This window comes from Kitasatospora sp. NPDC057223 (assembly GCF_042669755.1).
GTDB lineage: Bacteria > Actinomycetota > Actinomycetes > Streptomycetales > Streptomycetaceae > Kitasatospora.
The window spans coordinates 2,758-47,979 of record NZ_JBHUWW010000019.1 but is presented as its reverse complement, the minus strand read 5'-3'; the positions used below and the strand labels follow the sequence as shown (position 1 = coordinate 47,979).

Genomic DNA, 45,222 nt, shown 5'->3' with positions numbered 1-45,222 from the left:
GGCGGGCCCCCCGGGCGCTCCCACCCGGTCCCCCCCCCCCCGGGGGGGGGGGGGGGGGTCCGGGGGGGGCGCCCGGCGGCCGCCCGGGGGCCCCCCCCCCCCCCCCGCGACTCGGTCACGACGACGGCAGCGCGGCCTTCCCGCCCGGGTACTGCGGGGGCCGGGCGTAACCGAGCAACCACCCCCAGCGCGGCGACAGGTAGACCTCGGCGGTGCGCAGCGCCGCGTAGTAGAGGAAGCTCACCACTGGCACGACGACGCCGGCCAGCGCGGCCGGGTCGAGGTCGAGACCGTACCGGGCGGCGAGAGCGACGAGCCACCCGACGAGCGCGGGCACGCCGGTGCGGAGCAGGGACACGTACAGGTTCACGGGGCTCCTCTGATAGGTGGGGTTGGAGGTCGGGGTCGGGGTCGGGGTCAGCTCCACAGTCGGCGCCAGGTCTCCGGGCCGGGCAGGCCGTCGGCATTGCCGCCGCTCCACCCCTGGGCGCGCTGGAACGCCGCCACATTGAGCCGGTCGGACTCGCCCCACGAGCGGGACGGCCCGACCCGGTAGGCGCCGCCGAAGCCCCGTCGGACGAGCTGGTGGCCGAGCTGGAGGATCGCGTCGTTCACCCGCCCGGGGCCGAACGCATCCCGGCCGGGGAACGCCGGCACCGACGGCTGCGGGGCGGGCTGGGGCCGGGCGCCGCCGCGCAGCACCTGCCCGACCCGGGCCCGGAAGTCCGCCATGTCGATGCCGTTCGGGTCGATCTTGCCCGGCTGCCACTCCTTGTGTCCGATCACCGACCGCTCGCTCCAGCCATGCGCCCGGCAGACCGCGGCGGCCGCGCGCACCATCGCGTCGACCTGCACGGCCGGCCAGTCCTGGCCGGTACCGGTGTTGATGCACTCGAAGCCGTAGAACCGGGAGTTGCCATCGACGGTCGCCTCGTTGTCGCCGGGCAGCGGCCCCTCCGCGATGACCGCCTGGAGGACGTCGGGGTCCCCGGCGCCGGCGTGGTTGGTCCGGCCGTAGCCGACCAGGTGCACCACGCCGTCGCGGTCGATGACGCCGTGGCAAAGCGGGCCGGGCAGCCCGGCGTAGCCGTCCCGGCAGATCGCCACGGAGGCGTCGGTGCCGGAGGTCGCGGTGTGGTGGATCACGATGCCGTGCACCGGCCCCCACGCACCCTTGGAGTTGCGGTTGTGGGCGCGCCAGTCACCGACTTCGGTGACAGAGAGGCCCTCGCCCCGAAGGGAGTTGAGGAAGCCGTCGGCGCTCAGTGGTGTAGCCATGTGGGTTCGCGTTTCTCCCCCGCGCCCCAGTTGACGTACTGCTGTCCGGCCAGTTGACCGGGGTACTCCATGCGGCCGACCAGGTCTTACGAAGCTGCACCCTTGGCCATCAGCCACAGCTGGGCGGCCGCGACAGCCAGCGGTGCGACGAACGCGCCGACCAGCCAGCGACGTCCAGCGATGGCCTTGGCTTCGGTGTCCTCGCGGGCCTTGCGTTCTGCCGCTAGGTCCCGCTCGACCACCTCGACGCGTTGGGCCATCAACCGCTGGTCAGCCATATACACGTCTTTGGTGACCACCTGTTCGAGTCGGGCCGCAATCGCCTGGATGTCCCCTCGAAGGTCGTCACGCAACCCGGCGATGCCGTCGCGTTGGTCTTCGCGCAGCTGCGACAGGGCCCGCTGGAGTTCCCACAAGGTGGGCTCTGCGGTCGGCGGGACGCTCACGACGGCTCCGAACAGACGTTCCCCGCGCCAGGACTATCGTACGGGCTACTCCATGAACCCCGGAATCTGCTCCCAGAATTGTCGTCCTCCACTCCATCGAGTGAAGACCTGGTCGACTGCCGCAGGCGGGCCGTGATGGAGACGTACGGTCAGCGTCGTGACGACCACCGAGTACCCAGGGCCGCTACCGGGCATCACCGCCCGGGGCTACCGCCTGGCCGGGCTCGGCACCATCCCCCTGGCCCTGCCCCGCCGACGGCGCGTCACCTGTCTCGTAAATGCGGACACGGGGATTTCGGCGTGGGCCGTCACCGGGCCTACCACCACGAGCTTCCACGTCGACATCGATTTGGGCCTTCAACTGGCCCTCAAGATGCGGGACATCCGTCAACTGGAGTCCGTCAAGTCGGTCGTGCGACTCGCAAGGTGGGCCTCACACCTACACCCACGGCTGCTCGACATGATCGCCAATGCGCTAACTGCCGGTGAGCCGCTGACCGATGCCCTGTCCGGTCTCGATGACCAGATGCGTCACATGCTTCTGGCCGCGATCGCCACCGATCCGCCTGAGGTCAGTTCCGGACCCTGGCGGAGCGAGTTCGATCGGCGTCTCGAACGGATCATGTCCGGGCTCGCCCTCGCGGCATACCTCCGCAAGCACCTTGTCGCTGTCGCCGACGAGTCTGCGGAGTCGCCCCCCGAGCCACGTGGCGGACCGGACCTCATGCCTCTGACGATGGCGTGCGGCATCCGGCGACGAACCATCCCCATCATCCCCCGAAGCCTCCATACGGGACCCCGCAAGTGCGGGGCCACCGGCTACCGGCCCGCCGCCTAGCGGCATCCGAAGCCACCCGCACGGGTCTCCAACCCCCTCATATCTAGCACTGCTTCTGGAGAGCCGTTCCCTTGATGGACTTCATCGTCGCGTTGTTCCTCGACATCGTCATCAGCCTGGCCGGGCACGTCGGTGGTGACATCGTCGGCCACGCGATCCTTCCTCACCGAAGAGCTGCTCAGGCGCTGCCCAAGGTGGACCGACGTCCCCGCCCCCGCCGACTGGCTCACCTCCACCGGGTTGCAGCTCGGCATCCCGCCGTGCGCCGAGGCCAGGCGCAGCCCGCACTGGAGACTCAGGTCACGGGGCGCCCGCGCCGCCGACGCGCCGTGAACCGGCATCGCCCGGGCGGACGTCGGGCGTAGCAGATCAGCCGGGCCCGGCACCTATGCGGTGTCGGGCCCGGCTCACCCCCGCGCGACTGATTATCAGACGGCCCTGCCTACGAGGTCTCTCAGTCGACGCATGACCACTGCGTCGACCCGAACGACACCCACCCGCCGAAGCCGGCCGCCGAGGGCCAGACCTCCAGGTTCCCGTTCGGCTGCACGAAGAGAGTGGCGCCCCCGCCGCTGGCCGTGGCCACAGCGAAGACCTCGCCGGCCTTCGGCCGCAGCGTCGGGTCACTGATCGTCGCAACCAGCCCGCCTGCCATCCCTGCGGGCACCGCAAGGAGGCCGCGCACTGACACCATGCCGTCCGGCCTCTTCTTGAACGTGACCGCCTGCCAACTGGACACCTGGGAGCAGCCGTTCTGGAACGTCACTGCCGTCCAGGTTGAGCTGTTCTTGACGATGCCTGCGCCGACGTCGACTCCGCCGCCCTGAAGTCGCAGGCCGGTGCCCGTCTGGAGCAGCACCTCCCCCTGGAGGGCCTTGATGACCAAGCCGTTCTTGTCGAGGTACATCGCGGCGATCTGATCGACGAGTTGGGCCATCCACTGGCTGGGGCTGATGAGGGTCAGCGCCGTCTTGTTGCTTCCGTCGGTCCGCCGGACGCTCATCTGCACGGACGCCTCGGTGGCGGAGTCCGTGCCAGTTCCGGCGGCACCGGTCACCATGGCCTGGCCGGCGAGTCCGCCGGGCCCGCTGACGTCGAGGGTGAAGGTCCCCTTGGGTGCGTAGCCGGTCGTGGGGCCGCCGGAGCTGAGCAGGAGCCTCGGGGTGTGTGAGCCGTCCGTCGCGACCTGCGGCGCGGTGAGGCGGGTGGTGGGCGAGCTGCCGTCCGGCAGCTCGCGGACCTCTCCGGTCAGGCGTGCCGGCGCCTTCTCGGCCGCCGCGCCGGAGTACAGCAGGGCCGACGGGGTGGCACTGCCGTCCGTCGGGTCGACGGGGGCGAGCAGGACGCGGCGCCCGGAGAGGCCGGTGCGGATCGTGCCACCAGTGATCGTGCCGCCGGTGATGGTGACGCCCGTGATGGTCTTGCCGTCGATGGCGTCGGCGGCCAGGGCGGTGGCGGTGACGGCTCCGGCGGCGAGCTGCGCGGCGGTGATGCTGTTGACGGCGATCTTGTCGGCGGTGATCGCGAGGGCCTTGATCTCACGGCCGGTGATCGTGCTCGCGGCGATCTTGCCTGCCGCGACGGAGTCGGCGGCAAGCTGGGCGGCGGTGATCGCCCCTGCGGCGATCTTGGCGGTGGTGATGGAGTTGGCGGAGATCTGCGCTGCGGTGATCGCCCCGGCGGCGAGGTTGACGGTGTTGACGGAACCGGCGGCGAGTTCCGCCGTGGTGATGGCGCCGGTGGCGATCTCGCGGGCGGTGACGGCGTCCGCGGCGATGGCGACGTTCGTCACGGCGTTCGCTGCGATCTTCCCCGCGACGATCGCGGCCTCCCCGATCTTGACGGCGGTCACGGCGGCTGCGGCGAGCGCGTCGGCGTCGATGGCGCCGGCGGCGACCTTCGCCGCGGTGACCGCGTCGTCGGCGAGCTGGAGTTCGCCGACGATCCCGGCCAGGACCTCCTGGGCGACGACCGGCGCGGGCCCGGCGAACGCGGTCCGGGACGGCGCGGAAGCCTTCCCGGATGTGGTGCGGGCTACGAGGACGACCCACACGGGCGTACCGGTGGGGACGGTGGCGATACCGCCCTGCGGAGTGTCGATGGTGGTGACCAGCGTCGCCGCGCTGGGGGTGAACGCGACGGCGGTCGCGGCGTGCACCTCGACTCGGGCCAGGTCGAGTGGGCTGGGCGCGCCGTCGGCGAACGTCCCGTCCCAACCGACGCGGACACCACCGAGGATCGGCGTCGCCGTCGGGACGGCCGGGACGGGCGGGGTCGGCCCGTTGACGACGTTGACGCCGGTGGTGCCGTCGGGCTGCTGCCCGATGACGGCGCGCAGCTGGCCGCCGGAGGTGACGGTCAGCGCGCCATCGTCGATGCTGCTGTGGGAGAGGCGTGACGAGCGGGACACTTCGAGGAGAGCGGCCTCCAGAGCGGCTATCCGCGCGGCGAGGTCGTCCAGGGCGGTGGGCACGGTCAGGCTCCTGTCGTGTAGGCGGGGGCAAGGCGCAGGGTGGCGGCCTCGGGCTGGTCGCCTTCGGCCGGGTGGAGCGTCCAGGCCGTGATGCGGCACCAGCCGTCGAAGGAGCCCCAGCCGCCGTGGGCTGCGATCCGGACGTCGTCCCCGATCTGCCACGAGCCGATCGGCGCGGCGGGATGGTCGGTGACGGTGATCTCTTCGATCTGGGCGGTGCGCTGGCGTCGCGCCCGCTCGGCGCGGGCGAGCTGGGAGAGGGTGTTGGTGTCGGTGATGGACGGCCGGTCGAGGAGGTGTTCCATGCGCAGGCGGCCGTCGCGGACGGCGTCGACGGCGCGGACCTTCGCGGAGCCGTCCCCTGCACCGAGGGCAAGGACGACCTGGGCGTAGTCGTCGGCGCTGCTGACGATCGCCGTGTCTTCGGTAATGTTGACGCCGGACGCGAACATCAGGTCCTCGCGGCGGGTCCCCAGGCGGGGCCAGCCGACGGTGATCCGCCGGCCGGGCCGTTCCCCTTCCCAGGCAACGCTCTCCGTCCACTCCGGGCCACCGTCCAGCGCGGTGGCGTCGCGGATCACCCCGGACAGCGGCGGGAACTCCCACTCCTTGGTGGCGTAGGGCTGCTCGGGGGTGCCGAGGCGGGCGGGGCAGCCGTCGGGCGGCAGGTCCACGCGCACTCCGAGATCGCCGTCGGGCTGCTCCTGGAGGTACGCCCAGGCGTCGGCGATGACCTGGCACGGGTCGGTTCCGGGGTAGGGGCCGCGGCCACCGAGGTTGCCGTGCAGGTCGCGGCGCTTGCCGGTGTAGGAGCCGAACCCGGATGCTTCGAGGGGCAGTTCGGGGCCTTCCGGCTTGGCCTGCCAGATCAGGCCGCCCCAGGTGAGCTGCTGGTCGCGCTCCGCCCACAGCAGCACGGTGCCGGCGTCGGCCTGGCTCGGCGCGAGGTGCGCGAACCTGGGGGTGAGAAGGCCGCGCATCGACCCGGGCCCGTTGAGTTCCGGGCCGAAGCTGACACCGGACAGCGGCAGGTCGCGGGCCAGGACCTCCCCCGTGAGGGCGTGCGTCGTGAAGTACCGGTAGACCGGCGCGGCCATCAGTAGACGCCCTCGACGAAGTCCACGTCCGTGACCATCGTGGTGTTGCCGTTGACGTCGATGTTGCCGGGCGAGGTGTTGTAGCGGCCAGCCTGGACGGTGAGGGTCTGCACGGTGCCGCGCTGCTCGGGCTTCCACCCGAATGTGTCGATCATGGTGATGTCGCCGCGGCTGAAGGTGGTGATGCCGTCGGTGTCCATCTGCGCTTCGTTGCCGATGACACCGGCGATGACCTGCCGGAACCCGATGAACACCTCGCCGCTGAATCGCAGGCCGTGCAGGGACGTGACGACGCTCGCCGACGTCGCCCAGATCGGCACGTCGAACGACACGTTCGCTCCGGTCGGCCAGGTGCTCTGCCAGACGCCGACCTGGCTGCCGATCGGCGAGTAGGGGAATCCGCCGATGACCCGCACCCGACGCTCGCGGCGCGGGTTGGCCAGCTGCCGTAGGTCGGTGACCATCGCGTCGGTGACGGTGGCGCAGTTCGGCGGGAGGGTGATGCGTGCCAGCGGGATCGCGGTCATGCCGGGCGGCGGCGCCGTCGCGTTCGCGGAGACGCCCGGCAGGACGTGGAAGTAGCCGATGTCCTCCGTCGCCGGGTTCCGGTTGCCCTCGTACTCGGGGTCCTCGACTCGCAGGCACAGGAGGTCGCTTCGGCCGGTGCCGCCGGTCGGGGCGATTGGCACGATGTGGTCGCCCGCGTTGTACTGCGTGTACGAGCCCTGCCCGAACACGCTGCCGCGCACGATCGCGGAGCCGTTGCCGACGCGCACTGCGGCGCCCGGGGTGGCGGTGGAACGGACCCGCAGGTCACCGCCTTCGGTGATGCCCTGGGAGCCGCGCGACAGGTCTCGGATCATCATGCGCAGCGCGCGGGCCGGGTGGGTGCCGCCGGTGACCATCAGGGGCGGCTGGATCAGCGTCATCGTGGTGAGTCTTCCGTGTGGGGTTAGAGGGAGGAGTACGCGTCGCGCCAGGTGAGGGCGAGGCGGGAGCTGCCGGTGGCGTCCTGGGCGGTCCAGCGGACTTCGGAGCGGCCCGGTGGGATGCGGAAGGCGTCGAAGCGGGAGGCGCGGCTGAGGGTCGTGGCGGCGGATCCCAGTCCGTTGCGGGTCACGGTGCGGGCGCCGGGCCGGGTCTCGACGTCGAGGGTTTCGCCGTCGCCGAGCGCGACCGCGAACTCCAGGACGGCGTCCGGCATGCCGGTGATCCACACCCGGGGGTTGATCACCGGTCCGGTGATGCGGATCGTCGGCCACGCCGGCCGGTTGCCGCCGTTGACGGCCCAGCCGGGCCGGGCCTTCGGGTCGGCGGTGCCGGTGGTGATCGGCGCGCGCAGCGGGGCGGTGAAGCCCTGCGCGCGCTGGGCGGACACGTCGAGTGGCAGGGTCAGGCCGGAGGGGGTGTCGGCGTACCACACAGGGTCCAGCCCCGCGAAGTTGATCCGAATGGGGATCCACCCGAACGCGGCTCGGGCGAGAGTGGTCGCCTCGACACCGATGAGCCGCCCGTACTGGCAGCGGGTCGCCTGGCCGGGCCTGCGGATGCGCAGCGCATCGGTGGCGCCGGGGGTGAGCCGCACGTCCGTGTCGGCGGCGTTCTCCAGCAGGGCGAGCTGGTCGAAGGCGGCGCCCGGGTTGCCGGGTGTGCGGATGCCGGCGTCGATGCGCAGGGCGCGCGGGGACAGGGTGTCGCGGCCGGGGTAGGAGCCGTCCTCTGCGGGGATCGGCCGGTCGCCGGTCCGCTTGTCGGGGGTGCCGATGCCTTCGATGTCCTCGATCAGCACGTTGGTGCCGTGCCCGATCAGGATTCCGGCGACGTCGATCTGCCAGTCCGCGAGGGAGGTCAGGGTGGTGGCCATCAGACCCGACCTCCGCGCTGGATGCGCCGCAGGCGGCTCATCACGGCGTCGGCGACCTGCTCGCCGGTCACGCTCGCGCCGGTGACGGTGATCGACATCGAGCCGACCAGCGGTGCCTGGCCGCTGTCGCGGACGACCACGGTCGTGGCGGCCGTCCGGGCGGGCACCAGCTTCACCGTGGCGGGCCTGGTCGGTGGTGCTGGCCGGGCGGAGACGATCCCGCCGTCGGCGAAGTGCTTGCCGGTGTTGCCGTACAGGACGGTGCCGCCGAAGCGGCGGGCCGTCTCCTCCAGGATCGTCTTGGAGCGGGCGCGCTTGGACGGGGCGAGGGGGATGTAGGACTCGCCCAGCGTCTCCGGCTCCGCCATGACCCGCCAGGTGCCGGCGGGGACGATCTCGGCGATGTGGTTCTCCGGGCCGCGCGGCGCCCGGAGGCCCCCGTTGGCGTAGAACTCGACGATGCCGCCGTTGGCTTTCTTGGCGGCAAACGGGGAGTCCCACGCGCCGCCGTTGTAGTTCGCGGCGCCCTGAGGGGTCAGCACCACCGGGATGTCGATCCGGTTCGGGGCGTTGACGTTCACGGTGATCGTCTTCTGGCCGGGAATGTTCTTCACCGACGCGCCGATCTCGTTCAGCTGCGCCTCGACGGCCTTCATGTCGCCGGACATGAGGGCCCTGGTCAGGGCCGCTGCCGCTTCGGAGCCCTTGGTCTGGGAGACCTGGGCGATCAACGTCAGCATGGCCGTCCACTGGTCCTTCGACGTGAGACCGGCCTGCTTGAACGCTTCGACGATGTTGTTCAGGTCCGGCGGGTCCATGGGCGGGGACGCGCCCCACAGGGCCTTGAGCTGCGTCATCGCCTTGTCGACGTCGCCGGCGAGGAGGGCCTGCGCGAGGGCGTTCGCGGCGTCCAGGCCGCGCTCGGTCGCCAGCTGGTTGATCAGGTCCAGGCCGTTGCCGAGGTCACGGCGCGCGGTGTCGCTGGCAGCGGTCACCGCGGTGGACATGTCGGTGATCGCCATCTGCTGCATGATCCGGCCGAACGACCCAACGTCGTCGGTCTCGGCGGCGGTCGCCCACGCGCGGGCCGTGTCGGCCCCGTATTTCGCGGCGATCAGCGGGACCTGTTCCAGGCCGACCCGGTACGCGTAGGTGGAGCGGCTGGTGCCCTCCTCGATGACAGTGGTCAGCTCGTCCGCGACCTGGGTGTTCCCGGCCTTGATCCGCTTCACGAGTTCGTCGAGCATCCCGGCGGAGCTGACGCCGAGCTGCGCGAAGTGGTCGACCAGCTCGGTGTGCCCCGACACCGCGAGCTCGGACAGGTTGTGCTGGAAGTTGCGCTGCGCGTCCAACTGGCGGCGCAGCTCGCCCATGTAGTCGTCCAGTCCGGCCTTGGTCACCTTCGTGAGGTCGGTGAGCTGGTCGGCGGCGCCCTTCTTCCCGGCCTTGAGGTTGGCCACGAGGTCGTGGGCCATGCTGGCGGAGGCGTCGCCGAGCTTGGCGAAGTGGTCGGCCAGCGGGGCGTAGCCGCGCGCGGTGAGGTCGTCCAGGTCGGTCTGGAACTGGCGGGCGGCCTTGCCCTGTTCGGTGAGCTTGTCGATGTACCCGCTGATGGACAGCTTGGAGACGTCGATCTGGGCGGCGCCGGCGCGGCTGGACGCGGCGATGTTGTCCTGTGCGGCCTTCCACGCCTCGGCGGGCTGGACGATGTCCGCCATGGCCTTGCCCAGGGCTTTCATCTCGTCCGAGTACTTCGGGTTGCCGTTCTTGTCGGTCGGCAGCGTCAAGTCCGGCGTCCACGCGGCGATGTTGGCCTGTACCGAGCCCTTGACCTTCGCGGTGACGATGTCCATCGTTGCGGCGTTTTCCGCGTCGGCCTTGATCGCGTCGTCCCACGTCTTGCGGCGCTGGGACAGGATCTGCTTCGCCTTGTCGAAGTCCGTGTTGTAGGCCATTAGGTCCGGGTCCCACGAGGCGGCCTTGCCCAGGTCCAGCTTCTCGTTGAGCTTGGCGAGCTTTTCGCCGCCGTCCATCAGGCCGTCGATGACCTCGGTCATCTCCAGGCCGGCGGCCTTCAGCTTCTTCATGTCGTCGCTGTTGGACAGCGATTCGGCGAGGGCCCGCATCCCCGCGCCGACGTCGTGCTGCTCACGCTCGGCGCGCAGCGCCGCGGTGAGGTCGTCGGTGACGGCCTTCGCCTTCTGCTTGCTGGCGGAGTACGCGGCGTAGCCGATCACGCCGATGGCGAGGATGCCCGTCAGGCCGGACACGGCGAGGCTGGTGCCGCGCAGCAGCGCGGGCAGCACGGCCCCGCCGGCCTGTGCTTCCGCGACGGCGGAACGGAACGCGATCAGCTGGGAGGAGAGTTGGGCAATGCCGGCGCGGGTGACGAGGGCGACCGCACCGAGGGCGACGAGCACGCCGATGCTCGACTTCACGCCGGGCGGGAGGTCGTTGAAGGCGTTGGCGACCACGCTCGCGTCGTTCGCGAGTTCCTGGAGGACGGGCAGCAGGATGCGCGCCACGTCCATGCCTGCGGCGGCGGCGCGGTTCTTGAACAGGTCGAACTGGCCGCCCACCGTGTTCATCTGGATCGCGTACGCCTTCTGAGTGGCGTCGGCGCGCTCCACCGCCGAGGTGATGGCCTGGTAGGTGTCGGCGTAGTTCTTGCCGTCCGCAGCGGCCAGAGACAGAGCGGCCCTGGTTGCGCGGATGTCCTTGAACAGGTTGACCGTTGCTTCCGCCTGGCCGTGCGTCGCCTCGTTGATCTTGCCCATGACGACGAACAGGCCGTCCTGCTGGACTGCGCTGGACGCGGACTCGTATCCGAGGTCGTGGATGAGTCCAGCGAGGTCCTTCGTCGGCTTCATCAACCGGGTCATGAGCATGTTGAGACTGGTGGCGGACTCGGCTGCGGGAATGCCGGACAGGGTGATCGCCGCAAGCGCGGCCGACAAGTCCTCGAACTTGACGCCCGCAGCAGCAGCCATCGGGACAACGTCGCCGAGCTGCTGCGCCAGCTCCTCGAACGAAATGACACCCTTATTGACGGTTTGGAACATAATGTCCATGACGTCGGCCGCCTTGCTGGCAGGCATGCCGTACGCCTTCAGGACACCGAGCAGCGCCGTCGCGGCGGTCTCGGTGGTCGTCAGGCCGGCGGAAGCGCCCTTCGCGGACACCTCCAGAATCTCCATGGCCTGCGCGCCGTCGAACCCCGTCGACACGACCTGATACAGACCCTGCGCCAACTGGCCTGCCGTCTGAGGCAGTTCGGTCGACAGTCGGACGATCTCGTTGGTGAACGCGGCGACGTTCTTCCCGTTGATCTCCTGGGAGATCGTCAGGACGTTGGCCATCTCCCGCTCAAGGGAGATCGCCCCGGCGAGACCGGCAGCGAGGATCGCACCCAGGAGCACACCGCCCTTGACCAGACCGGACACGCGTGCGGCGGTCGCGGCCTGCGCGGCGGCGGCGGCCTCGGTCTGGGCCCGGCCGAGTTCGATCGCCGCTGCGCCGGCACGACGGGCGGCCTGCTCCTCCGTGGTCGCCAGCGAGGCGCGGGCCGCACTCGCTGTCGCCGCTGCCTGCGCGGCCCCGGCACTGGTGCGTTCCGCCAGAGCGGCGGCCCGCCCTGCGGCTTCCTGCGCGGCGGCGGCACGCGCGGCCTGCACGACCTGGGCCTCACCGGCCCGAGTGGCGGACTCCGCCGCAGCGGCAGCGGTGCGCTGCGCGGCGACCGCCCCGGCGCCGGTGGTGGCCTGCGCCCGGGCGGCCATCGTCTGCGCGACTTCCTGCGCCCGCGCCGCGCGGGTCGTCGCCTCGATCGCGGCCGTCTGCTCGGCCTGCGCCCGGGCGGCGGACTGCGCGGCGACGACCTGCGCCCGGCCCGCCCGCTCCGCCGTAGCGGCCTGGGCCTGCTGCGCGGCGGCGGACCGCTCCACCGCCGCGCGAACCGCCTGCTGGGAGGCGGTGACCTGCTCGGCCGCTGCCAGCTGGGCGCGGCCGAGCCGCACCGCGGCCGCCTCCACCCGCTCCAGCTCCGCACGAGTTGACGACAACTGGCCGTCGAAGGCGCGTAGTTGCTGCGCGCCGCCGCGAAGTCCAGTCGTCAGACCGGCCAGCCCCGCCTGGAGCTGGACGTACAGGGTGTAGGCGCCCGCCACCGGGCTACTCCTTATCTGGGCTGCGCCTGCAGCCCGATCCGCACCCCGCGCCCTTCGGCCCCGTCCGGGACCTGTTCCTGCTCCATCTCGATCAGCTCGCAGCCCGAACAACGGTGCGTCTGTGTGACGTACGCGTGCCGGTCACCGCCCCTGTCCGGGTCCCATTCCTGCGGGCGGGTGCCGCACCCCGGGCACACATCCCGCTGGTACGAGGCCCACGCCACGGCCTTCTCACGGTCCAGCGCCGTCCACCGGCCGGCCGCAGCTCCCATCAGCTGCGAGTGCGGGATGCGGTACGTCTCGCACAGCTCCATCTCCGCCCGGAAGGCCGGCTCGGACCTCAGCCTTTTCCCAGGTCGGCCCTGGTGTGCTGGTTGACGAGCATCGCGCCGGTGAACAGCACCTTGGCGTCCGCGTCGGACCACTCGTCCAGCAGGGTCTGCGCGTCGGCGGCTGTCATGCCCTCGACCTCGGCGCCGCTCTCGTCCCGCTCGACGTGGCTGGCGGCGATCAGCGCGGCCGGGAAGGACTCGACGTCGTAGTCCATGCCCTTGTCGGCCTGCTCCTCGGTCGGGGTGTGCTCGCGCAGCAGCGCCTCCCAAGCGGGCCGGGGCAGTGCCCGGAACGTCAGCCGGACCGTGGCGTCCGCAAGGTTCTGCTCGGCGGTGGCGAGGAACGAGCGGGCGATGACGACCTGCGGGTGGGCCTCCACGTATGCGCCGGTCTGGCCGCTCTCAACACCTTTGGCGTCGGCGGCGGTTCGGGCCTCGGCGAGGGCCTTGGCGAGCTTCAGCTGCGCGTCGGTGACGGCGAGCTTCGCCGTGTCGTCGTCGCAGATCTGCACGGTCCGCTCCGGCAGTCGACGGCTCTTGAGCCGTGCCATCTTGGCTCGCCAGTGCGCGTCTACCGCGACCGCTGCCGCCGGCGGCTCGATGATGCTGGTAGTCATCGCCCGCCCCTCAGCCTGCTGCGGCGGCCGGAACCGGCGCGTCCAGGGTCGGCAGGTCGCTGATGGAGAAGCTGACCTTGAACTTCGCGGGTTCGGTGCCGGTCGAATACGACGGAGCGCGGCTGCCGACACGAACCGGGAAGATGTCGAGGGACTTGGACTGCGGGATGTCGCCCTTGCGGAGAATGCAGATGTAGCCGGCCGTGCCCTTCGACAGCAGGGTCTCGACGGTGTCGGCCGCCAGGTCCTCGTAGAACGTCAGGCTGGAGGACGCGGCCTTGTCCTCACCCGGGATGCTCGTGGCGAACTGGCTGCCCAGGTCCGGCGTCTCGATCGGGGAGTTTTCGAGGCTCCATCCCTCGATGTCCGAGACCGGCTTCGACAGATCCGTCGCCCCCGGGGCGGTCAGCTCGACCCGCGTCGGGATGTTGGTGGCGGCGGCGATCGTCTTGAGGAAGAGGATCTTCGTGATGCCGCGGCGCATGAACCGCTGCTGCGTGGAAGCCACGCGACTCTCATTTCCGGGGAGCACCAGGTACCCGGGAGCGGGGAAGCCGCCGGAGACCCGACCTCCCCTGACGGCCACCCACGAGAGGGGGTGGTCGGGGAGTCAGCCCGTGCCGGCGGCCGGGCGTCCGTGCTGGGTCTCCACGGTGAGTCTGCGCAACCCCGAAGGGTCGGCGGTGCGGTCAGCTGTCAGGTGTCGTCACGTGCAGCACGACCCGCGAGATGTAACTGTATACGCCGTTCGAGACAGTGGGTCCGTCCTCCTTGTCGATCTCCCGGCCGATCACGGTGTGCCCGGCAGCGACGATCGCCGTCGCGAAGTCGCCCCTCGTGGTCTTCGCGAACACCGCGATCCGCACCTTGTCGGCCATCCACTCGGCCTGCTCGGCGGTCGTCCCGATGGAGCTGATCTGGTACACCATCCGGCCATCCGCCTGGCTGTCGCCGAACGGCGGCCCGCTGCTGGTGCCACCGAGCGGGTACAGCACGGTGTAGGGCACCGTGTTGCCCGTCGGCTTGTCAGCCACAGCCGGCGCGGCCCCGTAGCCGCAGCTTCGTCCCGTCGCCCCGCTGAGCGCGGCCTGCACCGCCAGCGACACGACCCTTCCCTGAACCGTCACTACTCGTCCTCCTCGTCTTCGGTGTTCCGGGCGGCATCGTCGATCCGGCACGCGGTGATCTGACCCGCCAGGTCCAGGTCGGCATAGCGGAGCAGCCCGGCCCGGTCCCACATCGGCATGTCCGTCGGCGACGCCTCCACGTACAGGCCAAGCTCTCCGCTCTCCACGTCCACGACCTCCAACACCAGCACTGCCCTGGACAGCAGCCCGGCGCCGTGGGCGCGCAGCACATCGGCGACCGCTTGGTGCACGTCGTCGGCCAGCTGGCTCACCGCACGATCCTCTCCGCGAGTTGGCCGAGCGCCGCGGTGAAGCCCGGTGCGAGCCGGTCCACGGACGGGCCGACGTGCGGCAGCGGCGGCTGGTGGTAGATCCGGCCGAGGGAGTCCGCCCCGGTGAAGCCGTACTCCAGCCGCGCGGCTTGCGGCTTGTTGGTGCCGACGGTCGCTTCGACCCCGCTACCGGTGACCCGCACCTCTGTGGTCCACGACCTGCGGTAGTCGCCCGTCGGGGCGTTCGGGCCGGGCCGGCCGGACGCGGCGGCCTTGATCGCGGTCTCCAGCAGCATCGCGTGGTGGGTCACCACTGCGGTGGCGGCGGGGAGCAGCGCCTCAGCCTGCGCTTCGAGGCGGGCGGCGAGCACGGCGGCGTTGCTGCTCACCGACGGCATCAGCCCGTCACCTCGACCGAGTCGGCGGGCTGCCGCTTGCCCAACGCCCACTCGGCGAGCTGGGTGAGCAGAGCCCGGGTGAACTCGTGCGGGCCGCCGTCGAGGAGGTCGTGCCGGGCCAGGACAGCCCGTTCGACCTCGCCACCGTCGAGCGCGGCCAGGAACTGCGCGGCGGCCGGGCCCGGGTCCGGATCCTCGCCGACCAGGACGCGCGCCGCACCGTCCCAGTCGGCGCCAGCGGTGGGCTTGAGCAGCAGCAGCACCTCGGGGGGCTGTCCGGCGGCATGCCGCAGCTGGTACTCGCGGACCTGGTCGGAGACGTCGCGGCCATTGAGCTCCAGGACGGCGGTCGGGCCGCTCGCCTGGATGCGGACGCGCTGAAGCTCGGGAGGTATGGGGGTGGGGGTCATGATCCCGAGCGTAGGAGCCGTGACGGACACTTCGCGCCGAAAGGCAGGGTGACGCGAAGGGACCGTCCGGATGCGGGGCGGCCGTTCCACGCTCCCCAGGGCGGTCCGAACACCGCCCTATGCAGTCAGGTGCGATCAGGTGAAGGCGATCCCCACGAGGAGTGCAGAGGGTCCAGAGCTGTCGGGTAGTTGTGGGGGCCCCTTCATCCCCCCACCTATTGACCCAGAAACACTCTATGTATTGAACTGCGATTTGGTGAAGTCGATCCCCACAACAAGCTTCAGAAAGCTGGGGCCAGGCGCTCGCGAACACCCGCCAGTGCCATTATTTCTGATAGCCTCAGCGCGCAGCTTGATCACCTCGGGCCGCAACCTTCTCTGCACAGGGAGGAGGTGAAGGGTTTGGACACCGGCGACGATTCGAATGAGAGTCCGCCGGTGTGGACATGGCTTAAGCGAACGGCCGAGGCTCTGACGACCATCGTCTGCCTCGGGCAGGTCGTTGAGGTTGCGCAGGCCTGTATCCGCGCGCTCAGCAACTAGCTGCCAGCCACCGAGAGAGCCCGGGCGTTACAGCGCCCGGGCTCCGATCCACACCCGTCGGGCACCCGGCCGCCGTAGGCTCATCGCCAGCGGCCGAGTGCCCCTCTCATGTGCGCGGACCTTGCCCCTTGCGGGACAGATAGAAGGCTACCACTTTCCCTTGTCGTTTTCTCCCCTTTGGCACTAACAATAGCGCCTAATCCAGCTCTCTTTTGGCCTAGCGACCCGACGGCGGTTAGACCAAAAGAGAGGATAGTGAGATCGACAAGAATCCTATTGATACTAAAGCGACAAGACCCCAACCAGCAGCGATACGCATTCGTCTTTTTGCATCGACTTCCCAGCGCACGCAGAAAATCCCCTGAATTGCGGCGACGGGCTCCGGCGTTCGGAAGGCCCCGGTTCACCAGCAGCACCCCTACGGGGTTACCACTTCGTCGAGTCGGGTGATCCGGGCGACGGCCACTGTGCTGGCCTCGCCCGGGTCGAGGGCCTGCCAGGTCCTGCCGACGGTGCCGGCGGTCGGGGACTTCGCGGCGGCGATGGTCACGAGGTCGCCGCGCTGCGGGAGCGGCGCGGAGAGCGGGGTGACGAGCCCGTACCAGGACGCGGTGTCCTCCAGCCAGCGGCCCCCGACGAGATGTTCCACAGCGGCGAGGCCATGCGCGGACAACACCGCGCCGCTCCCCTCCCACACGGTACTGGTGGGTGTCGGGCCGACCAGGCCAGTGTCAGGGTCAAGTACGGGCGTGCCGGTCGGACGGGCGAGCCGCACCTGGTCGACCATCACGTTCGCCTCCAGAACCTGCCGGACGGCTTCAAGGTCCGCAGGCTGCTCGGGGATGGTGGTCACGCCGCGCCTCCCGTCTTGCTGATCCGCATCCACGTCGTGCGGAGCACCGAGTGAGTACCGCTCTCCCCCGGATCGAGGACCGTGAAGACCCGGCCGACGGCCGCACTGTCGCGGCTGGCCACGATCGTCACCTCCGCGCCCTCCGGGGCAACCGGCGCCGACAGCGGCGTGAACGCGAGGTACCGGCCGTCACCGTCATCCTTGTACGGCTGCCCTTCCAGGCGCAGCACCAGGCCAGGACCGCCGGCAGCCCGGTGCGCGCCCGGGCCTTCGTACTGCACCGTGGGCGGCCCGGGAACATACTGGCCGGTTTCGGGATCAAACACCTGCGGGCCGGGCGCACTGATCCGCACCGTCTCGTCGGACAGTAGCGCCCGCTCAATGATGGCAATGACGCCGGATTCGGACGTGGGGGTGCCGGGGGAAGGGAGTGGGGAGGTCATGATCCGAGCCTAAGAACCGCGACCGACACCGGCCGGACCGCAGCCGTGCAGCAGCGCCGGGCACGCGCACCAGCCCCTCAATCCACAGCCTGTGGATAACTGTCCGAAACCCCACTTTGGGACAGTTACCTATGGGGACAGTAACGGCACCCCCAGCCGTCCCCTCCGAACCGCCTCCGCCACCGGCCGCGAGCCCCGGAGCGACGACCCGCACATGCTGTGATGCGGTGCTGGGCACCCAGCCCCACGGGAGCGGCCTGCGTCTCCAACCGGAAGTCGGCCTGTGCTCGCACGTCAGGCCTGGTCTCGGACAACTCCGCGCAGGAAAGGAACGAGCTGACGCCGATGATCGGCACCATCACCTGGAACTGCCCACCGTCAACGGTGGTGATGCCGTAGCCGTATCCCGCGGCGAATTCCTCGTAGTCCGCGCGGTTCAGGCCGAACGTATCGCAGGCCCACGCCGGGATCGCCTGATCGAACCCTGGATGGCAGATCGCCATCCTCTCCAGGTCGAGCAGTACTGCCCCCTATCGTCAGCGAGGGCAGCATTGCCGAGGGGGACGTCACCGGGGCGACCTTTCTGCCGACCGGAGACGCCACCGTCAAAATCGGCACCAGTCCACCACGCCGCTCATAATCACTTCCTCAGCTCCCGCTCGGCTCCGGCTTGATGCTCCAGGGTCGAGCGGATGAGCGCAGCACCAACTGAAGCTCCGGCGTCTCACAGCGGCGCGGCGGAGCCGGCAGGAAGGCGACCTGAAAACAGCCATTTCGGACAGTTTTCTACGGGGACAGTAGTCGGAGCCCTGAGCACCCTCCCCACTGGCGTGCAGTCACCAGCCGACGAGCACCCTGATGACGGTCGAGCCTGTCATCTTGGTGCTCTCCCACGACCACAGTTCGTACTTGTTCTTCGGCTCAGTGACGTCGGAGCGGCACCTACTTCGTGAGCGTGGGGTTCCCGAGAGACACCCATGACTTGGTGCCCTGGCAACTCCCTTCGTAGGTGTACGAGATCGTGAGACGCAACTTGTCCTTGACTGTGAACTTCAGATCCCTCGGCTTCCCCACTTCAACCGATCCGGTCCAGAGCGTCTCGCCGTCCACAGTGATCGTCAGCGAGCCGGAAGTGTCCGATGAGTTGTCGTCCATTCCCGCCGTGAAAGTGAACTCGCTCCAGACGGTGCCGAGGTTGTAGTCAACCGACCCCCGAGGCGGACACTCCCGCGTGGACACCAGCGAATCGGCGTACTCCTTGCCCCTCATAGTGGTGTAGGAGGCACGGAATGACGAACCTCCGATCGCGCTGAGGGTGTTGAGAAGGACTTTCTCCGGGCCGGCTCCGCTCACCGCGGGCACGGAGGGACTCGACTCCCCCGAAGTCACCAGCGTCGCGGACGGCGAGGCCGTGGACGTCCGCGACGCAGAAGCAGCTGGCTCTGCAGAGGCCGATGACGGACTCGTCGAAAAGACCGAGGCAACAATCGGCGATTGCACGGACGGCTGCCTCGCCGGCTTCTCCGAGGTCACCCATACGGTGCCAGCCGTCCCCAACAGCGGAACAACGATGCCGATCACCCACCACGCCCACCTCGGCGGATGGCCAGACCCCGCTTCCGTTCGTCGCGGCTGCTCCCCGCCCTCGACTCCCCCGTCCGACACAGTCCCCCCGCTCCCTTGACTCATTCCTCAACTCCCCCACCTGGCGGCAGTATTAAGAACGATAGCCGGGCACCATGGAGTTCGTCATGACCACAAATGCCACCCTCGTACCTAGCCGCTCCAGTGCCTGTCAGTCAGCCGTCCTATGACCAGGTCGTTCAGGTGCGATGCCAACCGCTCGTTCGTTGAGGCGGACTTCGCGCTTCTGCACTGGTTCCGCCGCCTGCAATCCGGTGGGAGATCCGCGCCAACGTCCACTAGGCGTTTCTTAGAGCTCGTAACACGATCTTGTAGTGCGGGGCGTCGTCCTGACTGCCTGCCACGGCCCCGTGGGGGCCGACGGCGTCTCGGCACGTGGGGCTACTGGGTGCGCTGCCCTGGCACCTTGCGCTCGCGGTCGCGTTTGAGGTCGAGGAGTTCCCTGAACAGGCCGCTGCCGGCGGCAAGTTCGGCGAAGGTGCCCTCTTCGGCGATCCTTCCGCCGCGCATCACGACGATGCGGTCCGCGAGGACCGCGTTGTCGAGGTTGTGGGTGACGAGGATGGTGGCGCGCCCGGCCGCGAGGGTGCGCAGGTTGTGGAAGATGCGGTGCTCGGCACGCGGGTCGAGGTCACTCGTGGGTTCGTCCAGGACGAGCAGGCCCGGGGCCCGGAGGGAGCGGTAGAAGGCGCGGGCGACGGCGATGCGCTGGAACTGTCCGCCGGACAGCCACTCCCCTCCCCAGAACGCACGGGCGAGCAGGGTGTTGAAGCCGGAGCGCAGGGTGGTGGCGACTTCGTCGGCGCCGGCCAGCGCGGCGGCGCGCTGCACGAGGTCCTGGCCGCCATCGTCGTGTCCGAGGTGGATGTTCTCGCCGAGGGTGAGGGGCCAGCGGGAGAACTGCTGAGGCACGAGGGCGACCCGCTCCCACAGTGCGTGGGGGTCCATCTCCTGGGTCGGTACGTCGTCCCAGCAGACCACTCCGGCGGTCGGGAGCGTCAGACCGGACAGCAGGCGCAGCAGGGTGCTCTTACCTGAGCCGTTCTCGCCGATCAGGGCGACGATCTCGCCTTGCCGGATCGTCAGGTCCAGCCCATCCAGAGTCGGGCGGTCGGCCCCCGGGTAGGTGTAGGCGATCTTGCGGGCCTCGACCCGGCGCGGGGCGTCGGGCTTGGCTGTGCCCCGGCGCATGGCGTGGCCGCCTGCCTCGGCCACGAAGTCGTCGAAGTCCCGCAGGTAGAGGCCGAGCCGGTAGAGGCGGGTGCCTCCGCCGACGATCCCTTGCAGTCCGGACCCTGCGGTGCGCAGCGCGAAGACGGCGGTGCCGGCGGCGGCGACGCCGACGTGGCCGGTGGCGAGGAGGGTGATGAGTGTGCCCCAGACCAGGACGGAGGCAGCTCCGGTGGCGAGGGAGCCGAGGAAGGAGATGCGGGCGGCGCGGTGGGCGGCGCGGTCGGTGGCGGCGTCCAGGCGTGCACCGGCCCTGCGGTACTTGGCGGTGAGGAAGTCCGCCATGGTGTCGGAGCGGATCTGGTCGGCGTTGTCGTCGTGGCAGAGGCAGTAGCGCAGCATGCCGAGCAGGCGGCGGTCGTCCATGCTCTCGACCGCCATCAGGTAGCGGATGCGGGCGGAGCGGGCCGCGACCACCCCCTGCGGAATGGACGCCAGGATCAGGAACGGCACGAGGGCGGGGTGCAGGGCTGCGAGGACGCCGGCGGCCGCGATGAGGGTGACAACGGAGGCGATGATCTCCTGCGCCACACCGAGAAGTTCTTGCGAGGAGTCGGCGCCGCGGTCGGCGGCGTCCCACCGCTCGGCGTAGCCGACCTGGTCGTATGCCTCCAGCTCGGCGGCCACGGACACGGCAAGCAGTTCCAGCTCCGCTTCGCGGGCGATGCGGGGCGAGAGCCGCTCGGAGATCGCGACGCTGACGGTGGCGAGCAGCGCCCGGCCCGCCGCGGCGAGCGCCAGGACCGTCACCGGCCACGCCCCGTCGCGGAGCTGGTCGGCGACCGGGCCGCCTGCCGGGGAGATGACGGCGCTGATGGCGCCGGTGGTCGCTCCCAGGGCCAGGGCCGCCAGCACGCCGGAGATCAGCTGCCCAGCGAGTAGGGCGCCGGTGGCCCGCCGGTCCACCCGCCACGTCAGCTTGAAGGTGCGGCGCACCAGCTGCGGGAGGCGCCGCATCATCGTCCATGCGGAGAGGTTGGCGGTGGCCTCCACGACCCGGTCGGTGCGGTACGACCAGCGGGCCTCCTCCGCGCCGTCGGCCTGCTGTTCGTCGGAGGACTTTCGCTCCTGTTGTTGCTGCTCAACCATCGGTGCTCCCTGGCTAGTCGGACATCGTGGTGATGCACGTGGACAGCCCGGCCGACGCCGCAGCGCGGTTATGCCGTGACCCGGCGCGGGGTGTGCGGGGGTAGCGGACTGGCCCCGGTGCGGGTGTCCGGAAGGGCTTGGTTCGTGGTGCGCCGCTGATCCTGGCAGCGGTCGGTCCGCCCGCCGGGCGTGTCCCGGGGCGGCTCACTCGATGTGATCAACCCCGTTTCTTGGTCGGCGAGTTGGTGGACAGGCGGTCTTGCCCTTGGGGCAGTTGGTGTCAGGTGGCCGTGTCGTCCTCCGGCTGGCCGGTGATAGGCAGGGCGGCAGGGCCACCTGCCTTCGGCGCCGTGATCCTCGGGTAGGTGCCGGGGAACGGCCCACGGTCCGGTGGAGTGAGTGGCGGGGGCGGATCGGGTGGGGGGCAGCGGCGGCACCGCGTGCGCGCGGGGAGCGTGGCCGACAGTTCCACCCAGACGATCTTTCCGAGTGGGGCGGCTGTGACTCCCCAGGTCCGCCCGAGGGTGCCGACCAGCAGCAGGCCGCGTCCGCTGTCAGCGAGTGGCACCGAGGACAGGAGGCACGGCAGGCTGGCGGAGGAGTCCCGTACCTCGATCCTCAGCGATCCGCTGGCCTGGTGGAGCACCGACAGTCCGACGTACCGGCAGCCGGTGTGCCGGACGACGTTGGTGACCAGCTCCGAGACCAGTAACTCCGCATCTGCCGCGGGGGCGGGCATGATCCAGCTGTTGAGGGTCTGCGTGACCAGAAGCCGCGCCTGGCCGGCTGCTTCCGGCACTCCCAGGAGGGTCCAGGAGCAGCCGTGGAAGCCCTTCGGTGCCAGCTCCGCCACCATGGCGAGTTCGGTCACGGGCCGCTCCGGTGCCGCAGCCGCGACAGTGTGCCAACGGCGCCCCTCAGCAGCACGGTGCTGACCTTCGGGCGCCGGTGGCGTCGCCCGGTGCTGACTTCGGAGATGCAGCGCGGCACGGCGGGGCTGCTGTCGGGTCTGGTCGGGGCGAGATCGGCGAGCAGGGAGACAGGGAGTGCGGCGGGAAGGGTCGGGTGGACGGTGGCTTCTCCGGTGTCCTTCCACAGCAGGTGTTCCCAGACGAGACTGTTCAGGCGGGCGATGCATTCTGCGCACGCGAACATCGGGGCGGAGGCGGCGGCTACGGTCACCGGGCCGATCCACATCACCGAGACCTCGTCGCGTCCGCAGTACAGCCAGCACCGGCCGGTGACCCACGGGTTCCCGTCGTTGGGGAAGGGCAGCTCCGGTCGCTCTGCCCGGGAGAGCGCCATGATCCCGGGGATGACCATCCGGGTGGGCAGCTCCACTCCCAGCGTGGCCGGGATTACGGCGCTCATCCCCCGCCCCTTCGCTTCTGTCCGGCCGTCTCGGAACGGGCAGCGCCTGCGCCTTCGAACCACTTGGCCACGCCAGAACCGGAGTCGGCCGAGCGGGCGTCGGCGGCCTGGAACAGGGGGCCGGTCGGGGCCGCGACTCTGGCGAACGGCGGAAGTCGGCGACGGCGCGGCAGGCGCTTCGCCGGCACCTGGTTGAGCGAAGCGAGCGTCACCACACGGAAAGTGGTGCCGGGCGTGGTGGGGGTGTAGACCCCCGGGTCGCACAGCGGCGCCGGGCGGTCGGATATCAGCGGGCTGAGCGTGAGTTGCGGAGGACGGGGCATGGTGGGGCCTTCGGTCGTAGTCGGGGCATGGTGGTGCCGTCGGCGCGCCCGGACGGCTGCGCCGTGCTGGCGGGGTTAGGGTTATTGACGGTGGATCCAGGCGGCTGCGGCAGCGCCGCGGCGGGCGCGTTCGGCAGGCGCGATGCAGGCCTGGGCGATGGCGGCGGCCAGGTACACGGGTTCGGGGTCGGCGGTCCAGCCGTTGGCGTCCCAGCCTCCGTTGAGGATGGCGTGCTTGGCGGCGGTGCCGGTCACGGCGATCGGTGGGCAGCCGTTGACCATCGCTTCCCAGAGTGTCGCGCTGGTGTCGGACGCGGCGGTGGTGATGTAGGCATCCGATGCTCGGTACACGGTCGGCAGTTGGCTGCGGGGGCGGTGTCCCGCGACGAAGACCGAGTCCGCGATGTTGTAGGTGTGCGCGAGAGCAAGGGGGTGCGCGGCGGTGGGTCCGTTGCGCGGTTGGTCGCCGCACAGGAGGAGGACAGGTCGCTGGTCGGGTGCCAGGGTGCTGCTCGCCGCAGAGAGTGCGGCGAACAGCAGGGGCAGCCGCTCGGCGGGGGTGAAGGTGCCCGTCCACACGAGCACGGGCCGCAGACGGGCTGCGCTCGTCCAGATACGTTCGAGGTCCGCGCTGCGGTAGGTGATGCGGGCGGTGCCGTCGGGGGTTGCCGCGCGCGGGTCGGTGACGAGCAGGCGCTCCAGGACGCCTGCCCGGGCGTTGGAACGCATGCCGGTCGGCCGGTGCGTCGTGGTGTCCACCCTCATCGACTGGTCGCGGTCGCAGCCGGGGGCAGCGGGTGGAGCGGGCATGGGCGTTGTTCTCCTCAGTAATGCTGGGCGGGCCGGGCTGCGCCGGCCCGCCGGATGCTGGGTGTCAGCTGGTGGGTCGGGGTCGTGCCCACTGCCAGGGGCGGTCCCCGGCGAGGCCCTGGATGCACGCGAGGCGGTGATCCGCTTCGGCGCGGGCTGCTGTGCTCTTGTCGGCGTGGCGCAGGGAGAACAGGCACGCGGACAGCGAGCGGACGTCGCGGATCATCCGGTAGCCGTGGGCCCACTGCGTGACGTCCGAGCGGTAGACCTGCCGGAACGCTGCGTAGGCGTCGGTGGGGGCTCCGAAGGTGTCGGTCTGCCAGGCGGCGGTGGCCTGGTCCCATTCGCGGTGTCCGATGGACAGTCGTTCGAGGTCGATGAGGTGCGGCCCGTTGGGGGTGACCATGGTGTTGCCCGGCCCGGAGTCGCCGTGGATCACGCAGGTGGCGGTGGGCCAGTCCAGGGCGAGCCAGTTCTCCCGCAGGTCGGCGGTATAGGCGCGCAACCAGTCCTTGGCGTCGTGGGTGGTCTGGGCGGCCTCGATCTGCGCGGGGAACAGCAGGAACGGGTTGTAGGTGGGCAGCGGAAGGTGGTCGGGGGTCGGGACCGGAAGGTTGTGGAGGTCGCGGAGGATGCGCGCGATCTCGCCAGGGGTAGTGGGGCCTCCAGCGCCGAGGTCGGTCCAGAAGGTGACGGGCCTGCCGTCGACGATGATCGGCTCGGAGTGCCGGGGCAGGGCGACGGGGATGTGGTTGGCGTACAGCCAGTAGGCGCCTCGGACTTCGTTGCGGGCCACGAGTGCGGTTCCGGGGCCGTGGACGCGGGCGACGACGCCGGTACCGGGCAGGCGCCACATGGCGTTGTCCATCGCGCGGATCAGCTGGGCGCCCTGGGACGGGAAGTCGGTGTGCTGGCAGGCGGTCTGGAGGACGGGCAGGGTGTCGCCGACGGTGCTGGTCGTCGTGACGGTCATGGCGTGCGACCCTCCTTTCTCGGTGGAGGCTCGGGCCTGTTCAGGCGGTGGCGAGAGACGGGTTGGCGAGCGCACGGGCGAGGTGTTCGAGGCCGAGGCTGTTGGCGCCCTTGACCAGGACGACAGCGGGCCCGTCGCCCTGGTGAAGGAGGTCCGCGATGAGCTGGAGTGCGCTGTCGCGGTCGGTGGCGTGCGCGGTGTGGGCGACGCCCGCCTTTCCGGCGGTCAGGCCGAGGAGCTGGGCGTTGTCGCCGCCGACGGTGACCAGATGGGTGATGCCGTTCTTGGCGGCTTCCCAGCCGACGGACTCGTGGAGTTCTGCTGCGGAGTCGCCGAGTTCCTTCATCTCGCCGAGGACCGCGTAGCGGGGGCGTCCGCCGGCCATGCTGTCGAGGGAGCGCAGCGCGGCGATCACGGACTCGGGGCTGGCGTTGAAGGCGTCGTTGATGACCAGGGTGCCGTCCGGGCGGTGCAGGGGTTCCATGCGGCCGCCGGAGACGATGGTCGCCTCGGCGAGCGCGGTGGTGACGGTGTCGAAGTCGACGCCGGCGGCAAGGGCGAGGGCTGCGGCGGCGAGCCCGTTGGTGACGTGGTGTCGACCGTGGACGGCGAGTTCGACCGGCGCGGACCAACAGCGCCAGGTGAGGGTGAAGTGCGGGCGGCCATCCTCGGTGAGTTTCACGTCGTCGGCGCGGACGTCGGCGGTGGGCGCGGTGCCGTAGGTGAGGACGGTCGCGGCGGTGTGCTCGGCCATGGAGGCCACGAGGGGGTCGTCGGCGCACAGGACTGCGGTGCCGGTGGGGGGCAGCTGCTCGACGATTTCGCGCTTGGCTTCGGCGATGGCCTCGCGGCTGCCGAACTCGCCGAGGTGGGCGGATCCGATGGGCAGGCAGCAGGCGATGCTCGGCGGTGCGATGGCGACCAGGTGCGCGATGTGTCCCTTGCCTCGGGCGCCCATCTCCAGCACCAGGTGCGCGGTGTCGGGCTCGACGCGCAGCACGGTAGACGGGAACCCGATCTCATTGTTGAAGGACCGCATGTTGGCGACAGTGGGGCCCTTCTTCTCCAGGATGTGCAGGAGAAGGTCCTTGGTGCTGGTCTTCCCGGCGGACCCGGTGATGGCGAGGACGATGCCGGTGTAGCGGCTGGCCGTGAAGTGGGCCAGGTCAGCCATGGCGGTGAGGACGTCGTCGACGACGATGCACGGGGTCCCGGGGATGGGCCGCTCGGTGATCGCGGCGAGCGCGCCAGCGAGGACGGCCTGATGGGCGTGGTCGTGGCCGTCGGTGTTGGTGCCGCGCAGGGCGGCGAACAGGCTGCCGGGCTCGACGTTGCGGGAGTCGAACGCGAGGGGTGCGCCGGTGTGGGCGTTGGCGTCGGGGACGTGGTGGAGGGTGCCGCCGGTGGCGGCGGCGGCCTCGGTGAGGGTCATGGGAAGCATGGGCGTGTTCTCCTCGGTGTCGGGCGGTGAGGTGGCCGCCCCGGTCGGGCCGGGGCGGCCGGTGGTCAGCGTGAGTGCAGGACGACGCCGCGGCGGGCGAAGAACCGGTCGAAGACGCCCCACTCGACGCGGTGCTTCTGGGACACGTTCGGCAGGCCGGAGGGGTTGTGGATCGTGATGGTGCGCTCGTCGGCGGCGACGGCGAGGACGAGGTGCCCGCCGCGGCTGGGCGGCGCCGGGTCGAGGGTGCGGATCGATTTGTGGACGGACAGGATCGCGAGCGCGCCGTCTGCGATCTCCTTGCGGATCACGTCCTCGGTCAGGTCGCTGTCCACCCGTGCTCCGAGGCCCCACCGGCTGGTGGCGTAGTCGGCGAACGGCCGGTAGATCAGACCCCCGGTTCCCGTCCCGGCGTCGTTCACTTCGTATGCCCTCGCGTCCACCAGTTCCCTCACGAGCGGCATGGCCGGCAGCGGCGGTCCGGCACGCCAGAACCCGAGCGCCATCCGCAGGCAAGCGACGCCGCAGCTGCGGGGCGCCCAGAAGGCGTACTCCTCCAGGCTGGCGGCACCGCTTCTCGCCCACTGGGGGTCGTCGGCTGCGGTCCTCGTGCCGGCGGCGATCTCCTGGATGAGCTGTGGTGACTGGTACTGGCTGTAGTAGGGCACGTCGGTGCCGGGCCCGGTGGTCGTCATGGCGTCAGTTTCCGCTCACGGGAGGTAGGCGGGCTTGGAGAACGCCGAACGCAGGATGTGGACCATCAGATCGGGGTACGAGATGCCCGCCGCCCGCGCCATCGTGGCGAGGTTGCCGTGCTCGGACAGGCCGGGCAGCGTGTTGATCTCCAGCACGGCGGCCCGGCCACCGGGGGTGACCATGAAGTCGACGCGGGAGACGCCGTGCGCGCCGACGAGCTGGTGGACGCGCTTGGCCGTCGCCTGCATCTGCCGGGTGAGGCCGTCGGGCAGGTCGGCGGGGCAGGTCTCGGTGCGCAGGGTCAGGTCGTGCTTGGCGTCGTAGTCGTAGAACTCGCGGTCGGTGCGGACGTGAAGGACGGGCAGCGCGGTGAGGGCTCCGTCGATCTCGATGAGGCCGACGGTGCACGGCGAGCCGTCGAGAAGGGGCTCAGCCATGTAACGCTCGTAGGGGTGGACCTTGGCGCGTTCGAGGAGGTCGGTCATCTGCTGCTGGTCGTGGGCGACGCCGGCTTCGAGCGAGCCGCCGCCGGAGACCGGCTTGTAGAACACCGGGTAGCCGAGGGAGTGCTTGATCATGTCGAGGGTGGCGGCGGTGGACAGGGCGGGATTCAGTTCCGCCCACCTGGGGGTGTCGATGTGCTGTGCCGCGAGGAGGGTCTTGAGGGCGGTCTTGTCCATGCCGGTGGCGGAGGCGAGGACGCCGGAGCCGGTGTAGGGGACGCCGTACAGGTCGAGGGCGCCCTGCATCTTGCCGTCCTCACCGCCGAGGCCGTGCAGGGCGAGGAGGGCCACGTCGATGCTGCGGGCGAACTGGTCGACGGGCACCTCGGCGACGTCGATGAGCTCGCCCGTCAGTCCGGCCTGGGCGAGACCCTTCGCGGCGGCTGCTCCGGAAGCGAGGCTTCCGGGCCGCTCGGGGCTGTTGCCGCCGCACAGTACGCCGATGCGCAGGTCCTGAAGCGGCGGGGTCGCGGGGTTGCGGCAGTCCGACGTCACAGTGGACACGGGCGCTCTCCGATCTGTTTGTGGTTGTCGGGGCCGGCTTCGTTGCCGGTCCCTGGACGCTCTGCCGCGCGCAGGTGCGGCAGAACGGCGTGGCCCGCGCGGTCCCCTCCGGCGCGCAGGGTGTTGCAGGCTGCCTTGCGGGAGGCGGCTTTCCGGACGTGCGTGCGCTCTCTCACGGGGCTGCGTCCGGCATCAGCCGCTCTGGCTGCTGCCGGGAGGAGTTCAGATGGCGAAGCAGTGCCCGGCGCGGAGGAGTTGCGCGCGGGCCGTATTCAGGACACCGGCCAGTTGGAAAGCGTCCGTCAGGACGGGCTCGCGTCCGGGGCCGGCCCGCGGTGCGTACAGCCAGTCCCGTCCGGCGGCGCGCAGATTCGGCGGCGGGCACTTCACCATGCGCGTCGATTCGCGGGAGCCGTCGAGGAAGGCTGTGCCAGGGCCCTGCCAGACGGCGGGCAGGGCGGGCGCCAGGAACTCGACGGCGTTCAGGGAGTGGTTGGCAATCACGGGGCCGAGGAACTGCGGCTGCCGCCGGAGGAGGAGATGGAACGTGGCCCTGCCGAGCCGCTCATCGAGGACGCGGACGACGGCGAAGGACCGGCCGACGGGAACGGGCACGGCAGCACCGGCATTCCAGGCCGTCCACGTCTTCTCCGGATCCCGGGTCTGGCTGGCGAGCCAGCGGGCTCCCGCGATCAGGAGCTGCACCGGCGGGGCCGGCGCAGTAGCTAAGGCAGAGGTGTTCATCGTTCCGAAGTTCCTTGCTGGTGAGTGTGGTTGGACCTGGCCCGGGGCCCGAACGGACGGGTCCCGGGGCGAGCGCCGCCGGCCCGAACGGGAGTCGGCCTGGCGGCCCGGCCCGCCACGGGGGACGAACGGGCCGGTGGGCGCCGACGGACAGGGACCCCACCCGGGCCCGGCCGATCCATCGGCAGTCGAGGGGCTGTGCATGTGCGTGCAGAGCGGGCATCACGGGAAGGTCTGGGGTGTCCCAGCCTGTGACGCTGCTGAGCCGTCCTGCCTTTCCCAGTGGAGGGACAGTCGGGCGTGGTTGTCCCGGAGGCGGGCTTGCGGGCCGATGCAGGGCCGGCGTCGTTGATCGGCCCGTCCGGCAGCGGCTTCTCATCTGGCACGCGGGGAGGAGGGTGCTGCCACCCCTGCAGCGCAGGAGTTGATCCCGAGTTGCCTGCAGCAGAACACGGACCGCAGGCAGCCGGAGGTCGTGCGGCAGCAAGGCGAAGCGGCTCCCGGCTGAGGTCAGGCCGCGCGCTCCACGGGGGCTGCGCGCGTGCGGGGGGACGGGCGAATCGAGCCGACCCGTATGCCGGGGACCGCCGTCCGCAGCATGGTGGCCGCCCGCAGGGCCGCGATGCGCCCGGTCACGTTGGCCCGGCGGTCGGTCGGCAGTTCCGCAGCCCGCTGCGTGACCTCGATGGGGGCCCTGCTGTCGCCGAGCAGGATGATCTCGAACCAGACCTCGCGCTGGATCCGGCCGTCCTCGTCCAGCCTCGGCGCCCATCCGTTGGCGTCGGAGTAGGTCTGCACGATCAGCAGTCCGCGTCCGCCAGCGGCGTCCACGTCCTCGTCGGTTCGTACGGTCGGGATGGTTCCGCCGCGGCAGGGGTCGGTGACGGTCACCCGCAGCACACCACGGTTCCGGTCGACGGCGGCCTCGACGTGCAGGGTCTCGGTGTCGGATTCACGGCCGACGCCGTACCGCAGCGCGTTGGTGACCAACTCAGAGGCGCAGAGCCGGACAGCTTCGCCCTGTTCCCTGGTCAGGGGTAGTCCGGCCAGCGCCAGGTCGGCAGCGAGCTTGTTGCGGGTCGCGCCTACGGAGGCGCATCTTGCAGGAATCTCGATCTTCGAGATCACGGTGTGCATGGCAGATCCTCCGGGCCGGGCTGATGGTGCGGCTGGGGGTGAATCCGATTGCAGCCGTTCGGCCGCCGAAGGCTGCCAGCTGCTCAGCCGTGGATCACTGAGCAGGGACAACCCTCATGCGCTGACGCGCGGGGCGTTGGTCGAACAGCATGGCGAGGCTAGATGACTAGTGTCACCATTTGCTCGCTGTGTGTTGCGTCATCAGGATGCAGGCTGACGGGCCATCACCGCAAGGCGCATCGTAGAAATATGAAAACTTTCAGATACTGGGGATAGGTGATGGCCCTAAGCTCGGAGCGGTGGTGGCGAAGCACTACCGGTGCCGTGCACACTGGTGCCTGGACAGCTCTGGAGGGGTTACGTAGATGGCCGCAGTACCCGCCGTTCGGTACCGCCGTATCGCTGCTGAACTCAAGAGGTTCCGAGAGCTCAAGGGCCTGTCCGCCGAAGAGGTAGTCGCGCAAGTCGAGGGCATCAACCTGGTGAAACTCTCGCGGTACGAGAACGCCAGGGTCCAGCTGAAGCCCGACGTGGTCAGCGCCCTCCTCAACTTCTACGACTGCGATCCCGAGCTTCACGAAGTCCTCGTCGACATCCTGCGCGACAAGCACCGACCCAGCTGGGTGGCCGGCTTCGAACAGCTCAACCCTCTTCATCACGATCTGATCCGGCTTGAAGAGACTGCGGTCGAGAACAAGTCGTACGAGTCGTCCTACATCCCTGGACTGCTCCAGACCCGCCAGTACGCCCACGCGATCATCTCCAGCGGCATCTTCAAGACGCCCAGCGTGGAAGCGCGAGTGGACGTCCGGATCAACCGGCAGTCGGTCCTGACCCGGTCCGAGAACCCCTTGAAGCTGTGGGTGGTCATCCACGAGGCCGCGCTGACCATGCGGGCGCCTGACGGCGTGATGGCTGACCAGCTCGACAAGCTCATCCAGTGGAGCAGCCTCCCGAACATCACCATCCAGGTCATGCCGTCGCTTGCTCCTCCGCATCCCGGCATGAACGGGCCCTTCACTCTCCTGGAGTTCCGCCAACGAAATCTGGACCTCGTCCTGCTGAGCGACATGCTCGCCAGCAACTGGGTGGAGAAGCCCGACGACGTGGACGTGTACCGCAATGCCTTCGGCGAGATCATGGCGAACGCCCTGGGCCTCGACGAATCCCTCAAGCTCATCCGCGAGAAGAGAGATCAGATCAAGTGACCTATCACCCCGTCGCCTCGGTTCTGCCCGTGCAGTGGAGGAAGGCAAAGGCCAGCAACCCCAACGAGAACTGCGTGGAAGCCGGAGCCCTCGGTGACGCGATCGCGTTCCGGGACAGCAAGGACCCGCACGGTCCCGCGCACAGCCACGCACCGGCCGCCTTCGGCGCGTTCGCTACTGCCGTCGGCAACGACACCCTCGTCCCGGTCGCCTGACCTGGCGTACCGGCACGGTGCGGCCCGACACCCTTGTGCGTGTCGGGCCGCACTGCTGCCTGCCGAGTCCCTGATCCCGGTTGGGCGTCCGCTGCCGAGCCCGCTGTTCGAGAAGGGCCTGCCCGGGGGGGCTGGCCGGCACGCTCAGGTCAGGTTGTCGAACTCGCCCTTGGCCGCGCCCGACTTGAAGGCCGCCCACTCGTCCTGATCGAAAACCAGCGGCGGCGCGGACGGGTCGGAGCCGTGCCGCATCACGATGTACTCGCCGACGAAGGCGACCTGAGGGCCCTCGGGGGCTTCCGGCGCGGCGTACCAGATGGCGCCGCTGAGGTCGAGGTCGTGTGGCTTGGGAACCTGGCTCAGGTGGGACGGGTCGGGCACAGCCGGTCTCCTGGGTGCGGGCGTTCACGGAGTTGCCCGCGCGCTTGGCGAGCCTCCCCCAGTATCTCTTGGGCCAGGGCACTGCTTCCCCGTTCGTCAGGTGGTGCGGCGGTGCCGGCCGGGCTTCTTCGGCGTCGGTGTGGCGGCAGGCCGCATCACCCCGTCGCCTTCGATGTTGTGGAGGATGCGCTGCGCGGCCGGGTAGTCGTCAGCCATCGTGTCGGGCAGCCACTGGTATCCGTCCCAGCGCATGATCAGCCTGGGCGCGTTCCGGCGGACGTGCGCGCCGCCGGTGGTGCCGTCCATCGGGATGGCCTTGAGGGTGCCCACCGGGCGGCGCATGGCCTCCCAGCGAGTGGCCCACTGCTCCAAGGGTTCATCGTCGTGCACGTGCTGTTCCTCGTGGTGTTGGTGGGCGACCCCCTCAGGGGGTCGGGACGTGCGTGGCGCAGCTCGGGCGTTGCTCACAACGGCTGCGGGAGGATATCGGGCTTACAGCGGCCGAGCCAGAAGCGGCGGCCGAGGGCTCTGTTGGCCGGGCAGTCCCGGCGGTCCGGGGGGCGTGGTCAGGTGATGCGGTGTACCCAGCGGAGTTTGGGCTCCTCGCCGATCCAGTAGGTGTGTGCCTGGGGGGTGATCTGGAGGCGTACGTCGGTGATGGCCGGCTGCCCTGCTTCGCGCCAGGCGGTGATGGCGTCTTCGACCGTGTCCCACAGGGCGATGGGGCCGCCCTGGCGGAGGGTCCAGGAGCCGTCAGCTTCGGTCAGCTCGGCGAACGACTCCCGGGCGGTATCGAAGAGGTAGGTCCGCGGGCGGCCGTCGGCGGTGGTCGCTCGGGTCAGCTGCGCGCCGGGGGCGGTGAGCTGGGTGAGGAACGCCGGCATCCACTCGCCGAGGACGGCTGGGCTGATGGGGGTGGGGCGTTCACTGTCGGGGTAGGCGGCGCGGGCGGCGAGGTCGCCGTCGAGCGGGCGGTCGGCTTGGGAGCGCGCGGGCATGAAGGAGCTGCGGGCGATGATCCGACCTTCAGCGGTGCCGTCGTCGTTGACGGTGACCTTGGCCAGACCCGTGCCGTAGGTCCAGGAGCCGACGGTGGCCAGCACGGTTCCGCCGGGCCGGGTCTGGCGAACCCACGTGTAGGGGATACGGCGAACTGCGCAGGTCGCGATGACCTTGTCGTAGGGCGCTCGGCGGGGGTGGCCGAGGAGGCCGTCGCCGGTAACGGTCCAGGTGGAGTGTCCGGCTTGTTCGAGCGCGGCGTCGGCGCGGGAGGCCACGTCGGGGTCGACTTCGATGCTGGTGACGTTGTCCTCGCCGAGGCGGTGGCAGAGCAGCGCGGTGGAGTAGCCCGTGCCGGTGCCGATCTCCAGAACGGTGTGGCCGTCGTGGAGATCGAGAGCCTCGATCATGGCGACGACGGTGACCGGAGTGGTGGAGGAGGAGGTGGGGAAGCCGGCGAGCGGTTGGGCGACCTGGTCGGCGGTGAGGTGGTTGTCGAGTTGGGTGACGAGGGATTCGTCGAGATAGGCGATCCGTGCCCACTCGGTGGGGTTGGTGCCGAGCTGGGTACGCGGCTGCCAGCGTCCGTCGTCGGTGGGCAGGAACACCCCCGGGTGGAGGAACAATTCGCGCGGGGTCGCTTCGACGGCGGCGCGCGACCCGGGTGTGGTGAGGTGGCCCGCGGCGGCGAGGCGGTCGGCGAGGGCAAGCCGGTGGGGCCGGGTGTCGATGGTCATGGTGTTCCTCGGGTGAGCAGGTCGGCGAAGGCGGCGGTGAGGGGCAGGCCGGTTTCGTCTTCAAGCCACCCCCATTGGCCGTTGGGGTTGAGCTCCAGCCAGTGGTAACCGCCGTCGTGGTCGAGGACAAGGTCGAAGGAGCCCGAGACGAGGCGGAAGTGCTCCAGGTAGGCGAGGAGCGTCTTCTCGATCGCTGCGGGCAAGGTGATGACGGTGTAGGTCAGGACCTCGTAGTCCAGGCGCCAGTCGAGCAGGTCGGAGTCGATGCGGACGGCGAAGACTCGGGCGCCGGCGATGACGACCCGGATGTCGGCAGCCTTGGCTATGCGGCTCTGGAACAGGTGCGGGACGACGGTGATCCGCTCGTCGATCTCGTCGGCAGTGACCGGCTCGGTCCAGGTGGTCATGCCGACGCCGTCCTGCTGGTAGGGCGTCCACCGCAGCGTCTTGTAGACGACCTGGTCGTGGGCCTTGATGAACTCACGTGCGTCGTCAGGACTGTTGGTGACCAGTGTCGGTGGGACGGTGAGGCCGAGGCGCTGGGCGACGGCGAGTTGGAGGGGCTTGTGTTCGGCTGTCCGGTTGTGGAGTGGATGGTTGACGAACAGGCACTCCGGCAGGGCGTAGAGGGTCCCGCCGAGGCCGAAGCGGGTCTGCGCGGTGGCGAAGCGGGCATCCGCCGTGTTGAGGTGGTCGAAGGTGGGCCAGTGAGGGCGTCGCCAGTACAGGGATCGAATGCCGGTGAGGTCGGCGCTGCGCGAGGGGGTGCGCAGCTGCCCGGCCGGGGAGGCCGGGCAGCTGCCGAAGCGGGCGGAGACCTGCATGCTGGTGCCGATGTCGGCGGGATTGAAGCGGATCACCTCCGTGCCGCGCCGGTTGAGTTCGGTGATGACCATGTCGGCGGTCATGTCGTCCGCCGCGGTGGCCACGGCCACCGGTCCCGTGCCCGTCATCGTCATCAGTCCTGTTCGGAGTCCTGGTCGTGGTCGCTGTCGTTGCGGGAGTCCTGGTTGGTGGACTCGGGCCGGGTCTCGGTGCCCTTGCTGGTGCCGTGCTTGCCCATCTCCACGACCAGGCCGTCCTGGTCGAGGAACACGGCGACCTGAGTGTCCGGGTCGAGGATGACGGTGGTGTAGGGCTCGACGGTCACCGACGGGTAGGGGCGGAGCCTGTCCAGGCCCCAGGGGCGGGGTGCGGTCGTGATGCTCATGGCGCTTCCTTCCTCGTGCGTTCATTGCGCGCGGGGGCGGGAGCCCGCAGTGGGTTCGTCGCCGGTCCGGGTCGGCATCTGTCCCGCCCGGACTGCGGCTCCATGGGCCCCGCAATGTGTGATCGACCGTAGCGGCACGGTCGCGGAGGGTTCCAGAAATTTGCGCGGAATTGCGGCCCACGTGCCGGGCCGTCGCCATGACCAGCTCACCTCCCGGCGTCCGGTGGCGCACGGGGCCGCCGACGTACCAGGCTGGCCGCGAGGCATGCAGCTCACGTCCATGCGGGCGCCGGTCGGCCCCTTGACGGTGGGCACTCACTCGGGAATCGTCAGGCAAATCCGTGCAACCGCATTGCGAAAGGAAGTTGACATGCCGCTACGGTTCATCGGGATCGACCCCAACACGGGGGACGACGAGTGCCCGACGGTCTGGTACGACGACGAAGCTGGCGAGATCGTCGTACAGGGCTGGAAGGCCGACGACAAGCTGCGCGCCAAGTGCCTGGAGACTGGAAGCATCCCTGACACGGAGGATGTGGTCCGCCTACCGGCCCGCATGGTGCCGATTTTGAGGAAGGCTTGCGATGCCGCCGACGGTTCCGACGTTCGCTGATCACCTGGCTGCCGCCCAGTCCACCGCCGTGCACCTGGAAATGCGCGACTCCTACAGCGTGGCGAAGGAGGTGGAGGCGTTCACCGCGTGGAGGGATGGCTTCCGGCACGACCCGGCTGACCGCGCCTCCTGGTGGCGTCCGTGGCTCACCCTCATTCAGGAGACAGTGAGCCGCGGCGTCGAAGTTCGCCGCGCCCGGATCGTGTCCGAGCCGGTGTCGGAGTACATCCGCTTCGAGCACTCCGGGACATTCACCAACGTCGCCGCCGGCGAGCAGGTCCGCTGGCTCCCCCGCAGCCAGGCCTCAGACATCGCCCTGCCCGGCAACGACTTCTGGCTGTTCGACAACAGACTGGTGCGGTTCAACCACTTCAGCGGCGAGGGAGAGTCCGCAGGCCCGTCCTTCAGCGACGACCCGGCGGTGGCCCAGCTGTGCGCCACCGCGTTCGAAGCGGTGTGGCAACGGGCTGTTCCCCACGAGAAGTTCACCGTCTGACTGCACAACATCAGCCACCGCAGAACGATGCCGACCTCCCCGTCCTCCAGCGCCCAGGCAGCCCGTGTTGCCCTCGCCGCTCGTCTCGGCGAGCTGCTGCGCGATGCCGGCCTGAAGGGCGGGGAGTTGTCCGCCCGCTGCGGCTGGCACCCCGCCAAAACCTCCCGCATCCTCCACGCCAAGATCAACCCTTCGGACTCCGATATCCGCGCGTGGTGCCGGGCCAGCGGCGCCGACGATCAGGCCGACGACCTGATCGCCTCCAACCGCGCAGCGGACTCCCTGTACGTCGAATGGCGCCGCCTCACCCGCACAGGCCTTCGCCACGCCCAACAGGCCCGGGTGCCGCTCTACACCAACACCAGCCTGTTCCGGGCCTACTCCTCCCGTGTTGTCCCTGGGGCCCTGCAAACGCGCGAGTACGCCGGCGCCCTGCTGCGCACCGTTGCCGACGTCCGCCGCACCCCGGACGACGTGGCGGACGCCGTCGAAGCGCGCCTGGCGAGGTCCAGCGTCGTCTTCGAGGGCGGCCGGCGGCTCGTCGCAGTCCTGGAGGAGTCCGTCCTGCGGTACCGGATCGGCGACGAGACGGTTATGGCCGGACAGCTCGGCCATCTTCTCCGGGCCATGTCGATGCCGTCGGTGTCGCTGGGCGTCATCCCGTTCACCGTGCAGCGCACCATGTGGCCGACGGAGACGTTCAACCTCTTCGACGACCGGCAAGCCGGCGTGGAGCTGCTGTCCGCCCAGGTCTCCGTGACCGCGCCCACCGATGTCGCGCTCTACACGCAGGCTTTCACCCGGTTCGCTCAGCTGGCCGTCCACGGATCGGCGGCCAGATCGCTGATCACCGCGGCACTCGCCGATCTTGGATGAGCTGTTCGGCCTTGCCGGAGCGAATCACCCGGGCCGGGGTTCGAAGGCAGGCCGAAGCGCAGCGTCTATTCTCTGGAAGGCCAGTCGGCTGGACGGCGAGCGGGGTCCGGCGTGACCGGCGGGGTGGCTTCCGTGGCGCTGGGTGGCGGTGTCGCGGCACTCATCGAAGCGAGAAGGGCTGCACGCAGGCCAGCTTGGCGATCGGCTTCCACCGCCGTGTAGGTGGTATCGACAGGCGGCGCGGATCGCTGCCGGTCCTGTGCGCCGAGGCGGAGGCTGTGCCCGCAGTGGTCTGCGGCCTGGATGAGGATGGGCGGCGAGGCCGGTTCGGGCCACGCAATGATCAGGTAGTCCTCGACCGGCTGGTCGGTGACGGCGTGGAGCGCATTGTCCCGGCCGCGGGCACAAACCAGGAGCCTGTACCAGCCGGGGCCGTCGGGAGACAGCAGTGGCAGGCCGGGCACCGGGCCATCGTCCAGGGATTCCACCCGGAGAGTGCCCTGCGGCGCGTAGACGCTGGCTTCGGCGACCTCCGACCATCCCCCAAGGTCGCTACGCGGGTCGGGCCGGTGAGCGACTCGGACGGCGGTGACGCGTACCGGCCCCCTGTCGATGCCGGTGTGGATTCTGGCACCGGTTGGCATGGTGATGATCAGGCCGGTGGAGTAGTCGGCGGGCTCCCCCGGGATCGCTCCGGCGTCGAGGACGCCGAAGGAGCCGTCCGAGGCCCGTACCCGTACCGGCTGCTCCTGCACCGAGTCCTCCTCACCGTTGGCGGTCACTGCCATTGTTCAGGATAGGCGTCGCACCCCGTGAGGGGCGGGAGTTGGGCGGGAGCACGCGAAGGCGCAGGTCGGCGCTCCCGCCCAGCGGTGGCTTAGGCCACGACGAGCACCCGGTAGGGGTCGCCGTCCAGGATTCGCTCGGAACGGTAGAACTGCGACATCGTTCCGCCCTGCGAGTTGTTGTCAGTCTCGTTGATCATGCAGGCGCTGACGCCGGCGGGGCCGGTCTGCTGGGGGAGGTTGAAGGAGCAGCCGTCGAAGGTGCGGCGGGTGCCTCCGGCGGTCAGCCCCTGGTAGGAGGAGGCGAGGGGGTACTCGTCGCAGCTCTTGCCGGCGATGCTCGGAGCGTCCCCGCATGCCGCGTTCCGGTTGGCGTCGATGACGGACTGGTTGGTGGTGCGGGTCAGCGGGGCCGCGAAGGTGCCGCCCGGCAGACCGGATGCCTGCGCGCGGGCTACGTGGTTGGCGAGGTCCGGGGTGGTGGTCTGGCTGTAGTAGACCGGTGACGGGTACCACGGCACGACGCACCCGGTCTTCGGGTTGCCGGCGGTGGCGTTGTCGCAGCGCACGTTGTCGCGGGCGTAGTTCACGGAGGCCGGGGTGTAGCCACCGGGGGTACGGAGCGTCAACTGCCACGTGGTGGTGCAAGTCCCGACGGCGCCGGGCGTGGTCGCGGTGGTGTTGTAGAACGCCTCGCCGATGCGCCAGGTCTGGGTCGGCTGGAGGGGCTGCGCGGGGAACGAGGCACTGGCCAGAGTGCAGGAGCCGCTGGGCGAGGCTGCGCCCTCGACCGTCGCGTTCAGCGCAGCGCCCCACCCGGAGTAGGCGACGGCCTCGACCTGGTGAGCCCAGGTCGGCAGCCCCTTGTCAGTGTATTCGTAGTTAATCACGATCATGTTGGCGACGCCGGTGACCGACGTTGACCCGTTGAGCGTCAGATAGGTGGTGAAGGTCAGTCCCACTACCTCACATGCCTCGGCACGGAGCCCGAAGACGCCCTTGTATGCATTGTCGATGCACCATGACGGAATCTGCGCGGATTGCGCGAGTCCGGGCCTGCTCGCCGCTTCGATCAGGGCGTCCTTCGGCACCGACGACGCCGTGAGGCAGCTGACGCGAGCTGCCTTGGCTGGCTCGCACGCCAACTTGGCGACGAGTTGTGCGGGCTCGTTCGGCCCGGGGGCGGGGCGATCGCCCAACTCCCTTGTCGTAATGGCAGCGTGAGCCCCAGCCTGCGGGCTGTCAGCTGCGTTCGCTGCACCCATGACCGAGGCCGCCAAGGCCCCAGCGGCAGCGATGACGGCAAGACGACGCAAGATCAACGGTCGGCCCTCTCCAGATTCCGCGCGACCCTCATGAACTGCCTGATGCAGCACGGTCCGCGGGTACAAGCAGAGGCTACGTGCACTCACTTCACATACCCATCAAAAGAATTCGTCCACGACTGAAAGAGTGTCAAACTTGGCGGGATCACAGCCTTGAATGACCCAGTCCGCTTTCTGATCCACAAAGGGAATGCGACTTCTCAGTTGGGAGAAATTCAAATCCGTCGTTGTTGCCCTAGGTCGACCACTGTGGTCGGCGGCGATGCTGCGGGGTCCGGTCGGAGGCCAAACGCCCTGGTGCACCGGGGGTGGGAGATCGGCCACTGGGCGGCGTCCTCGACCGCACGCAGGGTCCGGCCCGCCTTGTCCGGGTCGGGGTGGCTTGTCCGCCCGCAGTGGAAGCCGTCGAAGACCTCCACGAGTTGGACGCCCTGTTCGCGGGCGACGGCGAGGGTGCCGGCGTTGTAGGCGACGGCGTTCAGGCGAGGGTCGCGGCTTCGGCCCAGGCCCGGACCGGCACGCGGGCACGCGGGCACGCCTCGGTAGACGACGCGGTCGAAGAAGTGGGCGGCCGCGAGTTGATCGGCGAGGCCTTGGCGACTTGGAGGTCGGTGCGGCACTTCGCGGTAACGGTGTGCGCCGCCCAGCAAGCGATCACACGGCCGGCTCAGCGCGGGTGCCGCTGCGCAGCGGCGACGCGCGGTGCCGTCCTCACCCAGGGTGACCAGGCCTGGGATCTCTGGGTGAGGACGAGCATGCCGTCGAGTGTGGGCCGGAGTAATGGTGACGAGCGGGCCAGCCGGGTGGCGTCAGCTCCGACGGTTGCTGCGGGCCTTGAGGACGGTGCCTGCCGCGTATCGCCAGTGCGAGCCCCGCAGCCCACCAGACAGCTACTGACGTTCCGGTGCCCGGAAGTCCGCCTCCAGGGTGAGGCGAAGAGTGCTGCCTGGCCGCGAATGCTGGCAGCGCGCCGCCGACCGCCCGGACCGGGTCCGCCCACGGCGCGGGCGGGCCCTCCTCTCCAGTGAATCCGCGCGGCCGACGCCGCCGACGGTGATGGGGAGAGGCGGGGAGCGGCGTCACCCATTCGGCGGGTCCATTGTTCGAATTTCGGCGGCTACGATTCCAGTGCTCCGGCGGAAGAAATTGCAGACTGAAATTGCAGAAGGCCTTGACCTGCTGCACTGGAGTTCCGGTCTGACTATTCGGACCATCGGAAATTATCGAACAGGGAGAGGGTTGTTAATCATGAAATACCGGAACGGGATGCCGGCGGGATCGATCGCCGGGCCATGGGTGAAGAGCCGGGTCAGCGCGCAGAACGGCCAGTGCGTCGAGCTTGCAGGTGCGGACGCTGGGCAGGTGGCGTTCCGTAACTCGACCGACCCGCAGGGCCCGGCGCTGCTGTTCACGCCCGGCGAGTTCGCGGCGTTCCTGGACGGCGCGAAGGGCGGGGATTTCGATCATCTGCTGAAGGTCTGATATTCCTGTAGGAATATCAGATGCTGACACGCGGGCCCCGGTTCATGGGAAGATGCGACCGATAAGATGGCTCATCTGATGGGGGTCCGCGTGTCACGCGATCTCGGCGCATCATCCGCGGCAGGCAACATTGTGCCGCTCTTCCGGGCGGGCGCCGATCCGGCGCAGAACCCGACGCTGGCGCACGTCCTGGTCGGCGCCCTGCTGCGCGCACGGCGACTGGCCGCCGGCCTGAACCAGACCGAGGCCGCGCGGAAGGTAGGGTTCTCGAATCCCAAACTGAGCCGCCTGGAGCGGGCCGAGATCGTGCCCAAGCGCCGCGACGTCGAGGACCTCGCCAAGTTGTACAACCTCTCGCCCCGGGACGAGGCGCAGCTCATCATGCTCGCCACGATGGCGAAGGAGCGGACCTGGTGGGCGAGAGCCGGCGTCCAGGTCCCCCCGTTCATGGCGCACCTGGTGGGGCTGGAGCCTGCCGCATCCGCGCTGTGGACCTACGAACTCAAACTCGTCCCGGGCCTGCTGCAGACCCCCGCATACACCCACGCCCTGATGACGGGAGGCCAGCGCAAGTACGACCCAGCGGTGGTCGAGGAGCGCCTGGCTCTGCGCCACGGCCGGCAGGAGCGGTACTTCGCCGATCTGCCCAGCTCCGTCTTCCTCCTCGACGAGAGCGTCCTGCTGCGCTTCATGCGGGGGCCGGGCGTCATGGCCGGGCAGATCGACCATCTGCTCACGCTCGGCGAAGACCCGCGCATCGAGATCCGCTTCGTGCCGTTCACCAGTGACCCGGCGGTCGCGGGCAACATCGGCTCCCTGACGCGCCTGGCGTTCGCCGCGAGCACCGGCCTGCCCGACCTCATCTACCTGGAGAACGACGAGGCCGGCCGCTACTTCGCCAAGGGCGAGCAGCCCGACGAGAAGGAGAAGGACGGCCCGTCGTTCGACCACTACCAGACCACGATGATCACGCTGCTCGCCGAGGCGGCCAGCCGGGAGGAGAGCGTGAAGATGCTGCAGGTGGCGCGCCGACGGCTCAGCGCCTGAGCGGCATCACACGCGCGCCACGCCCCCGAACTCGATCACCTCATGGGACCGCTGCGGCCGGTGCAGTTCGGAGTCCGGCCGCCAGTAGGTGACATCGCACAGGTAGGGATCCAGCACGGTCATGCCGTCGAAGTAGGCGCGCACGTCCTCCTTCTGCCGCACCCGGCCCCAGTTGTCCCCGGTCCCGTGCCTCATCAGCTCCGTGATGCCATGGCGAACCGATTCGTCATCGCTGACGAGCTGGCAGATGACCATGTAGCTTCCGGGCGCCAGGCGCTCGCGCACCCGCCGGATCATCTCCTGCGGCTCCTCGGAGTCCTTGAGGCAGTGGATGACCGAGACGAACAGGGCCGCGACCGGTTCGGCGAAGTCGATGAACCCACCGGCACCGGCCTCCTCGAAGATCCGGCCGGTGTCGGTCATGGAGGCGTCTATGAAGCGGGTTCCGGAGTTGACGTCGAGCGAGGTGCGGCCGTAGGCGATCACGATCGGGTCGTTGTCCACGTACGCGACCCGCGCCTCGGCGTTGGCCTCCTGGGCCACCTGGTGCACGTTGGGCTCGGTCGGCAGCCCCGAGCCGTGGTCGATGAACTGCCGGATGCCGCGCTCGGCAGCGAGATGGCGCACCACACGCTGCAGGAACCACCTGTTGTTGACGGCCAGCTCACCGATGCTCGGCGCCGTGCGCAGGAGTTCCTCGCACGCGAGCCTGTCGGCTTCGAAGTTCAAGGTCCCACCCAAGAGCAGGTCGTACATGCGCGCCGCGCTCGGGATGGACGTGTCGATGGCATGGCTGGGCCCATGCCCTGTGCTGCTACCCACGGTGCCCCTTCCGTGGTCGAAACAACCCCGGGGGCTCCCGAGGAAGTTGGGGACCCATCGTAGGCAGGCAGACCGCGCACCACCATGCCCCCAGCGGGTGAATGGTGGCGCGCGGTGGCGCACCATGGCGAACAGGAGCGCATCGGTGCAGGTGGCGCGCCCTTGCCCGCGCCATGGCGCAGATGTACGAAATCTTCTCTGACCGAACGTCCGTCTCAGCCGCGGTCGAGCACACGAGCCGCCGCCCGCAGGCCGGCCCGCACCGCCCCCTCCTCCACCCCCATAAGGTGCGCGGCGGTCTTCGGTTCAAGGCCGAGCCGATAGTGCAGCACCGCCGCATCCGCGGCGGGATCGGGCAGCGCCCGGTGAAGCCGGTCGCCGCCGGCCGCCCGGCAACTCCGGTCGGACACCACCTGGCGCAGGAGCACCCAGCAGACAGCCATCGGCTGCGGGCACCGCAGGACCGCGTCCCAGCCGTCCGCGACATACCCGAGCGCCTGCTCCACCGCTTCCGCGCACAGGTCCTCGTCCGACAGCCGCACCTGCGCGTACTGCCGGTACCGCAGTGCGTACAACTGCACGAACGCCTGATAGTCGTGCCGAAAACAACCGGGGCGGCCAGAGCCGGCGCCCCGCGATGAACAGCCGGGAACCCCGACCGAGATGTGCGACCACACGCGTCTGCCCGCCGCCCTCCGAATCAGCTGCCAGGGCCAACGTGCGGCCCTCCCACCGGGAGGGCCGCACACCGGATCAGCGGGACCGGGCGCGCTGCAGGCGCACGACCACGCCACCCGCGAGCTGGACCAGCGCGAGCACCAGGAACCCGCGCGAGGGCGCCACAGGAGTGCTGCCGAGCGCCAACCACACCGCGAACGGCACGGCCACCACCCCGCTCAAACGCGCATCCACCGCGATTACCCCGAACGAGCGCGCAGCGCCGTCGGGCCGGAAGATCCTGCTAACTTGGAGCGTCTCGGAGGGCGGCAACTGCCGCCGCCCCCCGCGGAATCGATCGAGCATCGTACTTCTCTCGGTGTTGATCGGTTGAGGGGCCCCGGGAGCGGGGGGCAACCGCCCCCGGGGCTGCGCCGCATCTGCGGCGACAACATCAACGTACCGGCAGATTTCCAGCCCACCCGTCTCTGCGCCCCGAAGTGAAATTCCTTTTATCCCAGGCGCAGTTCGGTCGAGGAACGGCCATCATCCACAGTCCTTCGGGAAGTTGGCGAAGCCTTCCGGTCAAACCTGAACAAGACCAAGACCCCCCATCGCGGACCCGCTCTGTGCCACACCGCACGCGCCCACAAGCCGTCCGGCACCCCCCGCCCCACGCCGCCGTCATAGCGCAAGCCGCCCGTCGGTTCCTGGCCGATCTCCCCCACGCAGCAGACGACCGGTCAAGATGCCGGAAACGGCCCCGAAGACTTGATCTCAAGCCTCCAGCAGGAGACGCCTGCGCCCCGGTCCTCCCGGGGTCGGGCCGCGCCGGCTCGCCCCGCCCCCCGTGCGTGTGCGGCCGGGTCCCGCCTGCACAGCAGGCGGGACCCGGCCGGGCGGACGCTGTCAGAGCTGGCCGCGGTAGCCGCCGGTGGCGGTGCCCTGCTCCTCGATGAAGTGCTTGAACCGCTTGAGGTCGCCCTTCACCTGCCGGTCGAGCACGCCCATCATGTCGGCGGCCTTCTCGGCCATGCCGCCGGGCTGGAAGTCCATCTCCATCAGCACCCGGGTGTGCGTCGCGTCGATCGGCTCGAACCGCACCATGCCCGTCTGCTTCACGTCACCACTGGTCGTGCGCCAGGCGACGTGGTCGTCGGGGACCTGGTCGACGATCTCGGTGTCGAACTCCCGGGACACCCCGGCGATCTTCGTCTTCCAGTGGTTGTGCCGGGCGTCGAGCTGGGTGATCTCCTCCACCCCCTCCATGAACTTCGGGAAGTCCTCGAACTGCGTCCACTGGTTGTACGCCGTGCCCACCGGCACCGCCACGTCGATCTGCTCCTGCACCTTGCTCATCGCGTCCACTCACCTTCGAGTCGCTTCGTAGCTGTCGGAACTCCGTGGCCGGTCGCAGTTACGCCTGCGCCGACCGCTCGCCCGTATGCCGGGCTCGTACCGATTTCGCCCTCAACTGCTGCCGTCGGCAACCCGGGGGCCCTCAGCCCAGCACGAACAGTGACCATCGCCCGGCACCGTCCGGGCGGCTGCCCGCGTCAAAGGCGGGCGGGGCGGGCGCTCGTGTGGCGGTGGCCGGCGGGCGGCGCGACAGTGGAGAGGCAAGCGCGTCAGTGGAGGTCGTCGTGATCGTCCTCGGAGTCATTCTCCTCGTCATCGGCTTCATCGCCGGTATCTCCGTCCTGTGGAGTATCGGCCTCGCCCTCGTCGTCATCGGGCTCATCCTCTGGGTGCTGGGCGCTGTCGGCCACGAAGTCGGAGGACGCAAGCACTACTGGTAGAACCCACTGTCACCGCGGATACGGCGGGCGGACCATTCGCTTGCCGCGTCGGCAGTCCTCATCGAGACCGCGGGCTGCGAGGTTCTGGACGAGCGCGCCTGGCCATCGCAGGGACTTCTTCCCGCATGGCGCCGCGGCTCGGATTGGGCGAGAACGATCGCCGAGGTGGTGGTCGGGGTGTGCCTGAACGCCCAGGTTGCCGGGGAGCGGCCTGTCGTGGGCGGGATCCGTCGGCAGCGGGATCGGCGCTGATCGCGTCCAGCCGCCGCGGAACACGGCAGCGACGGCAGCGGGCAGGCCCGTCGCCCCTGAACCGTCGGGTTCGGCCGGAGCCGGAATCTCCTCCGTGTTGTTCGGGGCGGGCATGTCCTGCCCGGGGCGGGGCAATCGGGCCTGTGAGCGAGCGTCGCGCCGGGAACAGCCCGCGCTGCGCCGCATGACGAAGGGGACGGCAATGAGCGGCACCGACATCTGGGACTTCCGCAGCACGGCCGGCCACGTCTCCGGCACCGACCTGGTGGGCTTCCACGTGGAGGCGACCGACGGCCACATCGGCAAGGTCGACAAGCTGTCCGAGGAGGCCGGCTCCCGGCACCTGGTGGTCGACACCGGACCGTGGATCTTCGGCAAGCACGTCCTGCTGCCCGCCGGCACGGTCTCGCGGGTCGACGAGGACGACAAGAAGGTCTACGTCGACCGCACCAAGGACGAGATCAAGAGCGGCCCCGCGTACGACCCCGAGAAGCACGACACCGCCGACAACGGCTACCAGGACTCCTACACCGGCCACTACGGCCCCTACTACGGCGAACCCGTCTGACCCGGGACCCCCGCACGACGGCGGGCCGCCACCGACACGGTGGGGGCCCCCTTCGCAGCGCCGGGTGACGCGTTCTCTTATAAACAACTCACGCACCCGCACAAATAACTAGTGTACATCTCGGTCGA

General features: G+C 69.9%; 48 protein-coding genes. 10 read left to right on the top strand and 38 right to left on the bottom strand.

The genetic code is table 11. From position 1 onward, the window contains the following. Nucleotides 1-115: 115 nt before the first annotated feature. From ACFUK0_RS10495 to ACFUK0_RS10485, 3 genes are all read right to left on the bottom strand, one after another. The gene (locus tag ACFUK0_RS10495; RefSeq protein ID WP_380248298.1) at nt 116-370 is read right to left on the bottom strand and encodes a hypothetical protein; all 255 of its coding nucleotides are present in this window, start codon (nt 368-370) and stop codon (nt 116-118) included. Nucleotides 371-417: 47 nt separating this feature from the next. Then, a complete protein-coding gene (locus tag ACFUK0_RS10490; RefSeq protein ID WP_380248296.1) occupies nt 418-1,278 on the bottom strand; it encodes a peptidoglycan-binding protein in 861 nt (286 codons plus the stop codon). An 86-nt stretch (nt 1,279-1,364) separates the two neighbouring features. Further along, nucleotides 1,365-1,724, bottom strand: a complete 360-nt coding sequence (locus ACFUK0_RS10485) for a hypothetical protein (RefSeq protein ID WP_380248294.1) — start codon at nt 1,722-1,724, stop codon at nt 1,365-1,367. 157 nt (nt 1,725-1,881) lie between these two features. On the opposite strand from ACFUK0_RS10485, the gene ACFUK0_RS10480 reads away from it, so the two are divergent. After that, the gene (locus ACFUK0_RS10480) at nt 1,882-2,562 is read left to right on the top strand and encodes a hypothetical protein (RefSeq protein WP_380248292.1); all 681 of its coding nucleotides are present in this window, start codon (nt 1,882-1,884) and stop codon (nt 2,560-2,562) included. A gap of 454 nt (nt 2,563-3,016) precedes the next feature. Here ACFUK0_RS10480 and ACFUK0_RS10475 read toward each other — a convergent pair whose 3' ends face one another. The 24 genes from ACFUK0_RS10475 to ACFUK0_RS10360 all read right to left on the bottom strand — a co-directional run bounded on the left by ACFUK0_RS10475 (nt 3,017) and on the right by ACFUK0_RS10360 (nt 29,622). Continuing rightward, nucleotides 3,017-5,035: a hypothetical protein gene (locus ACFUK0_RS10475; RefSeq protein ID WP_380248290.1), complete on the bottom strand. Its 2,019-nt coding sequence runs from the start codon at nt 5,033-5,035 to the stop codon at nt 3,017-3,019. A gap of 2 nt (nt 5,036-5,037) precedes the next feature. Next, a complete protein-coding gene (locus ACFUK0_RS10470; protein ID WP_380248288.1) occupies nt 5,038-6,132 on the bottom strand; it encodes a hypothetical protein in 1,095 nt (364 codons plus the stop codon). Next, nucleotides 6,132-7,061 carry a hypothetical protein gene (locus tag ACFUK0_RS10465; RefSeq protein ID WP_380248286.1) on the bottom strand — a complete coding sequence of 310 codons (930 nt, stop codon included), beginning with the start codon at nt 7,059-7,061 and terminating at the stop codon, nt 6,132-6,134. Before ACFUK0_RS10465 ends, ACFUK0_RS10470 begins: the two co-directional genes overlap by 1 nt. Nucleotides 7,062-7,084: 23 nt before the next feature. Further along, complete coding sequence (locus tag ACFUK0_RS10460) at nt 7,085-7,996, bottom strand: hypothetical protein (RefSeq protein ID WP_380248284.1); 912 nt, start codon at nt 7,994-7,996, stop codon at nt 7,085-7,087. Further along, nucleotides 7,996-12,162 carry a phage tail tape measure protein gene (locus ACFUK0_RS10455; protein WP_380248282.1) on the bottom strand — a complete coding sequence of 1,389 codons (4,167 nt, stop codon included), beginning with the start codon at nt 12,160-12,162 and terminating at the stop codon, nt 7,996-7,998. The genes ACFUK0_RS10460 and ACFUK0_RS10455 overlap by 1 nt, the downstream gene beginning before the upstream one ends. Before the next feature lie 340 nt (nt 12,163-12,502). Continuing rightward, complete coding sequence (locus ACFUK0_RS10450) at nt 12,503-13,111, bottom strand: hypothetical protein (protein ID WP_380248280.1); 609 nt, start codon at nt 13,109-13,111, stop codon at nt 12,503-12,505. A 10-nt stretch (nt 13,112-13,121) separates the two neighbouring features. Beyond that, nucleotides 13,122-13,619 (bottom strand): hypothetical protein, encoded by a 498-nt coding sequence (locus ACFUK0_RS10445; protein ID WP_380248278.1) that lies wholly within the window; start codon nt 13,617-13,619, stop codon nt 13,122-13,124. Between the two features lie 181 nt (nt 13,620-13,800). Further along, complete coding sequence (locus tag ACFUK0_RS10440) at nt 13,801-14,238, bottom strand: hypothetical protein (protein WP_380248276.1); 438 nt, start codon at nt 14,236-14,238, stop codon at nt 13,801-13,803. Next, nucleotides 14,238-14,510 carry a hypothetical protein gene (locus tag ACFUK0_RS10435; RefSeq protein WP_380248275.1) on the bottom strand — a complete coding sequence of 91 codons (273 nt, stop codon included), beginning with the start codon at nt 14,508-14,510 and terminating at the stop codon, nt 14,238-14,240. The genes ACFUK0_RS10440 and ACFUK0_RS10435 overlap by 1 nt, the downstream gene beginning before the upstream one ends. Continuing rightward, entirely contained in the window at nt 14,507-14,899 is a 393-nt protein-coding gene (locus ACFUK0_RS10430) for an HK97 gp10 family phage protein (protein ID WP_380248273.1), read from the bottom strand. The genes ACFUK0_RS10435 and ACFUK0_RS10430 overlap by 4 nt, the downstream gene beginning before the upstream one ends. An 8-nt stretch (nt 14,900-14,907) precedes the next feature. Continuing rightward, nucleotides 14,908-15,318: a hypothetical protein gene (locus tag ACFUK0_RS10425; protein ID WP_380248271.1), complete on the bottom strand. Its 411-nt coding sequence runs from the start codon at nt 15,316-15,318 to the stop codon at nt 14,908-14,910. A 961-nt stretch (nt 15,319-16,279) separates the two neighbouring features. Next, on the bottom strand, nt 16,280-16,714 hold the full coding sequence (locus ACFUK0_RS10420) for a DUF6093 family protein (RefSeq protein ID WP_380248269.1): 435 nt from the start codon (nt 16,712-16,714) through the stop codon (nt 16,280-16,282). Then, the gene (locus tag ACFUK0_RS10415) at nt 16,711-17,157 is read right to left on the bottom strand and encodes a DUF6093 family protein (RefSeq protein WP_380248267.1); all 447 of its coding nucleotides are present in this window, start codon (nt 17,155-17,157) and stop codon (nt 16,711-16,713) included. The genes ACFUK0_RS10420 and ACFUK0_RS10415 overlap by 4 nt, the downstream gene beginning before the upstream one ends. 942 nt (nt 17,158-18,099) lie before the next feature. Beyond that, nucleotides 18,100-18,738 (bottom strand): NPCBM/NEW2 domain-containing protein, encoded by a 639-nt coding sequence (locus ACFUK0_RS10410; protein WP_380248265.1) that lies wholly within the window; start codon nt 18,736-18,738, stop codon nt 18,100-18,102. Between the two features lie 444 nt (nt 18,739-19,182). Beyond that, nucleotides 19,183-21,120 carry an ATP-binding cassette domain-containing protein gene (locus ACFUK0_RS10405; protein ID WP_380248263.1) on the bottom strand — a complete coding sequence of 646 codons (1,938 nt, stop codon included), beginning with the start codon at nt 21,118-21,120 and terminating at the stop codon, nt 19,183-19,185. Nucleotides 21,121-21,400: 280 nt separating this feature from the next. Further along, entirely contained in the window at nt 21,401-21,991 is a 591-nt protein-coding gene (locus ACFUK0_RS10400; protein ID WP_380248262.1) for an ATP-binding protein, read from the bottom strand. Next, nucleotides 21,988-22,491, bottom strand: a complete 504-nt coding sequence (locus ACFUK0_RS10395) for a hypothetical protein (RefSeq protein WP_380248260.1) — start codon at nt 22,489-22,491, stop codon at nt 21,988-21,990. Before ACFUK0_RS10395 ends, ACFUK0_RS10400 begins: the two co-directional genes overlap by 4 nt. A gap of 404 nt (nt 22,492-22,895) precedes the next feature. Further along, the gene (locus tag ACFUK0_RS10390) at nt 22,896-23,624 is read right to left on the bottom strand and encodes a glycosyltransferase (protein WP_380248258.1); all 729 of its coding nucleotides are present in this window, start codon (nt 23,622-23,624) and stop codon (nt 22,896-22,898) included. Nucleotides 23,625-23,688: 64 nt separating this feature from the next. After that, entirely contained in the window at nt 23,689-24,597 is a 909-nt protein-coding gene (locus tag ACFUK0_RS10385; RefSeq protein ID WP_380248256.1) for a phosphotransferase family protein, read from the bottom strand. A gap of 40 nt (nt 24,598-24,637) precedes the next feature. After that, nucleotides 24,638-26,038 (bottom strand): UDP-N-acetylmuramoyl-tripeptide--D-alanyl-D-alanine ligase, encoded by a 1,401-nt coding sequence (gene murF, locus ACFUK0_RS10380; protein ID WP_380248254.1) that lies wholly within the window; start codon nt 26,036-26,038, stop codon nt 24,638-24,640. Between the two features lie 65 nt (nt 26,039-26,103). Further along, nucleotides 26,104-26,733, bottom strand: coding sequence for a C39 family peptidase (locus ACFUK0_RS10375; RefSeq protein WP_380248252.1), 630 nt, complete (start codon nt 26,731-26,733; stop codon nt 26,104-26,106). Between the two features lie 15 nt (nt 26,734-26,748). Continuing rightward, complete coding sequence (locus tag ACFUK0_RS10370; RefSeq protein ID WP_380248250.1) at nt 26,749-27,741, bottom strand: D-alanine--D-alanine ligase; 993 nt, start codon at nt 27,739-27,741, stop codon at nt 26,749-26,751. A gap of 222 nt (nt 27,742-27,963) precedes the next feature. Further along, nucleotides 27,964-28,485: a hypothetical protein gene (locus tag ACFUK0_RS10365; RefSeq protein WP_380248248.1), complete on the bottom strand. Its 522-nt coding sequence runs from the start codon at nt 28,483-28,485 to the stop codon at nt 27,964-27,966. A gap of 510 nt (nt 28,486-28,995) precedes the next feature. Beyond that, nucleotides 28,996-29,622, bottom strand: a complete 627-nt coding sequence (locus tag ACFUK0_RS10360; RefSeq protein ID WP_380248246.1) for an ATP-binding protein — start codon at nt 29,620-29,622, stop codon at nt 28,996-28,998. 365 nt (nt 29,623-29,987) lie between these two features. On the opposite strand from ACFUK0_RS10360, the gene ACFUK0_RS10355 reads away from it, so the two are divergent. Beyond that, on the top strand, nt 29,988-30,830 hold the full coding sequence (locus ACFUK0_RS10355) for a helix-turn-helix domain-containing protein (protein ID WP_380248244.1): 843 nt from the start codon (nt 29,988-29,990) through the stop codon (nt 30,828-30,830). Continuing rightward, nucleotides 30,827-31,045 carry a DUF397 domain-containing protein gene (locus ACFUK0_RS10350; protein WP_380248242.1) on the top strand — a complete coding sequence of 73 codons (219 nt, stop codon included), beginning with the start codon at nt 30,827-30,829 and terminating at the stop codon, nt 31,043-31,045. The genes ACFUK0_RS10355 and ACFUK0_RS10350 overlap by 4 nt, the downstream gene beginning before the upstream one ends. A 144-nt stretch (nt 31,046-31,189) precedes the next feature. On the opposite strand, the gene ACFUK0_RS10345 is transcribed toward ACFUK0_RS10350, so the two are convergent. From ACFUK0_RS10345 to tgmA, 5 genes are all read right to left on the bottom strand, one after another. Next, a complete protein-coding gene (locus ACFUK0_RS10345) occupies nt 31,190-31,426 on the bottom strand; it encodes a DUF397 domain-containing protein (protein WP_380248240.1) in 237 nt (78 codons plus the stop codon). 96 nt (nt 31,427-31,522) lie between these two features. After that, on the bottom strand, nt 31,523-31,816 hold the full coding sequence (locus ACFUK0_RS10340; protein WP_380248238.1) for a DUF6087 family protein: 294 nt from the start codon (nt 31,814-31,816) through the stop codon (nt 31,523-31,525). Between the two features lie 176 nt (nt 31,817-31,992). Beyond that, a complete protein-coding gene (gene tgmC / locus ACFUK0_RS10335) occupies nt 31,993-33,162 on the bottom strand; it encodes an ATP-grasp peptide maturase system methyltransferase (RefSeq protein WP_380248236.1) in 1,170 nt (389 codons plus the stop codon). Then, the gene (gene tgmB, locus ACFUK0_RS10330; protein ID WP_380248234.1) at nt 33,159-34,115 is read right to left on the bottom strand and encodes an ATP-grasp ribosomal peptide maturase; all 957 of its coding nucleotides are present in this window, start codon (nt 34,113-34,115) and stop codon (nt 33,159-33,161) included. Before tgmB ends, tgmC begins: the two co-directional genes overlap by 4 nt. 5 nt (nt 34,116-34,120) lie before the next feature. Further along, a complete protein-coding gene (gene tgmA / locus ACFUK0_RS10325; protein ID WP_380248232.1) occupies nt 34,121-34,372 on the bottom strand; it encodes a putative ATP-grasp-modified RiPP in 252 nt (83 codons plus the stop codon). Nucleotides 34,373-34,742: 370 nt separating this feature from the next. Between tgmA and ACFUK0_RS10320 the strand changes: the two genes are divergently transcribed. From ACFUK0_RS10320 to ACFUK0_RS10310, 3 genes are read left to right on the top strand one after another with little or no spacing between them, the layout of a single operon-like run. Continuing rightward, a complete protein-coding gene (locus ACFUK0_RS10320) occupies nt 34,743-34,985 on the top strand; it encodes a hypothetical protein (RefSeq protein ID WP_380248230.1) in 243 nt (80 codons plus the stop codon). Then, entirely contained in the window at nt 34,957-35,481 is a 525-nt protein-coding gene (locus ACFUK0_RS10315; protein WP_380248228.1) for a DUF6879 family protein, read from the top strand. The genes ACFUK0_RS10320 and ACFUK0_RS10315 overlap by 29 nt, the downstream gene beginning before the upstream one ends. A 27-nt stretch (nt 35,482-35,508) precedes the next feature. Further along, nucleotides 35,509-36,357: a helix-turn-helix domain-containing protein gene (locus tag ACFUK0_RS10310; RefSeq protein ID WP_380248226.1), complete on the top strand. Its 849-nt coding sequence runs from the start codon at nt 35,509-35,511 to the stop codon at nt 36,355-36,357. A gap of 65 nt (nt 36,358-36,422) precedes the next feature. Here the strand turns inward: ACFUK0_RS10310 and ACFUK0_RS10305 are convergent, their stop codons facing one another. Next, nucleotides 36,423-37,145, bottom strand: a complete 723-nt coding sequence (locus tag ACFUK0_RS10305) for a hypothetical protein (protein ID WP_380248224.1) — start codon at nt 37,143-37,145, stop codon at nt 36,423-36,425. Nucleotides 37,146-37,234: 89 nt separating this feature from the next. Further along, a complete protein-coding gene (locus ACFUK0_RS10300; protein WP_380248222.1) occupies nt 37,235-38,104 on the bottom strand; it encodes a hypothetical protein in 870 nt (289 codons plus the stop codon). 1,611 nt (nt 38,105-39,715) lie between these two features. Here ACFUK0_RS10300 and ACFUK0_RS10295 point away from each other — a divergent pair. Beyond that, nucleotides 39,716-39,949 carry a DUF397 domain-containing protein gene (locus ACFUK0_RS10295; RefSeq protein ID WP_380248220.1) on the top strand — a complete coding sequence of 78 codons (234 nt, stop codon included), beginning with the start codon at nt 39,716-39,718 and terminating at the stop codon, nt 39,947-39,949. A 90-nt stretch (nt 39,950-40,039) separates the two neighbouring features. Beyond that, nucleotides 40,040-40,996, top strand: coding sequence for a helix-turn-helix domain-containing protein (locus tag ACFUK0_RS10290; RefSeq protein ID WP_380248218.1), 957 nt, complete (start codon nt 40,040-40,042; stop codon nt 40,994-40,996). Between the two features lie 6 nt (nt 40,997-41,002). Here the strand turns inward: ACFUK0_RS10290 and ACFUK0_RS10285 are convergent, their stop codons facing one another. The 4 genes from ACFUK0_RS10285 to ACFUK0_RS10270 all read right to left on the bottom strand — a co-directional run bounded on the left by ACFUK0_RS10285 (nt 41,003) and on the right by ACFUK0_RS10270 (nt 43,834). Continuing rightward, nucleotides 41,003-41,818: an SAM-dependent methyltransferase gene (locus tag ACFUK0_RS10285; RefSeq protein ID WP_380248216.1), complete on the bottom strand. Its 816-nt coding sequence runs from the start codon at nt 41,816-41,818 to the stop codon at nt 41,003-41,005. 215 nt (nt 41,819-42,033) lie between these two features. Then, a complete protein-coding gene (locus tag ACFUK0_RS10280; protein ID WP_380248214.1) occupies nt 42,034-42,399 on the bottom strand; it encodes a hypothetical protein in 366 nt (121 codons plus the stop codon). 172 nt (nt 42,400-42,571) lie between these two features. Beyond that, nucleotides 42,572-42,718, bottom strand: a complete 147-nt coding sequence (locus ACFUK0_RS10275) for a hypothetical protein (protein WP_380248212.1) — start codon at nt 42,716-42,718, stop codon at nt 42,572-42,574. 666 nt (nt 42,719-43,384) lie between these two features. After that, nucleotides 43,385-43,834, bottom strand: coding sequence for an SRPBCC family protein (locus ACFUK0_RS10270; RefSeq protein ID WP_380248210.1), 450 nt, complete (start codon nt 43,832-43,834; stop codon nt 43,385-43,387). Between the two features lie 284 nt (nt 43,835-44,118). Here ACFUK0_RS10270 and ACFUK0_RS10265 point away from each other — a divergent pair, with 284 nt between their 5' ends. Both ACFUK0_RS10265 and ACFUK0_RS10260 read left to right on the top strand, forming a co-directional pair. Then, nucleotides 44,119-44,274 (top strand): DUF6131 family protein, encoded by a 156-nt coding sequence (locus ACFUK0_RS10265; protein ID WP_380248208.1) that lies wholly within the window; start codon nt 44,119-44,121, stop codon nt 44,272-44,274. Between the two features lie 454 nt (nt 44,275-44,728). Continuing rightward, a complete protein-coding gene (locus ACFUK0_RS10260) occupies nt 44,729-45,094 on the top strand; it encodes a PRC-barrel domain-containing protein (RefSeq protein WP_380248206.1) in 366 nt (121 codons plus the stop codon). Nucleotides 45,095-45,222 lie beyond the last annotated feature (128 nt).

Excerpts from the sequence above, each read along its gene's own strand:
- ACFUK0_RS10375 (WP_380248252.1), bottom strand. The coding sequence starts at position 26,733 with ATGACGACCACCGGGCCCGGCACCGACGTGCCCTACTACAGCCAGTAC.
- tgmA (WP_380248232.1), bottom strand. The coding sequence starts at position 34,372 with ATGAGCATCACGACCGCACCCCGCCCCTGGGGCCTGGACAGGCTCCGC.
- ACFUK0_RS10465 (WP_380248286.1), bottom strand. The coding sequence starts at position 7,061 with ATGACGCTGATCCAGCCGCCCCTGATGGTCACCGGCGGCACCCACCCG.
- ACFUK0_RS10385 (WP_380248256.1), bottom strand. The coding sequence starts at position 24,597 with ATGACCGTCACGACGACCAGCACCGTCGGCGACACCCTGCCCGTCCTC.
- tgmB (WP_380248234.1), bottom strand. The coding sequence starts at position 34,115 with ATGACGGGCACGGGACCGGTGGCCGTGGCCACCGCGGCGGACGACATG.
- ACFUK0_RS10295 (WP_380248220.1), top strand. The coding sequence starts at position 39,716 with ATGAAATACCGGAACGGGATGCCGGCGGGATCGATCGCCGGGCCATGG.
- ACFUK0_RS10365 (WP_380248248.1), bottom strand. The coding sequence starts at position 28,485 with ATGAACACCTCTGCCTTAGCTACTGCGCCGGCCCCGCCGGTGCAGCTC.
- ACFUK0_RS10490 (WP_380248296.1), bottom strand. The coding sequence starts at position 1,278 with ATGGCTACACCACTGAGCGCCGACGGCTTCCTCAACTCCCTTCGGGGC.
- ACFUK0_RS10270 (WP_380248210.1), bottom strand. The coding sequence starts at position 43,834 with ATGAGCAAGGTGCAGGAGCAGATCGACGTGGCGGTGCCGGTGGGCACG.
- ACFUK0_RS10470 (WP_380248288.1), bottom strand. The coding sequence starts at position 6,132 with ATGGCCGCGCCGGTCTACCGGTACTTCACGACGCACGCCCTCACGGGG.
- ACFUK0_RS10395 (WP_380248260.1), bottom strand. The coding sequence starts at position 22,491 with ATGAGCGCCGTAATCCCGGCCACGCTGGGAGTGGAGCTGCCCACCCGG.
- ACFUK0_RS10310 (WP_380248226.1), top strand. The coding sequence starts at position 35,509 with ATGCCGACCTCCCCGTCCTCCAGCGCCCAGGCAGCCCGTGTTGCCCTC.
- ACFUK0_RS10355 (WP_380248244.1), top strand. The coding sequence starts at position 29,988 with ATGGCCGCAGTACCCGCCGTTCGGTACCGCCGTATCGCTGCTGAACTC.
- ACFUK0_RS10260 (WP_380248206.1), top strand. The coding sequence starts at position 44,729 with ATGAGCGGCACCGACATCTGGGACTTCCGCAGCACGGCCGGCCACGTC.
- ACFUK0_RS10415 (WP_380248267.1), bottom strand. The coding sequence starts at position 17,157 with ATGACCTCCCCACTCCCTTCCCCCGGCACCCCCACGTCCGAATCCGGC.
- ACFUK0_RS10360 (WP_380248246.1), bottom strand. The coding sequence starts at position 29,622 with ATGCACACCGTGATCTCGAAGATCGAGATTCCTGCAAGATGCGCCTCC.
- ACFUK0_RS10390 (WP_380248258.1), bottom strand. The coding sequence starts at position 23,624 with ATGCCCGCTCCACCCGCTGCCCCCGGCTGCGACCGCGACCAGTCGATG.
- ACFUK0_RS10315 (WP_380248228.1), top strand. The coding sequence starts at position 34,957 with ATGCCGCCGACGGTTCCGACGTTCGCTGATCACCTGGCTGCCGCCCAG.
- murF (WP_380248254.1), bottom strand. The coding sequence starts at position 26,038 with ATGCTTCCCATGACCCTCACCGAGGCCGCCGCCGCCACCGGCGGCACC.
- ACFUK0_RS10405 (WP_380248263.1), bottom strand. The coding sequence starts at position 21,120 with ATGGTTGAGCAGCAACAACAGGAGCGAAAGTCCTCCGACGAACAGCAG.
- ACFUK0_RS10305 (WP_380248224.1), bottom strand. The coding sequence starts at position 37,145 with ATGGCAGTGACCGCCAACGGTGAGGAGGACTCGGTGCAGGAGCAGCCG.
- ACFUK0_RS10320 (WP_380248230.1), top strand. The coding sequence starts at position 34,743 with ATGCCGCTACGGTTCATCGGGATCGACCCCAACACGGGGGACGACGAG.
- tgmC (WP_380248236.1), bottom strand. The coding sequence starts at position 33,162 with ATGACCATCGACACCCGGCCCCACCGGCTTGCCCTCGCCGACCGCCTC.
- ACFUK0_RS10425 (WP_380248271.1), bottom strand. The coding sequence starts at position 15,318 with ATGACCCCCACCCCCATACCTCCCGAGCTTCAGCGCGTCCGCATCCAG.
- ACFUK0_RS10460 (WP_380248284.1), bottom strand. The coding sequence starts at position 7,996 with ATGGCCACCACCCTGACCTCCCTCGCGGACTGGCAGATCGACGTCGCC.
- ACFUK0_RS10450 (WP_380248280.1), bottom strand. The coding sequence starts at position 13,111 with ATGACTACCAGCATCATCGAGCCGCCGGCGGCAGCGGTCGCGGTAGAC.